This window comes from Cupriavidus sp., from assembly GCF_057315035.1.
This window is the reverse complement of sequence record NZ_DBHKYV010000057.1, coordinates 1-47,293: the sequence shown is the minus strand read 5'-3', so window position 1 is coordinate 47,293 and position 47,293 is coordinate 1. Positions and strand designations below refer to the sequence as shown.

The window sequence follows — 47,293 nt, the reverse complement described above, 5'->3', positions numbered from 1 at the left end:
GGTTATCGATCTAATGCATCCAGATCGAATTGTGCGACATACAAGGGGTTGGGGGTGAGGGCAAGCGCATCAAGACGCGATATCGGCAACTTGAGCTGCCAGCCCTCTCCCCCGCCCCTCTCCCGCCGTGCGGGAGAGGGGAGACCACAACGGGCAGGGTCAAGGCTCTCGTTCAATTACCCCAATTCGCCCGACGCTTCTCCACAAACGCCGCAATCCCTTCGCGCGCGTCATCGGTGGCTGCTACCCGACAGAATGTATCGACCGCGTAGGAAACACCGCGACGGTAGTCGCTGTCTGCGGCGCGATGGAAAGCGGCTCTGCCGATGCGCATTGCGGATGCTGACTTGCCAACCAGGATTGCGGCAAGCGACCGTGCCTCTTCAAGAACCTGGTTTGCCGGTACCACGCGATTGACCAGATGCATGGCCTGCGCCTCGCTTGCGCCAAACGAGCGGCCGGTGAACAGCAGGTCGAATGCGACGTGACGGCCCACGATACGCGGCAAGTGGGTGAAGTGAATGGCCGGCAGCATGCCGACGTCGATCTCGGGGTAGCCGAAGCTGGCGTCGTCGGCGGCCACGAGCAGGTCGCAGGAGATCGCCAGGGTCATGCCGCCCCCGCGTGCCGCGCCGCTTACCGCGGCGATGGACGGCTTGCCCAGACGGTATTGCGCTTCCGACAACTGCACATAGAGCTTGTCCAGCAGCGTGTGCACGGTATCGGCCGACGCGCCCTGTAGCGCGGCGATATCAAGCCCGGCACAGAACCGGTTGGGTACGGCACTGGCAATGATGACTGCGCGAACCGCATCGTCGGAGGCAGCGCGGTCCAGGGCACGAATAAGGGCGTCGACCATCGGAACGGTCAGCGCATTGACCGGTGCGTGGTCGAGCAGGATTTCGGCGACGTGGTCGCGGACGGTGTAGGTGACCAGGGACATGGGAGATCTCAACAGGTATTGGCTAGGCAACGACGTTTGCTGCGGTGGTCACAGTGCCGGCATGGTGCATGTCTTCAATCTGCTCCGGCGTAAATCCGGCTTCCTGCAGGATCTCGTCGGTGTGTTCGCCGAGCAGCGGTGCGGGACGACTTGCCTGCCGTGCCTTGCGGCCGAAGCGGACCGGCAGGCCAATGTTCGAGACAGTACCGAGGACCGGATGTTCAGTCTCGACGATCAATTGGCGGGCCTGTACTTGAGGGTGTGCCAAGGCCTGGCCCAGCGTCTGGATAGGTGAGCAGGGCACCCCGATCTTGCGGAGCGTTTCCAGCCAGTATGCGAGTGGCTGGGTCGACAGGCGCGACTGCACCAGTTCGACCGTACGCGAAAAATTACGCACCCGGGCGGCATTGGTGGCGAAGTCCGGGTGAGCCACCCAATCTTCGAGGCCGGCCACCGCGCAGAAGCGTTTCCATTGGGCGTCATTGCCGACACCCAGCATCAGCGGCCCATCGGCTGTATCGAACGCCTGGTATGGCGACATTGACGGATGCGCTGTGCCCATCCGTTGCGGCGCCTGCCCGCTACGCCAGTAGTTTTGCGCCATATACCCCATGAAGCCGAGCGCGGTTTCCATCAGCGCGACCTCCAGGTAGCTCCCTTGCCCGGTGGTGTGCCGTTCGAGCAGGGCAGCCAGGATGCCGCTGAGCGCGTGCATGCCCGTGCCAATGTCGACGGGAGAGAAGCTTGCCCGCGCAAATTTCCCGCCGGGTTCTCCCATGGTGCTGATCATGCCGCTGAACGCCTGCAGCATGACATCGTAGCCAGGCTCGTTACCCAACGGGCCATCGCGGCCGTACCCGGAAATCTCGCAGTAGATCAAGCGGGGGTTCAGGGCGCTCAGGGTGGGGTAGTCCACGCCGAGTTTCGCAGCGGTACCGCCGCCGAAACCCTGCAGCACGATATCGGCGCTGGCCGCAAGTTGCTGGACGACGCGCTGGCCGTCCTTGGTCTTGAGATCCACCGCGATGCTGCGCTTGTTGTGATTGACTGCCAGGAACACGGCGGACTGGCCGGCATCCTGCGGCAGCCATCCGCGCGTGTCGTCGCCGGCGCCCGGCGGTTCCACCTTGATGACGTCGGCGCCCAGTTCGCCCAGGTATTGTCCGCAGAGCGGACCGGCCAGGACCTTGCTCAGGTCCAGAACCCGAATGCCTTTCAATGGTTGCATTTGCTTGAGTTCCTTCTTATTCCGGCTGGATGCCAAGGCCACGCGCGATGTTGGTCCAACGCTCAGCGTCCGTGCGGACAAAGTTGGCGAGCTGGTCGGGACGAGTCGGCATTGGTTCGGCGCCGCGATTGCGCAGTGCTGCAACGTACTCGGGGTCGTTGACGGCCTTGGCCGCGGCCGTTCGCAAGCGGTCGACCACTGCCTTCGGCGTTTGTGCAGGTGCCTGGAGCGAGAACCAGAACTTCAGGTCCGCGCCTGGATAGCCTGCCTCCTTGAGCGTCGGCACGTCTGGCAGCATCGGTGAGCGCTGCGCGGAGGTAATGGCCAATGGCTTCAGCTTGCCGCCCTGAATCTGGCCAATGCACGTCGTGAACGAGTCGAACACAAAATCAACCTGGCCAGCCATGACGTCGGTGAGCGCCGGAGAGCTTCCCTTGTACGGCACCGCGACCGCTTCGAAGCCGGCTTTTTTCTGCAGCAGGGAGCCATAGATATGCGGTGACGATCCGGCGCCAAAGGTTGCATAGGTCAGGGCGCCGGGCTTTGCCTTCCCCAGCTGGACCAGATCGGCAAGCGTCTTTACCGTCAGCTTGTCGGGGTGCACCACCAGCACGTTGGGCATGGAACCGGTCGTCGCAATGGGCACGAAGTCCCGGGACGGCAGGAAACGCGCGTGGGGGTACATCAGCGGGTTCACGGCTTGCATGGCCACCGTGTTGTGCAGCAGCGTGTAGCCGTCATTGCCACTATCGAGCACATGCTGGGCGCCGATATTGCCGCTGGCGCCAGGGCGATTGTCGATGACGACTGGCTGGCCCAATTCTTTGGAAAGGGCTGTCGCCAACAGCCGGGCAATAAAGTCGGTGGGCCCGCCTGCGGCAAACGGCACAACGATTCGTACCGGCTTGGTTGGCCAATCGGCGGCAAACAGAGGGCCAGCCAGTACGGAGGCGACTGCGCCGATCAGCAGCGTGCGACGGGTTGGATTCATTCATGTCTCCTGTGGTTTGCCCGTAGCATGGCGATTCACGGGATATAAGTCCAAGACAGGATTTGGATATCCGATATAAGATTTGAATATATCTACTTAGCCGAGGCAGTCCATGGCTCTCGAACTTCGCACCCTGAGGGGCTTCGTTACGGTTTGCTCGGCCGGGTCCATTTCGCGCGCCGCCGACCGTCTGCACATCGCTCAGCCGGCGCTAAGCCTCCAGATGAAAAACCTTGAGGAAGAGTTCGGGGCGGCCTTGCTTGAGCGGACTCCGAGGGGTGTCGTGGCCACCGCTGCGGGTGAAATGCTGTTGGCACATGCGACGGATATCCTGCGGCGTGTGGATGTCGCGTACGAGGACATTCGGACGGCCATCAAGCAGCCCCAGGGGCGGGTGGCGGTTGGATTGCCGCAATCGCTGGCGAAGCTGCTGACGGTGCCGCTCGTCAAGGAAGTCTGTGCGGAATGGCCAGGGATCGACCTCCAGATCATCGAGCAAAGCACCGGCTACATTCCGCAAGGGCTGCTGACTGGGCACCTGGACATTGGCATGACCTTCGGCGGTACGCCCGAACCAGGACTGCGCGCGGATCGCGTGCTTGAGGAGCGGCTTTTGCTGGTCGGGCCGCCGGGCGAGTTGTCGGCCTACGGGCAGGACGGAATCAAGACCGCGGTCTCCGTGCCGTTTGCCCAATTGGGTCGCTATCCATTGATTCTGCCTGCCGGTCTGCATGGTTTGCGCAGCCTTATCGACCGGTTTGGCGCGTCCCAGGACACGGAGCTTCAGGTCATTGCCGAAGTGAATGCGATTCCGGAGCTCATCGCCCTTGCCGCGGCGGGCGCCGGCTTCACCATTTTGTCTCACGCCTCAGTACAGGAGGAGTGGCGCGGCGGGCTTGTGTCGTGCGCCAGCATTGCCGAACAAGGATTCACGCGACAGGTGTACCTGTGCCGGGTGGCGACACTTCCCGCCTCGCTGGCCGTGACGACGGTATGGCAACGTCTGCTCTCGATTACCCGCCGGCTGGTGGATGGCGGGCAGTGGCCGGTTCACCGCTTTAACGCCGCAGGCGAGGGCGCCTGACAGGGCTAATCCATGTATCCCAACTGCGCTGCCCCTTGAAAATTCACGAACGCGCAGTTCGAAACTTTCGGATAGGTGTCTTCGGTTCACAAAAATATACTGCGTCGACAACTAAAAAACGCGGGTCACGTTCGTGACCACGCGCACCACGACGCAGGAGACATTGATGAATCAAAGCTTCGCCCGCCGCCGCCTTGTTGCAACAATCGGCGCCGCGCTGGTACTTGGCAGCGCAGGAATTTCTCCGGCTAATGCCGAAACCTATCCAGGCAGGCCCGTCACCATTGTCGTGGCCTTCGCGCCGGGCGGCATGACGGATATTGTCGGGCGCCTGGTTGCGGCAGAACTAAGCGAAACCTTCAAGCAGAGCTTCGTGGTGGAAAACCGGCCCGGCGCCGCCGGCCAGATCGCCACGGAGTACGTCGCCCGCAAGCCGGCCGATGGCTACACGCTTCTGCTCAGTGCGACCGGTCACGTGATCGGGCCCGCGGTCCAGAAGTCGGTCCGATATCGCCCAGTGCTGGACTTCGAGCCGATCGCGCTGATTGCGAAGGCCCCCAATATGCTGGTGGTGAACCCTTCCGTTCCAGTAAATACCGTGCCCGAGTTCGTCAAATGGGCCAAGGAACAGGGCAGCGTGCCCTATGGCTCCGCCGGGGCCGGCGGCTCGACCCATCTGGCCGGCGAACTGTTTCGCCATATGTCCGGCGCACCGCTGGTCCATGTGCCATACAAAGGCGCTTCGCCTTCGACGCAAGCTGTGGTGGCGGGGCAGATCCCGGTTGTCTTCCAGGATTCCATGAGCGTTTCGGCATTTGTTGCCGCGGGAAAGCTGCGCCCGATTGCCGTGACCAGTGCAGAGCGCAGCAAGCTGTTTCCCGATGTGCCGACGATTGCCGAGGCCGGCTACAAGAATTTCGACGCCTATACCTGGCTGGGCCTTTACGCGCCCGCCGGTACTCCCCAGGCGATTGTTACGCGTCTTAATGCCGAAGTGAATCGCATCATGGCGTCCCCCGACATGGTGGCGAAGCTCAAAAGGCAACAAGCCGAAGCGGCCGGCGGCTTGAATCCGGCGGAGTTTCGCAAGTATGTCGAAGCCGAAGTTGCCAAGTGGCAGAGCACGGTGAAGGTCACCGGTGTGCATATCGACCAGTGAGCACCAGCGAGGGATTGATGGCTGACAGCAAAATGCAGAGTGCCGACGAACACTATTTCGGCCGGCTCGCGCAAGGGGTGTTCGAGATTCCCCGGTGCCAGGATTGTGGCAAGTTTCATTTCTTTCCGCGTGTCATTTGCCCATTCTGCGATTCAATGGCATTGCAATGGACCGCTCCATCGGGCCTCGGCCGCGTCTATTCCACCACGGTGGTGCGCGGTAAGGAGTCGAGCCATAACGTCTGCCTGGTGGATCTTGATGAAGGTCCACGCCTGATGAGCCGAGTGGTCGGCATCGAACCCGACCGCGTCAAGATCGGCGCAAGGGTGAAGGCGCAGATTGCGCAGGAAGGTGAGGGTGCTCTCCTTGTGTTCAGCTTGGCGGGAGAGGCGTAATGACGAGAGTGACGAAAGCAACTGACCGCGGCGGCGTGGCGATTCTCGGCACTGGCCTGGCTGGCCTTGGGCATGCAGGTGGGCGTACCGAACAGGAGATCATTGCCGAGGCGGCGAAGGCTGCGGTGGCGGCCAGCGGCCTGCGTATGGCGGATATCGACGGGATCATTACGTCCAGCCTGACGTCGCCATGGTGGGTGATGCGCATGTCCGAATATCTGGGCATCCGGCCCAGGTTTTCCGATAGCACGATGTTCGGTGGTTCGTCCTTTATTGCCGACATCCGAATTGCGGCAATGGCTATCGAAGCTGGCGAATGCGAGAACGTGCTGATCTGCTATGGCAGCAACCCGCGCAGCATTCCCAGCAGTTCACGGGTCAATGCGATGCGCGCGGAACTGGACCCGCAGCCATACGAGCATCCTTACAAGCCGTTCAATCCGGTTACCAGCTACGCGCTGGCTGCGGCCCGGCATATGCATGAGTACGGCACCACGCGCACGCAACTGGCCGAGGTGGCAGTGGCTGCGCGCAAATGGGCACAACTCAATCCGGATGCCTTTGCGAGAGATCCGCTTACCGTCGATGACGTCATCAACGCAAAGATGATCTCAGACCCGCTGACGGTACGCGATTGCTGTCTGGTAACAGATGGGGCCGGGGCATTCGTGGTTACTCGCGCGGAGCGGGCCAAGGCACTCCACGCAAAACCAATCCATGTATTGGGCGTTGGCCATGCCCATTGGCACCGGCAGATTTCCTGCATGGAGGATCTGACCCGGACGCCTGCCATCGATTCCGGAGCAAAGGCCTTCGCGCAAGCGGGACTGACGCCGAAGGACATCGACGTGGTCGAGTTGTACGACGCGTTCACGATCAACCCGATTCTCTTTCTCGAAGACCTCGGGTTCTGTGCCAAGGGGGAAGGTGGCGCTTTCGTTTCGGGTGGCCGCATTGCACCTGGCGGCGAGTTCCCGATGAATACCAACGGCGGCGGTTTGTCGTGCGTACACCCGGGGATGTACAGCATCTTCCTGGTCATCGAGGCCGTTACCCAACTGCGCAGGGAAGCCGGCGAACGTCAGGTGGCAGGTGCGGAGACCGCGCTGGTGCACGGTAACGGTGGCGTTCTTTCAAGCCAGGCCACAGCGATCCTCTCGGCTTATCAATAGAAAACCTTGCATTCACTCGCGAGTATCGGGATGTCACAAGTTTCTGAATCGATCCGTCTTTCCTCCACCGTCAGCTATGAACAGCGCGCCGATATTGCGGTGCTGTGGCTGGACAATCCACCGGTCAACGGGCTCGGTGACACCACGCGTGCGGGCATTCATGCCGGACTGACACGGGCTTTCGACGACGACGGCGTTGTCGGCATCGTAGTGGCCGGAGACGGCAAGGTGTTTTGCGGCGGCGCCGATATCCGGCAGTTCAATACACCTGCCGCAACAGCCTGGCCCCAATCCAAGGATATCCAGCAACTGATCGCGGCATCCCGCAAGCCGGTGGTCGCCGCCATTCATGGCGTTGCGCTGGGCGGTGGCCTCGAGTTTGCGTTGGGCTGCCATTATCGTGTGGTTGCGCACGACGCGCGGCTTGGTCTGCCGGAGGTCAATATCGGCCTGGTGCCTGGCGGTGGTGGCACGCAGCGCCTGCCGCGTCTGGTGGGTGTGGAACGGGCGTTGGACATGATCCAGAGCGGCGCGCCGGTCACGGGTAAGGTGAGTGTCCAGATTGGACTGGCTGACGCCATTACCCAAGGGGATGGCCCGGTACGCGACGCAAGCGAAGTCGTGGCATTGGTGGTTGATTTTTGTCGGCAGGCGGCAGCGAAGGCTGGCGTGCATCCAATCGTGGCAACGCGCGAAATCACGGGAGTATCGGTCGATTTCGCGGCCAGGATTGCTTCGGTCAGTCGGAAGGCGCGTAACGCCACGGCGCAGCAGGCAAGCATCCGCTGCGTCAAGGCGGCCACGCAATTGCCGTTCGGCGATGGCCTCGCCTTCGAACGTGCACGGTTTGAGGAACTGGTGGCCGGTCCGGAATCCAGAGCGCTACGCCATATGTTCTTCGCGGAGCGGGAGGCACCGAAGTTCGCGGAAGGGGGCGGGTCAGCGCTGCGACCTCTGGATCATGTTGCCGTACTGGGCGCAGGCACCATGGGCGTGGGCATCACCATGTCTTTTGTCAATGCCGGCATCCCGGTCACGCTGGTTGAGCGTGAGCAGGCCGCGCTTGACCGCGGCATGGCACTGATCCGACACAACTACGACGTCACGGCTTCAAAAGGCAAGCTCACTTCGGCGCAAATCGAGGAGCGCATTGCGCGTATTTCCACGTCGCTGGACTTTGATGCGCTTGCCAAGGCCGATCTGGTGGTGGAAGCGGCTTTCGAGGATATGGCGGTCAAGCAGGAGATTTTCCAGCGTCTGGACAAGGTCTGCAAGCCTTCGGCAATCCTCGCCACCAACACCTCGCGGCTCAATATCGACGCCATTGCGGCATCCACCCAGCGTCCGGGCGACGTGATTGGTTTGCATTTCTTCAGTCCTGCAAATGTGATGAAGCTTCTGGAGGTGGTGCGCGGCAAGGCGACCAGTCTGGATGTCATCAGCACATGCCTGGCGATGGCACAACGCATCCAGAAAATCCCGGTGCTCGTCGGGGTTTGCGAAGGATTCGTCGGCAACCGCATGCTGACCCCATATTGGCGTGAAGCCGGATTCCTGCTGGAAGAGGGCGCATCGCCCCAGCAAATCGACCGCGCGCTGACAGACTTCGGCATGGCGATGGGACCACTGACCATGGCTGATCTGGCCGGCATGGACATCAACTGGGCAACCCGCAAACGCCTGGCACCAACCCGTCCAGCCCATCTGCGCTATTCCAAAGTCGCGGACCGGATCTGCGAACTGGGCCGTTTCGGGCAGAAGACCGGCGGTGGCTACTACCGCTACGAGCCCGGTAGCCGGACGCCGGTTCCCGACCCGCTTATCGACGAACTGATCGCAGGCTGCGCCCGAGAGGCGGGCATCGAAAGGCGCGAGATCCAGGATGACGAGATTGTCGAGCGATCCATGCTCGCGCTGATTAACGAGGGCGCCCATATTCTGGAAGAAGGCATTGCCCAACGTGCGTCGGATATCGACGTGGTCTACGTGCATGGCTACGGCTTTCCCGCCTGGCGCGGTGGTCCGATGTTCTACGCCGAGACGCTGGGCCTCGAGAAGGTGCTGACCCGGATTCGCGCCTTGCGCGACGCACATGGGCCGCATTGGGAGCCGGCTCCGCTGCTCGAACGTCTGGTCGCCAGCGGGGCGCAGACCTTCGACACCAAGCGCTGAGCGCTGAGTATCGAACCTTGAACCGCCGCGAAGCCGGCGTTGAAAACATTCAAATCGATTTTCTGGCGAGGGGTCCATACACTCGACCCCACGTTGAGCATGAGAATACGGAGCAGCAATGTTGCATCGGGCATTAGAGGGCATTCGGGTCCTGGATTTATCGCGCATCCTGGCGGGGCCATGGTGCACGCAGAACCTTGCCGACCTGGGCGCCGAGGTGGTGAAGGTCGAGCATCCCCAGCGTGGTGACGATACACGCGGCTGGGGGCCTCCCTATATGACGGCCGAGGATGGTAGCGATGAACGGATGTCGGCTTACTTCATCAGTTGCAACCGCGGCAAGCAGTCGGTCAGCATCGACTACAGCCATCCCGAAGGCGCTGCGCGATTGCTTGAACTCGCACGCGATGCGGATGTATTGGTCGAGAACTACAAGGTTGGCACGCTCAAGCGCTACGGCCTTGACTATGCGTCGCTCAAGGCGGTCAACCCTCGCCTGATTTACCTGTCCATTACCGGTTTCGGCCAGGATGGCCCGATGGCGGACAAGCCCGGCTATGACTATGTGTTCCAGGGCATGGGCGGCTTGATGAGTTATACCGGGCAGCCTGATGGGAGCCCCGGGGCCGGCCCGCTTCGAACCGGCGTGGCCGTGGTGGACGTCAGCACCGGCATGTATGCCACCTCGGCCGTACTGGCTGCGCTATTCCAGCGCCAGCACACCGGGGAAGGCCAGCACCTCGATATCGCGCTCCTGGACGTTGCGGTCGCATTGAATGCAAATCAGGGCGCCAACTACCTGGTTTCGGGAGAAAACCCCCAACGTAGCGGCAACGCGCATCCGAATTGCGCGCCGTACGAGGTGTTTCGCTGTGCCGATGGTTATTTGATCCTCGCCATCGGCAATGACGCACAGTTCGCGCGATTTTGCGAGGTGGCGGGGCGTCGCGATTTGGCGGAAGACGCGCGCTATATCACCAACTCGGGGCGAATCGAGAACCTTCCCGCACTCAGGGCGGTGCTCACAGAGGTATTCCCGACGCGAACGCGCGATACCTGGACCAGCGCGTTTGACGCCGCAGGCGTGCCGTGGGGCCCGATCAACACCATGGAAGAGGTGTTCGCGCATCCGCAGGTCCAGCATCGGCAGTTGCGACAGGCCGCAGTGCATCCGGTCATGGGGACCATTCCGATGGTGCGCAATCCCATGCTGCCGAGTAACCCGAATCCCTTGAAGCCGCCACCTCTGCTTGGGGAACATACCCCGCAAGCGTAACGGCGCAGCACAGCGTTTATCGATATCAGATCCATACGGAGACAATAATGAAGTTGCAGCATTCCAGCCTCGGCATGATCGCCATGGCCGCATTGGTCGTCATGGCGAGTGGCAGCCCGTTCGGCGTTGCGCATGCCTCGACCTGGCCTGACAAACCAATCAAGCTGATCGTGCCCTACGCGGCGGGTGGTACCACCGACATCATCGCGCGCGTGGTCGGCACGCGGCTCGGTGCCGTGCTCACGCAACCAGTGGTCATTGAAAACCGTCCCGGCGCGGGCGGCGCCGTGGGTAGTGCATTCGCAGCCAAGCAACCCGCGGATGGATACACGCTGGTGATGGAGGTCGAAAGCTCGCACGCGGTGAATCCGAATGTCTACCAGAAGACCGCCTATGACCCGGTCAAGGATTTCGACCCGATCAGTAATTTTGCCGACGTGCCCAACGTGCTGGTCGTCAACCCGTCATTTCCGGCGCAAGACCTGCCGGCCTTTATCAAGTTGCTGAAAGCGGAGCCGGGCAAATACTCGTTCGGCTCGTCCGGTAATGGTGGCCTGAGCCATATGAACGGCGAACTGTTCATGAACGTGACCGGCACCAGGATGCTGCACGTTCCCTACAAGGGGCTGGGTCCCGCGTTGAATGACGCGATGGCCGGCCAGATCCAGGTGGTCTTCGACAATATTCCTTCGTCGTCCGGATTGATTCAGGGCGGCAAGCTTCGTCCACTGGCGGTCGCGGCGAAGCAACGCCTGAAAATGCTGCCAAATGTGCCGACCTATGCCGAGGCGGGCTTGCCGGCCATGAACAATCCGTCGTGGTTCGGACTGGGCGCGCCCGCCGGTACGCCGGCACCCATTCTCGACAAGATCAACGCGGCAGTGAAGCAAGTGCTGGCTGAACCAGAAGTCGTGGCAGCCATCGAGAAGCAGGGCGCCATCCCCGCATGGACCACCCGCAAGGCATTTGCGGACCTGATCCGCACGCAAAATCAGCACTGGAAGAAGGTTGTCGAGGACATCCGCTTCGAGAAGTTGCAATAAGGAGATTCGAATGAGCGAGAACCTGTCAAAGCGCCACGCTGCGGTAGAGGTCGACGAACGTGGTATTGCCACGGTCACCATCCGTGAGGCCAAGTCACTGAATATCCTGAGCACTCCAGTCATTGCCGACCTGACCAGCGCGGTGCAGGCGCTCGCGGAGCGTAAGGGCGTTCGCGTGCTCGTGGTGCGCGGCACGGGCGACAAGGGCTTTATCGGCGGCGCCGACATCAACGAAATGGCTGCGCTGACACGCGAGACCGCCGAAGTATTTATCAGTGGCCTGCGCGATCTGTGCAATGCACTGCGGCATTTCCCGGTGCCGGTCATCGCTCGCATGCCAGGATGGTGCCTCGGCGGCGGGCTGGAACTGGCCCTGGCTTGCGACATTCGAGTTGCTTCGGACGATGCGCAGCTTGGAATGCCCGAGGTCAAGGTCGGCATTCCGTCGGTGATTCACGCGGCGTTGATGCCCCGACTGATCGGCAATGCCAGGACCGCGTGGTTTCTGCTTACTGGTGAAATCGCCGATGCCGCACAGTCGCTGTCAGCTGGACTGGTCAGCCAGGTCGTGCCGCTGGCAAACCTTGATGCCGAAGTCACGCGGGTGGCAGAACTGCTGGCAAGCTTCGGACCGCAAGTCGTGCGCCAGCAAAAGCGCCTGCTGCGCGAGTGGGAAGAAGCACCGCTCGATGACTCCATCGAGAATAGCGTGACCGAGTTTGGCCTGGCTTTTGAAACCGGCGAGCCACAGGAACATATGGCAAGCTTTATCAACCGGAAGCGTTAAGCCGTCTCAGCAGCTTCAAGCCGCTTCAAGACGCTTCAAGCCGATGGCGTTTGGGGATCCCGCGTAATGGCAACGCGCGGATCGCTTAGCAGAAACTGCACAAACGCCGCCGCGAAGCCCGGCAGCTTTCCGTCCCCGCGAGTTACCAGACTCAACTCGCGGATAGCCCACGGCTCGTCCAATCCGACCCCAACCACACGGCCCGAATTCAGGGCTTCGGCGGCAACACTCCTGGGTACCAGCGCGATACCCACCCCAGCTTCCGCCAGCGACAACACAGCCTCGAAACTGTGCGCATGCAGTCGAACGTTGGGCAGCTTCCCGGCTCTCTGGGCCATGTCCTTGAGAAACAGGAAATTGCTGCTGTTCCGACTCATGCACACGAAATCAAATCCCAGCGCCGCACCAAAACGCACGCTTGATTCCCTTGCCAACGGATGCCCCGCAGGCACTGCAAGTACCAGTTCATCCACGGCATAGCGGACCGCCCGAACCCCGGCAGCACTGGCCTCGTCGGTCAGTTCATTCGCGAGGATGCCGATGTCTACCTCATGCGCAGCTACCGCAGCCACAATCGCCTGGCTCGCGCGTTCCTCCAGATCGATATTGACCTCGGGATGGGCCGCCAGAAAGCGGCTGACGCTGGGGATGATAAAACCGTTCAGCGAGCTGCTATTGGCAAGCAGACGAATATGCCCCTTGAGTCCGCTGGCAAACTGGCCCACTTCCGCATGCATCCGCTCGATGCCCTGCAGCAATTCGCGCACATGGGCAAGCAGCATTTCGCCCGCCGGCGTGAGATCCATGCCCCGCGGACTGCGAACAAACAGCGGAATACCAAGCGCATGCTCCAGATTCTTCAACCTGTAGCTGGCAGCCGATGCCGTGATATGCGCGGCATTCGCACCGCCCGCAAGACTGTGTGCCTCGGCAATGGCCTGGAACAGCCGCAAATCTGTTAGTTCGTAGCGCAAGGGGCGCGTCTCCTGATCATTTGTGCTTGGAGCAGCGCGGATGGTCGCCAACGTGCTGCTGATATGCGGCCGATTTTACCCTTACGTTCGGCAGGCATCACAGGCAGGCGCAAGCATGCGGCCAAGGACGCATACCGGGCAGCTTCATCGGAACAGGATGGCTCCTGGATTCGCAGACAACGGCTGCGAAGCCAACCCTCAGCCATTTCGGAGTCCTCCGCGATGCATCCTGCCCCGACCTTCGTAAAGCCACTCAACGTGCTGGGCCTGAGTATCGTCTCCGTATTGCGAACAGGATCCGGACATCTATGCGTGACCGATGACTTCGGAAATCTCATCGAATGCGAAGCACTAGGGCAAGTCCTGGCATTTGCTGCAGACTCGGCACACTAGATTTCCGCTGAAGCTTTTGCCTCCCGTCATCCTTATGGCGTATGGCGCCTGGATGTGACCGGCAACACAATAACTCATGCCGTGACGAGTTCACCGACGGTTCGTCCGCCCGCGTGGTCTGACTACGCGGGTCTCTTTTTCGGTTACTCAGGATAGGGAAAATCCCCATGGATCGATACCTCTTCCATAGAAAAGACCGCTTTGGCTACCCCGTGAACAGCACCCGGTCCCGCTGGGTTATGGCGGCAGTGTTGATTCCCGCTGTGGGGTATGTTTATTTGGGGTTGACCTGGGTTTCGTAGGTCGGGAGATCGCCGGAGAATCGAGAACGATTCTATTTCGGCGCATCGGTGGCCCTGCCAACCAGCAGCCATGTACGCAAATCCCCGATGCCCTTCACGGCGATCGCACCGCGCTCTTCGAGCTGGAACTCTTCGTCAAGCTGCCGCCGGGTGGCCTCCGTCACCTGAATGCGGCCGGCTATGCCATGGGATTCCATCCGGCTGGCGATATTCACGGTGTCGCCCCACAGGTCATAGATGAATTTTCTTCGTCCGATCACGCCGGCGATGACGGCGCCGCTGTGGATGCCAACGCGCAACTGCATGTTGTAACCGCTCCGCAGATTGAATCGATCCAGTGACTCGACCATGTCCATGGCCATGTGCGCGGCGCGAGCTGCATGATTGGCGGCAGGGGTGGGCAAGCCTGCGGCCGCCATGTAGGCGTCCCCGATCGTCTTGATCTTCTCGAGCCCCCGGCTGTCGGCGATATTGTCGAAGTCGGCAAAGATCTCGTTCAACACCGCCACCAGTTGTTCCGGGTGCATGCCGGGACAAAAGCGAGTGAACTGCACGATGTCGGCGAACAACACCGACACGTCCTGGAACCTGTCCGCGATGATCTCTGGCGGGCCACTGCCGATAAGATCGGAACGCAGTTTCAGCCGCTCTGCGATGGGGGCGGGCAGCACATTGAGAAGCAGTCGATCGGTTACCTGCTGCTCACGAACCAGCTTCTCGTAAAGGTGCCTCAGTTCATTGCTCTGCTGAACGATGGTCTCCCGGCTCGCTTCCAGTTCACGCACCTTCTGTTCGAGTTCCTTGCCATGGTTCAATGCCTCACCATGTAGCAGGCGCACTTCGAGCATATTGCGCACTCGCATCAGAACTTCGGCAAGTTCGAACGGTTTGCTGACGAAGTCTTTCGCGCCGGCCTGCAATGCACGTAGTTTATGGTCGGGCTGGGCAGTGACGACGATTACCGGAAGGTAGCTGTCTGGCTCGACGTCCCTGATGGCCTCCATGACCTCGAAGCCGTCCATGCCGGGCATCTGGAGGTCGAGCACGATCAGGTCGTAGTGATGCCTGATATGAAGCTGACGAACGGTGCGCGGATCGGTGGTCGATGCAACGCAGGTGTACCCCGCACCGCGCAGCATGCGCTCGAGCAGAATGACGTTGGCCTCGAGGTCGTCAACGACCAGGATCCTTGCTGCCAGGATGTTCGATGCGCTGATCATGATAAGACTTCGGCCTTGTTATCCCGGAGTTATCCCGCCTTGTTGCTGTTCAAGAGCGGCGTTCAGCGCGTCCATGAATTCAGGGATCTTGATTGGCTTGGTCAGATAGCGGAAGAATCCGGCCTTGATGCCTCTTTCAATATCGCGTGGCATCGCATTCGCACTGAGGGCGATGACCGGGATATGCATCGTCTTCGGATCCTCGCGCAGGCGTTCCAGTGCTTCGAGGCCGTTGATGTCAGGCAAATGGATGTCCATCACGATGACGTCTGGCAATGAGGCCTGTGCGAGCGTGACACCAGCTGTCCCCGTAACTGCGGATAGCAGATGAATATCGCTCCGGCGGCCGATAAGTTGCTCCACGAGCTTGAGGTTGGCGGGGTTGTCTTCCACATATAGCAGCGTGTGTACGGAAGAATGCTCCTCGATTGTCGTCTTGACGGGTACGTGCAGTGCCGACCCTTCGCCAGTCATTTCGGGTGGGTGCGCAGCGGGCAGTTCGATCCAGAATACGCTGCCTTCGCCCGGCGTACTCTCGGCACTAATGGCGCCGCCCATCAGTTCGACCAGTCGCTTGGCGACCACCAGGCCGATGCCAGTGCCCTCAACCGGGCCGGCTTCATGCCCCAGGCGGTTGAATGGCTGGAATAGTTGTGCCAGACGTTCCGGCGTCAATCCCGCGCCGGTATCACACACGCTGACGCGTACGCGGTTGCCTGTCGGGCACAACTGCACGTCGACCGAACCCCGATCCCGGTTGTACTTGATGGCATTGGAAAGCAGGTTGACGAGAATCTGCTTCAAGCGGGTCCGGTCAGCGCGGACATAGCACGCAGTGTCGCCCGGGGGAAATCGCATGCGAATCTCGCGCCTGAGTGCTTGATGCTCAAGCATTGCGTGACATTCGTGCAAGATATCCACGACCGATACCGGCTCGGGGGAGAGCGACATATGCCCGGCCTCGATCTTCGCAAGATCGAGGATCTCGTTCACCAGTTCCAGCAAATGCCAGCCCGCCTTCAGAATCTGTTCGAGGCTCGCCTGTTGCGAGGGAGTCGGGGGCGGGGAATCGGAGGCCATCAGTTGCGCGAAGCCAAGGATGGCATTCAATGGGTTGCGCAACTCATGGCTCATGCTTGACAGGAATTCGGACTTTGCGCGGTTGGCGCGTTCGGCCGATTCCTGCGCCTGCTTCAGGTCTTCGATGTCGGTGCAGGATGCCAGCCACTTCACGATCTTCCCATTCATATCCCTGAGTGGCGACCCGCGCTCAAGGTGCCATCGATAGGCGCCATCGGACATCCGTCTCAAGCGATACTCGATCTCGTATTCGCGTCCTGCCGCCACCGCGTCTGTCCAGCCGTCGATGTTCCTGTTGAAGTCATCGGGGTGTATGGCCGATTGCCAGGCTCCGGACTGGGTTTGTTCGAGGCTGAGGCCCGTATAGGCTGACCACCGCTGATTGCAGTAATCGATCCGGCCATGCGCATCGGCGGTCATTACCATATGGGGTATGCCGTCGGCGAGCAGCCTGAAATGCGGCTCGCTCTCCTCGAATTCGAATGCCACGGGGCGATCTTTGTTCGAACTGTCATGAGGCCGCTTGCGCATGATCTGCCCCCAACCGGCGGTCTGACGTTTCCGTGAAGGAAGAGACCGGTCGCGACCGGTCGGAGTCAGCGTGAATAAGGAACCATGAACCAGAATACGCGCTGCCGCAGCCGGTGCAACCCGGCACCGCCGGTGGGTCCGCTCGCGCGTCGCTGAGTATTTATTGCGCCACTTTGCTGGGCCGCCTCAAGAGCGGCTGGACGCCACGTCAAAGGTGCGCAGCGTATCGATGCGGCTCAGCAGGCCGCTCGTATAGCTCAGGAATCGTTCGCGTGCTCGTCCGGTCAGCGTGGCAGGCTCCTTCGGCACGACGCTCAAGGGGTTCTGCGGCACATCATGAAAGCGAAGCTCATAGTGCAGGTGCGGGCCGGTTGCCCAGCCGGTTTCCCCGACGTAGCCGATCAGTTGCCCCTGCCTGACGCGCAGGCCTGGCTGGATGCCGGCAAATCCCGATAGATGCGCGTAGTAGGTCGAGTAGCTGCCTTGATGTTTAAGTACGACGACATTGCCGTAGCCGGCTTGCTGGCCGACAAACTCGACCGCGCCATCCGCGGTGGCGAAAACTTTGGTTCCCGTTGGCGCGGCAAAGTCGATGCCGTTGTGCCTGGTCCATTGATGGTGCAGCGGGTGATCGCGCCAGCCGAAGCCCGACGACATGCGCGAAAACTCGACGGGAGAGCGTAGAAACGTGCGCGCCATGGGGCGGCCGTCGAAGGTGTAAAAGGCCCCGTCGTTGCTACCTTCGGCCGCGTACCACACGGCCTGGTAGGGCTGGCTACGGTTGACGAGTTCGACCGCCACGATATGGCCGTTGTGTACCGGGGCACCGTCTCGGAATCCGGCCTCATAGACGATACGGAAGCGATCGCCCGCCACGATATCGGCGTGGAAATCCACCACACCCGAGAAAATGGGGATCATCTGCTGGACGATGTCGCCGGGTACGCCCGCGACATCCATCGCCTTGAAGAATCCATCCGTGGCGATGATGCCAGAGCGCATTTCATGGCGCAGTTCGATCTTGACGGCATGTCGGTTCGCTTTGAACTCCGGTCGGTCGGAGTCACCGGTGCGCCCGATGACCAGTTCGCGCGCGGCGGACACGTTGCCGCCAAGCGTGACCCGCAACGAGACAAGCAGGTGGTCCTGGTCGACTTCGGCCAGCACGGTCTGGCCCGGTCCAAGATCGAAGAAAGGGCGCGCGGCAGCGCTGTTGCGCAAGAAAACCAGTGCATCGGGGTCATCGATGCCGAGCCGAGTGAGTAGCGACGCAATGGTGTCGCCGTGCTGCATGGACGCCTGGTGGATATACGTGGCGCCGGCATCTGCCAGCTGTGCAAGTTGCCCGCGCATGTCTGGCATGCGCAGGTCCTCCCGGTGGAGCGGACCTTTTTCATCATCGTAGGTGTGACGCGGGGCCACACCCAGCGCGGCTGCCATGCAGAGCATGAGGATTGCCGCCACCCCCGCTATCACGCCGGACGGTATGCGTCCCCTGATTGCGCGTTTGCTTCTTGCCTCGTTGCTGCTCGACTTGCTGTTCGACTCGCTGCCCATTTTGACCACTTCCCCTGCCATGCCACTTCAACCACCACTAGTCTAGTACTGATGACCTAACATAGGTCATTGACATAAACAAGTAAAGCGCGATTGTGGTGCGTAGGGGTGTTGGATCGCTGCCACCCGTGAAGGCCTGCCGTTCCTTCGCACGTGCCGTTCATGGCAGGGAAATCCCTGTCTTTTCTTTTCGTCCTATCTTTATCATAGTTACCTAACTTTGGTGTTTTGTTCTACTAAGGAAATGGCGGAGGGTGCTCATGACCAGCCGCCATGCGAATGACGAAACAGGAGAGCAACGATGAATGAGTCCACGCGCAAGGCCTTTGCGGAGGATGGGGCGGTTGTTATTGAAGGCTGTCTCAGCCAGGCGGCGCTCACGCAGTGCCGGGAAGTCTTTGATTGGGGAATCGAAAACCCCGGGCCTATGGTCACCACGATGTTTGACGGTACCGAGCGCAAAGCACACGTTGACAATGCCAATCCCCATGCGAAGGAGCGGCTGGACGCACTCGTCGCCGAGTTGCCGATCGGCAAGCTGCTCGCCGAACTGTGGGGTTCAAAGCACGTGTGGTATTTCGCCGAGGAACTCTTCCTCAAGGCCGGTGGTCGCGCGGCACGTTCGTCCTGGCATCAGGACACTTCGTACCTGCCGTGGGCGGGCAAGCATTGGGCCAATGCGTGGATCAGCTTTGAAGCGGTTCCGAAGCGCAACGCGCTGGAGATCGTTCGTGGATCGCACAACGGCACGCGCTACGACGGCACCACGTTTCAGGACCCCGAAGACCCGACCGACCCGCTGCACGGTGGCGATGTGTGGCCGCGCATGCCGAATATCGAAGCCGAGCGTCGCGCCGACCCGAACGCCTACGACATCGTCTCGTGGGCCACGAATCCGGGCGATGTGCTGCTGCTGCATCCGGGGTCGCTGCACGGCGGCGGTGCGACGGATGCCGATTTTCCTGATCGCCACACGCTCGTACTTCGCTTCTTCGGCGACGACGCCACCTTCAGTCCACTGCCTGAAAACAGCCGCTCGGGCTACAGCACGGCGGGCGTTCTGTTCGTCGATGAACTCTCGCATCTGAAAGCGGGCGATCCGTTCCGCGCTTCCTGTTTCCGTCAAATCATCTGAGCAAAGAGGTTTAGTCATGGCATTGACCAATAAACGGCAGTCGATCGTTCCTGCCCCGTTCCAGGCGTTCTATGACGCCTACCACTTTTCGCCGGCAACGCGCGTCGGCGACACGATCTGGGTGTCCGGCCAGGTCGGGATCGATGCGCAGGGCAAGCCCGGCGAGGGAATGCAGGCGCAGGCCCAGATCGCATTCGAGTGCCTGAAGGTGATTCTCGAGGAGGCGGGCGCCAGCCTGGCCGATGTCGTGGAACTGACAACTTTCCATACGGATCTGCGCGGCGAGATCGCGGCATTCACTGCGGTCAAGGACGCGTACTTTCCCAGCCGCTATCCATCGTGGACGGCGGTAGGGGTCACGCAGCTGGCGCTTCCCGAGCTACTCGTCGAGGTACGGGCGGTGGCGGTGGCCGGGTCCGGCAAGGAGTAACTCCGCCTTTGACCAGTACGCAGCAACAGGCTTTTACCCGCCTCATGCGATGAACCATGACAAGACGAGTGAAAGCGGAATCGGAAGGAGAACCATGATGAAGAAGTACGGATTCGGAGCCGCGTCGACAATCGCGGCCGCGGTATGTCTTGTGGTCGGATCGGCTGCCATGGCGGAAGACCTGACGCCCGAGGGTGGGGATCGCGCGGCAAGCAAGGACGGTGCCGTGCCGGCCTACACCGGCAAGCAGGCACCCGACGCGGGGTGGGAGTGGGGCAAGGTTCGCGGCGATTTCTGGAAGCATCGCAACGAAAAGCCGCTGTACTCGATTGATGCATCGAACATCGACAAGTACGCAGACAACCTTACGCCCGGCCAGGTCGCACTGATCAAGGAAAAGAAGGGCTACCGGATGGACGTGTATCCGTCGCATCGCGAATGCCAGGTGCCTGACTTCGTTGCGCAGAATTCAAAGACCAATCTCACCGAGGCGAAGCTTGATTCGACCGGCGAGCAACTGAAATCGGCGGCCCTGCCGGGCGTGGCATTCCCGCAGCCGAAGAGCGGTGCAGAGGCCATTCTCAACTACATCTACCGGTACCGCGGCGAAGGTCTGGAATGGCCGCGCATGGCAACCGTGGTTTCCCCGCGTCCGGGCAATAGCGACTGGATCGACGCGATCGCGCCGCAGCATGTGTACTTGCCATGGGGCAAGCAAGGCAAGACGACGCCGCAGGATGTCGATCAGCTCAGCAATGCGGCGTTCTTCAAGGTCGAATCGCCGCCCGCGCTGGCCGGACAGGCTTTCGTGCAACGTCAGTACTTCAACAAGGTGTCGGAGACGTTCTACTACTTCTCTGGGCAACGGCGTGTGCGACGCATGCCGGCCTATTTGTACGATGCGCCAGTCATCGGCATGGAAAACCAGTACCTGATCGACGAAGCCAACATGTTCTACGGCGCTATCGATCGCTTCAACTGGAAGCTCGTGGGCAAGAAGGAAATGATCGTCCCGTACAACGCGTTCGGCATGCTCAAGTTCAACGAGAAGTTGCATGACGTTGCTACGCCAGAGGGCATCGCCTCAAAGAACCGGCGCTACGAGATGCATCGTGTCTGGGTGGTCGAGGCAACGCTCAAGCCCAGCGCGCGCCACGTTGCATCGAAAAAGGTCATCTATCTGGACGAAGACAGCTGGATGGCATTGATCGGCGAGGACTACGACGCTCAAGGCAAGTTGTGGAAGGTGCGCGAGAGCTACCCCGTCCCGGTGTGGGAACTGGGTGGTGCGTGTGACAACGAGCCGTTCGTGCAGTACGACGTGCTCAACGGGCGTTACGTGTTCGATCAGTCGACCATTGGCCAGGGCAAGGACCTCCGCTGGTATCAACAGACCAGCGACCCACGATTCAAGTCGGACTATTTCTCTGCCGAAACGCTGCGCGCGGTCAGCGAGCGATAACGCGCTCCGCTCTCGGGGGAGCCGGCGCGTGTTTGAGGAGGCACGCGTCGGTATGAAATGGATGGAGGAGGAATGATGAAAACAAATAGAACGCTGGCGCGCACGACGATCTCACTTGCCGTGCTGGGAGCCGCATCGAATGCACACGGTTTCGATTTCACGGCGGGACCCGACGATGCCATCAAGGGGTCGCTGGTCAGCAACATTACGACCGGTGCGGCGGTACGGACCAAGACCCCGAGCTGCTCACTCACCGGGGATCCGAATGCAAACGGCTGTGGTGCCGCGGCCAACGTCGATCAGTGGGGCGCCGGCGACAACGGCGACTTGAACTACAAGAAAGGCAAGCCGTTCAGCACCTACGTGAGTGCCACCAGCGAGCTGCTGTTGACGATGCCCAGTGAGGGGATCAAGTTCATGGCGCGCGGTACGGGCATGTATGACTTCATGGCCAAGAACACGGAGCGCACCCAGCTGACGAGCGACGCGCAGCAGCAGATCGTCTATAACGCGCAACTGCTCGATCTGTGGGCCCAGAAGGACTTCACGATTGCCGACCGTACCGCACACGTACGGCTTGGCAACCAGGTGATCAACTGGGGCGAGAGTATGTTTGCAACGGGTGGCATCAGCGCCACCAACTCGCTCGATTTCCAGAAGCTGATGATCCCGGGCTCTCAGCTCAAGCAAGCGGTGCTGCCGGCGCCGATGGTGAGCTTCGCCGCCGATCTGTCCCACGGTGTAAGCACCGAGGCGTACTACCAGTTTATGTGGAACGGCAACCGCTTCCCGCCGGTCGGCTCGTACTGGTCGGTGTCTAACGTACTTGGCCGTGGTACGGAGCCGTTCACGGTCAATCCGAACAACTTCAATGTGAATGGCCCAAGCGCCGGAACCATTGCGGGCATGACCGGGCAGAACGCCCACGATCCGGCCACGCTGGCCGCGATCAGCAATGGCCTGGTCAACGGCGAGTTTGCCGATTCGTTCGGCCTTCCGGTCTATAACAGACTGCCTTCGCGGTACAAGCCGCAGTTCGGTGTGAAGTTCAACTACGTACCGCGCACCATCGATGCGAACTTCGCGTTCTACTACGAGAACTACACCGACAAGTCGCCGGTACTGACCTCGTTCGCGAACAACACGCTGCAGTGGTCGAACCTCGCCAACCGACAGCTGTTTGGTGTTAGTGCGAACTTCCCGTTGGGCCCCTGGGCGATTGGCACCGAGTTGTCATATCGCCCGCGTGATGGCGTGGCGCTGTCGAGCTGCTACGGCGCGGGCGGTCCGCCTGACCTGAATGTGAATCCGGGTGGGGTCGACTGCCAGCAGTGGGTCGACAAGAAGAAGTTCCAGTTCGGCATCAACGGTTTGCTGGCGCTGACGCGCAGCGAGTATCCGTTTCTCAAGTGGATCGGCGCCGACTCGGGAACGTTGACGACGGAGCTCACGTGGATCTACTACCCCGGCCTGAGCTCCAGCGGCGTCACACGCACCGTCAACGGCCAGCAGGTCACGCAGTTGCCGCAGACCGGATACCTGACGTGGTTGAACCCCAACTCTGGCACTGGCTACCCGATCGGCAGGGGGCAGGGCACGTCGAGTTCGGTGGGCACCACGATCGACTTCAACTGGACCTATGACGGCTCGCTGATCCCCGGCTGGCAGGTGACGCCTGGCGTGACCTTCTCGGCCGGACTCTACGGGTACACGCCAACGTTCCAGGCCAACTACATGCAGGGATTGAAGTCGGCAAACCTCTACATCCTGTTCAACCAGAACCCGACCAAGTGGCAGGCGGGCATCAACTACACCATGTTCTGGGGCGGCCACAACACCGTGGGTAACCCCTACTCGGATCGGAACTTCGTTGGCATGTTCTTGACGCGGAATTTCTGACGGGGCATGCCCGCGAGGCGGCGCACGCGGTGCGCCGCCGGAATACCTGAAGGAGTAGAGTCGTGTTGAATCGTCTTGTCAGTGGCCTGGAAAAGGTCTTCTTCGGCCATCGCACGATTGTGCTCGCTGTGATCGGTCTGTTCACCGTTGTGATGGCGGTCTTCGCGGTGCAACTGCGTATGGACGCCGGCTTTGAAAAGCAGATGCCGGTCGGCCATGAGTACATCCAGACTTTCCAGAAATACCGGTCCGATCTGCTTGGCGCAAACCGGATCACCGTCGTGGTACGGGCCAGGAAGGGTGCCATCTGGACGCCGGAGGGGTTGACGCGCCTGTACAAGGTAACCCAGGCAGTCACCTACCTGCCGAACGTCGACCGCATTGGTGTTCGCTCGCTGTGGACGCCCAACTCTTTTGTCAACGAGATCACCGAAGAGGGGTTTCGAGCCGAGCCAATCATCTCCGGCTCGATCACGCCCGATCAGCTGACGCCCGAGGTGGTGGCGAAGATCCGTCGCGCAACCACGCTCGGTGGCTACGTGGGTACGCTTGTCTCGCATAACGAAGACAGCGCGATGATCACGGCTGAACTGAACGAGCGCGACAGTGCTGGCCACGTGCTCGACTACGTAGCGTTCAACCATCTGCTCGAAGCGCAGATTCGCAAGCCCTTTGAAGACGCCGGCTACGAAGTCCAGATCATCGGCTTTGCCAAGCAGATCGGCGATATCGCCGATGGTGCAACGGCCGTGCTGGGCTTCTGTGCCATCGCACTGCTGCTGACCGCGCTCGCGGTGTACTGGTACTGCCATTCGGTGCGCTTCACGGCGCTGTTGATCGTCTGCTCGCTCACGTCATTGGTCTGGCAGTTCGGCACGCTGAAGCTGCTTGGCTTTGGGCTGGATCCGCTTGCGGTGCTGGTGCCATTCCTCGTCTTTGCGATCGGGGTCTCTCACGGCGTACAGCAGGTGAACTTCATCGTTCGCGAGATTGCGCACGGACATAGCTCGTTCGATGCCGCGCGACACAGCTTTAACGGACTTCTGATTCCGGGCGTTCTGGCACTCATCACGGCGTTCGTGTCGTTCATTACGCTGCTGCTGATTCCAATTCCGATGGTGCGTGAGCTGGCCATTACCGCATCGCTGGGTGTGGCGTACAAGATCGTGACGAACCTGATCCTGTTGCCGGTTGCCGCCTCATGTTTCAACTTTTCGCAGCAGTATGCCGACAAGTCGCTGACGCGCGCCCAGCAGCGCGCAAAGCCGTTGCGGGTGCTGGCGCGGGTGGCCGAGCCAAAGTTTGCGGCTGTCACGCTCGCCATGGCGGTGATGGTATTTGCACTCTCTGCCTGGCAGAGTCGAGACCGGGTGATCGGCACCTTGCAGCCGGGAGCTCCGGAGCTGCGCGAGGATGCGCGCTTCAACCAGGATGCGACGTCGATCGCGGGCAACTACGACATGGGGCTCGACTGGCTGTCCGTTGCGGTCGAGTCGAGTGGCAACGCGTGCGACAACCCGGCTGTCGGCTTGTATGAAAACGAGTTCACGGCAGCCATGCGCACCGAGCCTGGCGTGGTGTCTGCACAGTCGTACTCGGGGATGTTGCGCACCTATAACCAGGGCTACAACGAAGATTATCCGAAGATGAACGTCGTGCCGATCGACCCGGAGAACTACGGTGCGGTGTCGGTCGATGTCGGACGTTTGAAGGGCTTCATGACGGCCGATTGCAGCATGACCGCCGTGCACTTGTTCCTGACGGATCATAAGGCGACCACGATCAACCGGATCCTGGATGACATAAAGGGATACCGTGCGTCGCATCCGTTCCCGGGCATCAACATCCGTCTTGCCGCGGGTAACGCTGGGGTGCTTGCTGCTACCAACGACGAGGTGGAGAAGAGCGAGCTGCCGATGATGATGTATGTGTACGCGGCAATCCTGATTCTCGTCTTCCTGGCCTACCGCGACTGGCGCGCGATGTTGGCCTGCTGCGTCCCGCTATCCGTAGCCACGTTCATCGGCTACTGGTTCATGAAGGAATTGAAGATCGGCCTGACGGTAGCCACGCTGCCGGTGATGGTGCTGGCAGTGGGAATTGGCGTCGACTACGCCTTCTACATCTACAACCGGCTGCAGGCGCACCTGGCCGGTGGCCAGAATATCGTGAAAGCGGTGCAGCACGCGATGCTCGAAGTGGGTGTGGCGACAATTTTTACCGCCATTACGCTGGCGATCGGCGTGGCAACGTGGAGTTTCTCGGCACTGAAGTTCCAGGCCGACATGGGCAAGCTGCTGGCCTTCATGTTCCTTGTCAACCTGGTGATGGCGATGACGGTGTTGCCGGCATTGGCCTCGGTGCTGGAGCGCTGGTTCCCGCGACGCCAGCCTGCACGCGCACCGGGCCTGTTCAGCCACTGATGTGCGAGCGCGTTCTTACAGAGACTCAGACATGATCAAAACTCTCGTAGCCGGTATCGCGCTCTGCGCGGTCACCGCGGCATTCGCAGAAGCCCCATCCGAAGGAACGGTCGCCTTGTGGGCAACGAAGCCAGCCCACGCGTGGAGCGCGCCGACCAGGATGATGTTGGTGGACGCTACGCGTGCAGGCAAGCGCATCGTCGCTGTTGGCGAGCACGGCATCGTTCTTCTCTCCGACGACGAGGGCAAGAGCTATCGGCAGGCCCGCAGCGTGCCGGTTTCTGCCACGCTGTCCGCCGTCACCTTCACCGACGACAAGCGCGGCTGGGCCGTGGGGCAGTGGGGCGTGATTCTCGTGACCGCAGACGGCGGAGAAACGTGGGAGAAGCAACGGATGGACACGGCGGTAGATCAGCCGCTGTTCTCCGTGCACTTTACCAACGATCACGACGGCATTGCGGTTGGTCTGTGGTCGCTGATGCTGCAGACGCATGACGGCGGCAAGACGTGGTCGCGGACCACGCTACCCAAGCCACCTGGCGGTGGCAAGGCCGACCGCAACCTGTACCACGTATTTGCCGATCGCCACGGCGCGCTGTACGTCTCAGCCGAACAGGGGACGGTGCTCAAGTCCACCGATGGTGGCGCCAACTGGAACTATCTGGCGACGGGCGGAAAAGGCTCGTTGTGGTCGGGCGTGGCGATGCCGGACGGCCGGATCGTCGTTGGTGGTCTGCTTGGCAGCCTGTTTCAAAGCAGCGACGGTGGCGCGACATGGTCTGAGCTGAAGACGCAGACCAAGAACTCGATCACCAACCTGATTGCCACAGGCAAGGGGATCGTAGCTGTCGGGCTTGATGGACTGGTGCTCAAGCAGAGTGAAGACGGTGCGTCGCTGGAGGTTACCCAGCGCGATGATCGGGCGGCGCTGACCGCTGCCGTGATGGATGCAGGCGGAAAGCCGATTCTGTTCTCGAATGCCGGCGTGCTGGCAGGGCGCTGAGTACTCAAGCCAAAAACGCAAGCCATTCTGGCCGTGATTCAAGCAAGGAAGAAACAACATGAACAGGGATCAGGCATCGAGCGAGGTGCCGAACAACAATCCAGATGTGCCGGGCCGGCGTCAGGTCCTTCGCATGGCCGTTGCTGGTGCCGCGTCACTGGCGGCCAGCCAGGTATCCATGGCTGAAGGTGTTGCTGGCGGATCGGTGGATCGCGGCGTACTGGACGTGGTCATCATCGGCGCGGGACTGGCGGGGCTGACGGCCGCACGCGATCTGAAGCGTGCCGGGTGTGATTCGTTCGTGGTGCTGGAAGCGCGCGATCGCGTCGGAGGCCGCACGTACAACCATGAGTTGGGCAACGGGGTCGTTTCCGAAGCCGGGGGGCAGTGGATCGGTCCTGGCCAGACGGCGATTGCGGATCTTGCACGCGAACTCGAAGTCGACACCTTCCCGAGCTACTACGCCGGCAAGACGGTAGTGCTGGCCGGCGACGCACGGGTGGCGCAGGATCTTCATGGCGGTACCGGCGGCGGTGATGGTGCCATCGGCGCCAAGCTTGGCGAACTGGCGCGTGGCGTGCCTTCCGCAGCGCCGTGGAAGGCGGCGCATGCCGCGGAACTCGACAAGCTTACCTACGGCGAATGGCTGCTGCAGCAAGGCGTGAAGCATGAGGAGGGCTATTTCCTGGCACTGGCTGCACAGCTCTCGCTTGGCGGGGCGCCGGCGCAGCTCGGTATGTTGCATTACCTGTCGATCATCAACAGTGCCGATAGCAACTACCAGAAGCTCGAGGCTTTCAAGGGCGGCGCGCAGGAAACAAGATTCGTTGGTGGCTCGCAGGTGCTTAGCACCAGGATGGCGAAGGACCTTGGCGACAAGGTCAGGCTGTCTCACCCTGTGCGCAAGATTACCGGATGGGATCGCGACGTTGTCGAGGTGCATACAGACGCGGGCGTAGTGCGCGCGCGTCGGGTGATCGTTGCGATGAATCCGGCACTGTGCAACCAGGTGGTATTTGATCCGCCTCTGCCCCAGGGGCGGTCGCAACTACAGCAACGCTGGCCAGCGAATGCGCCGATGCGCAAGACGGTACATGTCTACGACAAGCCGTTCTGGCGCGAAGACGGCAACTGCGGAATGCTCTATCAGGTCGGCGGCCCGGTGTTCATGGCATACGACAACTCGCCGCCGGATGGTTCGGTTGGCGTGATTGCGGCATTCGTGGCGCCTGGCGCATTGCCAGGCGACCCCAAGGCGGCCGAGCGTACGCTGTCGGCCATCTATGCCCAGGCTTTCGGCGAAAAGGCGCTACATCCGAAGCAGTTCCACGATCACGACTGGGGCCGGGTCGATCCCTGGACATTGCAATGCATCCACCCGATTCCTGCCGGGTTCTGGACCAAGTGGGGAAAGTTCCTGCATCCCTCCGTGGGCCGACTGATCTGGTCAGGCACCGAAACCGCCGACATCTGGCCTGGTGCGATGGACGGTGCCGTGCGCTCCGGCCACCGCGCCGCATTGCAGGTGCTGGCCGCACTGTCCAATCAAGGCGAGGTGGCATAAATGAAGCGGACCTTGATCATCGTCGCTGCGGTGGCGGTTGCGGCCGCAGTGGGTGCGGGCGCGCTTTACGGGCGCGATCTGCTGGACGGCATGCGCTATGAAAAGGCCATGTTTCAGATCGGCGAGACAAACCGGATCGATGCCGGCGCATGGCCGCAACAGCAGGAAACGTGCTTTGTCTGTCACGGCCCGCGCGGGCAATCGCGCAACGGCTGGTATCCGGCGCTGTCCGGACTGCCGCAGGCGTATATCGCTGCGCAACTGCACGCATTTGCCAGCGACGAGCGCCGGAATCCCTATATGGCCCCGCTCTCGAAAGACCTCACCGATGCGCAGATCGATGCCTTGGCCGAATACTTCGCCAAACAGGTGCCGACACGTAACGAAGAGGTTCCAGCCAACCCCGACCTCGACAGGCGAGGGCTGGCCCTGGTCCAGGCGCGAAGTTGCCAGGCTTGTCATGGCGCGACGCTGATGGGCAAAGACCAGGCGCCGCGTCTGGCGGGACAAGGCCAGGACTATCTTGTGAAACAGCTTGCCGACTTCAAGACCGGCACGCGCAAGGACCCGACGGGCGCCATGAATGGGCTGGCGGCGACGCTGTCCAGCGAGGACATTCCGGTTGTAGCGCGCTACCTCGCCGCGATGCCACCCACACGCTGATACCCGGCCTGCGCATGCGTCGGCGCCACGGCCGGCTCCACTGCGGAGCCGTCGGAGACGCGCGCGCGGGCGATGCCTCCATGATCCCGGTTTGAGATCTCCGCCGGGGTCTTTTTATGCCGTGCTCGCACGGCATTTTTTTTGTGACGTGATGGCGCGATGACAGAAACGGCAGGGTAATCCCTGTCTTTTTTTCTCTGTTCGTAATTGTCATCATGACCTACCTTTGTGCATGTGTACTACAAACGGTCAGGGCGGATCGGCGCACCTGGTTGGGCGTTTGATGCATTCAGGACTTACCAACTTACATAGCAGGAGACAACCATGGCAAAGCACCCCGTCGTCGTTTATGGCGCAAGCGGATACACCGGCATGTTGATCATGGACTGGCTGATCGACCAGAACATTCCTTTCACCGCGGTGGCCCGCAATGCCAGCCGGACCAAGGAGATGATGGCGCAGCGTGTTGTGCGTCTTGAGTCGGCCAACTACGAAATCATCGAAGCGGAACACAACGTGGATGCGCTGGTGAAGGCATTCCGAGGCGCGAAGGTGGTGTGCGCCACCGTCGGTCCGTTCTTCAATTTCGGGTTGGTTGCGGTGGAAGCGGCGCTCAAGGCTGGGTGCCATTACCTCGACACTACCGGCGAACAGCACTTCATCCGCCAGGTGCGTGACGAGTTCGGCGAGCAATACCGCCAGGCCGGTTTGCTGGTGTCGCCGTCGAACGCGTACATGTACACGTTCGCGGAAATCGCCGCTGAACTGGCGCTCGAGACACCGGGTGTCGATGCGCTGGAGACGGCCACCCTGACGCGCGGCCCGCGCGGTGCCGGCGCAGGTGTAAGCGTGGGCTCGACGGCCACCATCTTCGAAGGCTATCGCCAGGAATCCTGCTACCTCTGGGAGAACGCTCTGGTGCCGCATGAGAAGAACGCTTCATTCAATGTCGCGTCTCCCGATTTCCTGCAACCAGTGTTCGCGCTGCCGTGGGGCGGCACATCGCTGCCGGTGTACTTCGAGCGCGATCCGCGTGTGCGCAGCTGCATCTCGTGCGTTGGTTTCTATGACAACAACGCGATGCAGACGGTGCATGCGCTCAACCAGAAGTGGGATGCCGAATACGCGCACCTGCCGCGTGAGCAGCAGGATGCGGTGCTGAAGCAGCTCGTGGATTCGACCACGCCGTCCATGCCGCCGCGCGAGCGCACGTCGTCGCATCGTACCGTTGATTTCGCGATCGGCCGCGGTCAGCTTGCATCGGTGCGCGCGACGCTGCACGGCATCACACCGTACATCTCCACCGGTGCCATTCACGCTGCCGGTGTTGCCAAGCTGCTCGACGGCGATAGCGCCAAGGTTGGTTTCGCGTCCGGCTCGAAGGCGTTCGGACACCGCTACCTGCTCGGCTTCCTTGAGCAGCGTGGCCTGGCGCGCGCCACGATCGCGCAGCTCTAACCGTCTTGTCACGCGGCCCTGACCTGATCGTCGGGCTGCGGCAGAACACAAACTCGGCACGCCCCGGACGCTGCGTTGGGGCGATGCCGAAGATCAGTTGAAGCAGGGCCCGGCATGGCTCCAAAGGAATATGTAAATGGCAATCATTGATTTTTTCGACCGTGGGTGGCGCATCAATCCCGATGGCATCGCCTATATCCAGGGGGAACGCAGCTTTTCGTTCCAGGAGATTGGTGAGCTTTCATGCCAAATTGCCAATGGGCTGTTGGCAGCGGGCTTCGAGAAGGAAGCGAAGGCCGCGGTCTGGGCAGATAACGACGTGATCGGCTGGGGTTGCGCGCTCGGCATGTGGCGCGCCGGCATGGTGTACATCCCCGTCAATGGGCGCAACCCACCGGCAGAGAACCAGTACGTGCTCGACGCGTTCGATTGCGAGGCGCTGTTCTTTACGCAGGCCTTCGCATCGATCCTCGAAGAACTGCGCTCCAGCCTGCCGATGATCAAGCTGTGGGTGTGCATCGACGCAGAACTGCCGTGGGCGCAGTCGCTCGCAACGTGGAGCGCCAGCCAGCCGACGACCATGCCGCAGGTCGATTACGACATGGACGACATCGTCACGCTGTCGGCAACTGGTGGAACGACGGGCGCACCGAAAGGCGTGATGAACACGCATCGTGCGTTTCAGACCTACTTCGCGCAGTTCATGATCGCGTTCCCATATGGAACGCAGCGCCCGGTAAACCTTGCCGCTGCACCGATGACGCATACAGCGGGAATGATGTCGCTACCGTGCACCGCACGCGGGGGTACCGTGGTGGTGCTGCCTAAGCCCGATCCCGTGTTGCTGCTCACCGCCATCGCCAGGCACCGCGTCACCGAGTTCTTCCTGCCGCCGACGGTCATCTACCGTCTACTCGATATTCCCGGTATCGAGAAGCAGGATTTCTCCTCGCTCAAGTACTTCCTCTACGGTGCAGCGCCGATGTCGGTGGAGAAGCTCAAGCGGGCGATGGAGGTGTTCGGCCCCGTCATGGCGGGCGGCTACGGGCAGACCGAAGCGGCGGCATCGATCTCCAATATGTCCCCGGCCGAGCATTTCGTTGACGGCAAGATCGGTTCCGACGAACGGCTGTCGTCGGTGGGCCGTCCGAACCCGCTGATCCGCGTGGAGATCATGAACGATCAGGGCCAGGCGCTGCCGCAGGGTGAGACCGGTGAAATCTGCGTGCGCGGTGACCTGATCATGAAAGGCTATTACAAGGCGCCCGACAAGACCGCCGAGACCATCGTCGACGGCTGGCTGCACACCGGAGACATCGGTCATCTGGATGCCGACGGCTACCTGCATATCACCGATCGCAAGAAGGACATGATCATCAGCGGCGGCTTCAACGTGTATCCGAGCGAGGTCGAGCAGGTCATCTGGGCGCACCCGGCGGTGCAGGACTGCGCGGTGATCGGCGTGCCTGACGACAAGTGGGGCGAGGCGGTGAAGGCCGTGGTGGAGCTCAATGTCGGCCACGCGGTCAGCGCAGATGAGCTCGTTGCCTTGTGCAAGGAGAAGCTTGGTTCAGTCAAAACACCGAAGAGCGTGGACTTCGTTGCCGCACTGCCGCGCAGTACGGTCGGCAAGGTATTGAAGAAAGACTTGCGCGAGCAGTACTGGCAAGGCCTGCAACGCAAGATCTGACGAGAGCGATAGACGAATGAGCAATATCTACATCGCCGGTATCGCCATGACGGTATTTGGCCGGCACCTCGAACGCAGCATCGAGGACCTCGCGGGTGAGGCGCTACGCGGTGCGCTGCAAGACGCCGGCTGTAGCGCCGATGCGATCGGCACGGCTTTCTATTCCGGTATCACCAACGGGCAGTTGCAGGGTCAGTTGTCGATCCCGGGGCAGGTCGTGTTCAGCAAGATCGGGCTGGAAGGCATATCGGTGTTCAACGTCGAGAATGCCTGTGCCTCCGGTAGCACTGCCGTGCACCTGGCGGTGCAGAGCCTGAAAGCCGGCGCGTGCGACGTGGCGTTGGCCATTGGGGCGGAGAAGATGAACGTACCGGACAAGGCAAAGTCGTTTGCATTGTTCGAGGGCGGTTGGGATGTGTCGCGTGTCGAGGAGAACTTTGCGAGCCTGATGCAGTTGGGGGAGGGTGTTGTCCCGCCGCCAGGCTCGGAATCCGACCGACCTTACAGTCGCTTCATGTCGGTCTATGCCGCGCTATGCCGCTATCACATGAAGACCTACGGCACCACACAGCGCCAGATCGCCGCCGTTTCGGCAAAGAATCACGGGCATTCCGTGCACAACCCGCTTTCGCAATTCCGCAAGTCGTTCACCGTCGACGAGGTGCTCGCAGCGCCGCCGATTACTTACCCGATCACGCTGCCGATGTGTGCGCCGGTCACGGACGGTGCGGCGGCCGCCATTTTGTGTACGGAGGAAGGGCTAAGGCGCATCGGCGCGGATCGCAGCCGCTGCATCCGCGTTGCCGCAAGCGTGATTCGCAGCTTCACACATCGACGCATCGACGAGCCGGAACAGAACATCGGCCGCCTGGCCGCGCTGCAAGCCTACGAGCAGGCTGGCCTGAGCCCCGAAGATATGAACGTTGCCGAGGTACACGATGCCTCGGCAATGGGCGAGATCATCCAGGCTGAAAACCTACTGTTGGTACCACTCGGCCAAGGTGGACCCGCTGCCGAGCGCGGGGACTTCACGATCGGGGGGCGCATTCCCATCAATACGTCGGGTGGTCTTGAATCGAAGGGGCATCCTCTGGGCGCGACCGGGATCGGTCAGCTCCATGAACTGGTGACCCAGTTGCGTGGGGAGGCCGGTGCACGCCAGGTGCAGGGTGCCCGGCATGCGATTCAGGAAAACGGCGGAGGCTTCCAGGGCATCGAAGAAGCCGCGCTTGCGGTGCACATCCTGAGCAAGGAATGACGGAGCCAGAAATGACCAAGAGCCTCGATAAGGGCGGCCAATCCGGAATGACCCGGCGTACTTTTGTGAAAGGGGCAGCCGCCACGGCGGTCGTCGTGCCAGCCGTGGCTGCCATGCAAAGCGCGAGGACGGCGCCAATGGAGGATGCGAGCGAGATGGCCGACCTGGAAAAGTACCGCGCACTTGGCGGTTGGGTGGAAAAGCCCGAGGACATTCAGCCCGCACTCGAAGGCGATGTCAGTGCCGATGTGGTAATCGTCGGCGCCGGCTTTGCCGGCCTTTCCGCCGCGCTGGAACTGGCAAAACAAGGGGCAAAAGTGATCGTGCTGGAGCGCGAGTTTGCGGGCTTCGGTGCGAGTGGGCGCAACGCGGGGTACCTGGGCGGTGGCGTGGCGCTTGAATACGACCTGTTTCTCAAGGGCATCGGCAACGAGCGAGCGAAAGAGATTGTTCGCTACTACGAAGATGCCGTGCCATTTGTTGAAGGCAAGCTGAAGGAGCACGGTATTGACTGCGACTACAACCAGTCCGGGTTGATCCGCGCAGGTATTCACCCCTCGCAGGAAGACAAAGTACGCGAGGGCGTACGAGCCAGTGCCGAGTTCGGGGTCCAATCGGAGTTCCTGGACGAGGCCCAGATGCGTGCGCGGGGCATTCCTCCGGCGTTTCTGTTTGGCGAGTACACGCCGCGCGGCGGTACGCTCCACCCCGGCAAGTACGTGATGGGATTGCGGCGCGCAGCACTTCGCGCGGGCGTCAGGATCCATGAGAACACGCCATTGCTGTCTTACACCGAAGGTCCTGTGATCCAGGTGAAGACGCCACGTGGCAGCGTGAGCGCTCCGGCCTTGATGCTCGCCACGAACGCCTATACCCCACAGCTTGGTCTTCTTGCGGATAAGGTGGTGCCGTTGCGGGTGTCCGCCATCGAGACCGAACCGCTTTCGGCAGCGCAGCTGAAATCCTTGGGGTGGTCGCAACGCGAAGGCATCATGACTGCGCATTTCGTCATGGAAAGCCATCGATTGACGGCGCACAACACGCTCGTCGTGACAACCAAGCGTCTTCGTTACCCATACGGATCGAAGACGCAGAATGTGCCCGACTACGATCAGTATCGCGAGCTGAGAGGTGCCCTGCGCGATCGCTTCCCGACCTTGGAGAACCTGGCCGTTCGAGCGTGCTGGAGCGGCTATATCAGCTTTGCCGGTGATGCGCTGCCCGTGGTCGGTAAGACAGGAGCCCACCAGAACATCTACTACTCTGCCGGGTGTTCGGGGCACGGTGTGGCGGCCCAGTCCTTGGTTGGCCACATGATTGGCCAGCAGATTCACGGTACCGAGCCTTCGCTGCTTGCTGCGCTGCGCCATGAGACGCCTTCGACATTGCCGGAACCGTTCCGATGGTGCGTCCTTAACGGGGCGCTGGGCGGAGCAGCTGCGATGGACGACTGGACCAACCGCAAGGTACGTGACGCCACCCGGCCGGGATAGCACCACGGGATCGTGCCCGGATGCAGTTGGATATCGAAGTTGTTGTCAGGTGGCGTCACCTCCACGCGGCGAAACGCTATCATTAGGCCTTTTGTTAGGCAGGGTGTCCAAACATGACGGAAACGACCAAGGCGCCTGTAGCACGGCGCACCACCAGGAAGAGTCAATCCGCGAGCGCGGCCGCGGCGGGAACCGCCCCTGAGGGACTGCGGGCCCAGGGCTTGCGCACGCGCAATGCCATCGTGCGTGTGGCAAGAAAGCTCCTGCTCGAAACCGGCCCGATGGATTTCTCGCTGCGCGCGGTGGCCCTGCGCGCCGGCATCAGCATCAGCAACCTCCAGTACTACTTCCCGACCCGGCCCGCTGTCTTGCGGGCGGTGATGGAACCCGATATCAAGGTGTATCTGGACGAACTGAAGCTCGTCGTCGACAAGAACGTGACCCCGCACGAGGTGTTTGAACTGATCATTCAGCAAACGCTCAAGGATTTGAAGGACGCCAAATACGTGGCGTTGTGGCGGCACTTCCTTTCGTTCGCGTCTACCGACCCCGAATGCGCGCAGTTGTTCGACGAGTGGTATGAAACGCTGACGGTCGAACTGGCACGCGTGATCCGTGGCATGAATCAGAAATATGACGTCGCCAGCAGCATGCAGGTTGCCGCGCTGGTGATTTCGATGGGCGACGGATTGGCGCTTCAGCTCGGCACGGGGCGCACGGGACGCACCGAGCTGAAAGGACTTGACGAGCAATACCGGACGATGGCGTACGCCATGGTGGAGTTTGGCGCGCCTCGCGCCCGCGAAAAATAGCCGCCCGGACGCTGCCGCAGCAATCCAGGAAGACAGGGGAATACCCTGTCTTTTTTTTCTTCCCATTGTTTTGTAAATTGACCTAAGTTTGGTAGGTCGTTCTACAAAATAGCCGTCCGGGGATTTATGGGGCTGGTCGGCAGGTACCCTGGAAACGAGGAGCGCTGAGATGATTCGCATCAAGAGAAACGTGGAGTTGCCGTCGGTTGGATTGACCGGTTTCGAGACGCCGTTAGGCGAAGAGGAGGGCGCGATCCAGAGCACCGTCCACCGCTTTGCGCGCGATGTGCTGCGCCCGATCGGCCGGGAGCTCGACCGCATGACGCCGGAAGAGGTGATCGCGCCCGGATCTCCGTACTGGGTGGCCATGATCGAGGCCTCCAAGCTTGGCCTCGATCCGCAACTGATCGAGCAGTTTCCGCCCGATGTGGCCGTGCGGATCGAATCGCTCATCAGTGAAGAACTTGGCTGGGGTGATGCGGGCCTGGCGATCTCGATCACCGCATCGCTGATGCCGATGATGGTGGCGCAGTCGGTCGGCAATCAGGAACTGATCGAGATGTGCGCGGGCAAAGTGGGTTGCTGGTCGAACACGCAGCCGGACCGTGGCTCGGATGGCGCCATCCTCTATCGCGAGGAAGTCAGCGCGCACGGCAAACAGTCGCTGGGTAACGTCACCGCCAAGGTCGGCGCCGACGAGATTGTCATCAACGGACAGTATTCGTCATGGGTCTCGAATGGCTCGGTCGCACAGGTGGCGCTGGCCTATATGGCGGCCGATTACGGTGACGGCTTCTATGGCACCGACGAGCACGGTACGTTCACGAATGGCGTGGGGATGATCATTCCGCTGGACTTGCCGGGAATCTCGCGCGGCAAGCCGCTCGACAAGATCGGCCAGCGCGCGCTGCCACAGGGTGAGATTTTCTTCGATAACGTCAGGGTGCCGAAGCGCTTTGCGATTGCGTTGAAGGACGACTACCTCGGCAATATCGCTTCGGCGTGGTCGCACGCCGGCACCAACATGTGTCAGGTATTCACTGGCGTAGCCCGTTCCGCATTCGAGCTCGCACTGGCCTATTGCCATGAGCGCAAGCAGGGCGGCGCACTGCTGATTGACCATCAGATGACGCAGTTGCGGCTGGGCGAGATGCTGCGCCGGCTCGAAATGGCGCGCGCGATTTCTCGCCGCAGCCTGGCGTACGCACGCATGTCCCCGCAGAGCCACCCGTACGCGACCGCGCAGGCCAAGGTCAGCGTGACCGAGGAGGCGATGAAGATCGCGCACGAGGCTTTCCAACTCTTTGGCGGCAACGGCACCACGCGCGAGTATCCGATCGAGAAAATCTACCGTGACTGCCGCTCAGCGCTGATCGAGGACGGTGAGAACTATGTTTTGACATCACGCCTGGGTGTGCTGGCAAGCCGGCTCTATCAAAACGGCTGGACGAAGGAGTAAGCGCCGCGAGCAGGCGAAGGCTGCCGCGTCAGCCGGGAAGATGCCACGCCGCGACGGACAGGTATTCGCATGGGGGACGTTCACATGACGACATGTTCTTGCAGTGCGGCAGCCTCTCCCGAGCGGCAGCCTACCGCAAAGGAAATGCTCCACTTCATCCGGGCGTCAGTGGAGAGCATCCGCAAGGATGCGGCCAATGATCTACGCCGCGATGGCGCTGCCATTGAGCGACGCCTGTCCAGCCTGCTGCGGCAGGCGCTGATGACACGTTCGCCGTTCGAGATTGCGTTGGTGCTAGGCAGCGCTGCAGAGCTCACGTTGTTTCCAGAACAAGAGGTTCTGGAGCAATGCACCGTCGCCGTACAAACGGCCAATCAGCTGGTGTTGCGCGGACTGGTCTGGGCTGTCAGGCACAGGAGCATGCGTGGTGGCCAGAACATCCGCCGGTTCGCGATCGACGCGCAATGAAGCAGAGCAAGCAACAACCCGTTCATAGCAGTCACGGATACACCAAGTCAGAGATGTCAAAGATGTCAGAGAAAACCCCCCCAGACCCTTCAACCAGCATGCCGCGCAGGCAATGGCTCAAACGCGCTGGCGTTGCGGCCGCTGCCGGCGGTCTGGCCCTTGGCGTCCGGCAGGCCAATGCCGGTGCCGCCAGGGCCAGGCAGACAGCGGACGGCGTTCTGGACGTCGTCATCATCGGCGCAGGGCTGGCAGGCCTGACCGCCGCACGTGACCTGCAGCTGGCTGGCTGCAACGCCTTCCTGGTCCTTGAGGCGCGAGACCGCGTGGGCGGACGGACGCTCAACTACAACATCGAAGGTGGCTACATCTCCGAAGTCGGCGGCCAGTGGATCGGCCCCGGTCAGACCGCCGTGGCGGATCTCGCCCGCCAACTGGAAGTCGGTACGTTCCCAAGCTACTACGACGGCAAGACGGTCATGCTGGGCGGCGATGGTCGGATCGCACTCGACCTGAAAGGGACTTTCGGCACGGACGAGGCAGTCAGCGGAAAGCTTAGCAAGATGTCGCGCGACGTACCTGCCGGCGCGCCCTGGAAATCCAAGAAAGTCAGTGAGCTGGACAAGCTCTCGGTCGGTGACTGGCTGGCCAAACAGAGCATCAAGCCGGAAGACCAGGTCGGGTGGAACGCAAGCATCGCGCTTTCCGGTGGCGCCGCGCCGGCCAAGATGGGGCTGCTGCATTTCCTCTCGATGATCAATTCCGCGGACTGCGACTACGCGCAGCTCGACAGTATCAAGCACAGCGCGCAGGAAACCCGCTTCGTCGGCGGCTCGCAGCTCCTCAGCATCAAGATGGCGCAGCAACTGGGCGACAAGGTGCGCTTGTCCACACCGGTGCGCCAGATCTCCGGCTGGGACAGCGATGTGGTCACGCTGCATACCGACCACGGTGAAGTGCGTGCCAGGAAAGTCATCGTGGCCATTCATCCGGCCCTGTGCCATCAGATGCGGTTCGACCCGCCGCTGCCGGAAAAGCGCGCCGCGCTACAGCGTGCCTGGCCTGCGCATTCACCGGCTCGCAAGACAGCCATGGTCTACCGTCGTCCGTTCTGGCGCGACAAGGGCTTGAACGGACATATCTTCCAGGTCGACGGGCCCGTGATCTGGGCCTTTGACAACTCTCCGCCGGGTGCGGAAATCGGGGTCATCAACGCCTTCGTCGTAAATGCCAAGCTGCCGTCGGACCCACGCGCGGCAAAGGCAGTGCTGACCGAACTCTACGCCCGCGCATGGGGCCGTGAAGCCTTGTCGCCGGTGGCCTATCACGATCATGACTGGAGCAAGGCAGATCCCTGGTCGATTACCTGCATCTCTGCCATCCCGCCGGGCTTCTGGAGCGCTCATGGCGAAGCACTGCGACCGCCGTGCGGCAACCTGATCTGGTCCGGCACAGAAACCGCCGAGATCTGGGCCGGTTATATGGACGGCGCGGTCCGATCCGGCCGCCAGGCGTCTCTGCAGGTGCTCAATGCACTGCGTCGGGCATAAGGGGCAGACATGAAGAAAATCATAGTTATCAGCGTTGCCGCCATCTCCGCCGCCCTGGGAGTGGTCTTCTATGGTGGGGATCTGCTCGACCTTTATCGGCTGGATCGCTTTATCGATGCCTCGGCCAAGGCTTACCAGGCAGACGGCGGTCCGTGGCCGCATGTGAACGACACCTGCTTCGCCTGTCATGGTGCCAAGGGCAACTCGCTACACCAAGGCTATCCAAGCCTGGCGGGCCAGCCCGCCGCCTATCTGGAGGCGCAACTCCGCAATTTTGCGAGCGGCGCGCGGCGCAGTCCGAACATGGAACCGCTGTCGATGACGATGGGGGATGCGCAGATCAAGGACATGGCGGATTACTTCTCCAAGGTAGCGCCCATTGCAAACCACTATTTCAAGCCGGATCAGCAATTACGCGGAAGAGGGCAGCAACTGGTGGCAGGTGGGAACTGCGCGGCATGCCATGGGCCGCAACTGATGGGGCATGACCAGTTTCCGCGCCTGGCCGGCCAAGGCTACGACTACCTCATGGCGCAGTTCGACGCGTTTGCGGCCGGCACACGCAGCGAACCGACCGGCATGATGAAGCGCATCGCCGAAGGCGCTTCGCCGGAAGACCGCAAGGCGATGGCCAACTATCTTGCCAGTCTTGAACCGAAACAACCCTGACGCATCCCCCGACGCATCAAGCGCAATCGATCATTGGTATTGGAGTTGAATCATGGATCTCAGATCTCTCATTCTGGTTCTTTCCAGCGTCGTGCTGGCACTGAGCTCATTTGTCTACGGCTGGAAGTTTGTCAAGAAGCGCAACTATCTTCTCGGGATCGAGATGTGGGTGGTCGGCACGTCATCGACGAACGCCATCGTATTCTTCGCGACCGATTCGAAGGTCTCGTACGCGATCTCCCACTTCTTCGATGCGTTTTCCCGGGGCTTCGGGATGCCGATCATTGCGGTGTTCGGCATGATGGTGATCACGCATGGTCTCAGGCCATCGATTCGCTTTGACGTACTGGCGTTTGGGGCGACATTTGCCGCCACATTCGTTTTGATTGGAGCGCATTTCGTCGAAGGGGTCTTGCCATACTTCTACGTCGTAATGTCGGTGCTGCTGTCGGCCTATCTCGCTTATGTACTCAAGAGATTGCTGGGTATTGGAGCGGTGCCGCAGGCGATGGCCTTGTTGTTGGCATTGGTGACGTGCCAGGCGATCGCAGGTATCTATGATTTCTACAAGATTCCTGGGGAAGAAACGAATGTCGTGCTCAATTTCTACACGCTGGCGCTGTGCACCTGGGCTTTCCTCATGCCAGCGCTCTACCATGCCTATCGCGCGTTGGAGCGAGCGCAGGGAGATGAGCTGAAGTTTGATCCGGATCTCGCGCTTCGCGGTCTGGAACGGACATCGCAATGACTACGCTGATCTTGTGCATCTTGTAGAAAAGACGCCCGATGCGCATCAAAGCGCATCGGGCGCTTACGTTTGAGAGTCCCTTGCCTTATGAAGCGGTTACGGAGTTTTGGCGATGCGCCTCTCGAAGATTGACCTGAACCTGTTCTTCGCGTTCGACGCGATCTACCGCCATCGCAACCTGACGCGCGCCGCCGAAACGCTGTGTATCACGCAACCGGCCGTCAGCAACGCGCTGGCGCGGATGCGCAGGACCCTCAACGATCAGCTCTTCGTCAGCACACCGGCCGGCATGATGCCGACGCCGATGTCGGAGAACATCATCGGGCGCGTACGCGAGGCGCTACAGCTGCTTGAAGCCAGTGTGCAAGAAGGGGATGTGTTCGATCCGGCTGCATCGGAACGCGTCTTTCCCGTCAGCATGAGCGATCTGACCGAGGCGCTGGTGCTGCCCGCGTTGGGCGAGCAGCTGCAGCAGCATGCCCCTGGCATGCACGTGCGTAGTTACTACACTGACCGCAGCGAAGTCCCCACCGCGCTCGCCAATGGCTCGATCGCGCTGGCCATCGACGCGCCGCTTATCTCCGACCCGTATCTCCACCACGCACCGCTCGGCCGGGACAGCTACGCGTGCATGATCCGGCACGACCATCCGTTCAAGGGAGATGCGCTGTCGATGGCCGACTATCTGGCGATGGGGCATATCCACGTTTCCAGCCGCCGCCGGGGCAGCGGATATGTCGATGCCGAGCTGACGCGGCTTGGGCAGCGCCGGGATATCAAGATGCGCGTGCAACATTACATGGTGGCGCCGCTGATCGCGATGCGCTCCGACCTGATGCTGACTGCGCCCCTGCGATTGCTGCAGCGATATCCGGCGCGCATCCTGGAGCTGCCGTTCGCACTTCCCGATCTGGAGTGGCATTGCTACTGGCACCGCAGTGTCGATCGGGACCCGGGCAACCAGTGGCTGCGCGAGCAGTTGATGTACGTGATGCGCGATGCGGCGAACCAGCCGTGAAGCCTCCGGCAATGCGATGAGGCTTCACGGCTTGGCGGCTTGGCGGCTTGCTGCGTAGGCGTCAGACGGCCTTGGCCATGTCTTCGACCACCTTCTTGGCATCGCCGAAGACCATCATGGTCTTGTCCAGATAGAACAGTTCGTTGTCCAGCCCGGCATAGCCGGCGTTCATCGAGCGCTTGTTGACGATCACGGACTTGGCCTTGTAAGCGTCCAGGATCGGCATCCCGGCGATGGGCGACGTTGGATCGGTCTTGGCAGCGGGGTTGACCACGTCGTTGGCGCCCAGCACCAGCACGACGTCGGCCTGGCCGAACTCGTTGTTGATGTCTTCCATCTCGAAGACCTGGTCGTATGGCACCTCGGCTTCGGCCAGCAATACGTTCATATGGCCTGGCATGCGGCCCGCCACTGGATGGATTGCATACTTGACCGTCACGCCTTTCTCGGTCAGTAGCGCCGTCAGCTCCTTGAGCGCATGCTGTGCGCGCGCCACCGCCAGACCATAGCCCGGTACGATGATCACGGTTTCCGCATTGCCCATCACGAACGCAGCGTCGTCAGCAGAGCCCGCCTTGACCGGGCGCTGCTGCCCGCCGGCCGTTGCCGTGGATGCCGCTTCGCCACCAAATCCGCCGAGGATCACGTTGAAGAACGATCGGTTCATCGCCCGGCACATGATGTACGAGAGGATAGCGCCCGACGAACCCACCAGTGAACCCGCAATAATCAGCATCGGGTTGTTCAGTGAGAAGCCAATGCCCGCGGCCGCCCAGCCCGAGTACGAGTTCAGCATCGACACCACCACCGGCATATCTGCCCCGCCGATCGGAATGATGATCAGCACGCCCAGTACCAGGGCAATGGCCAGCATCAGCACGAATGGCAGCCACGCCTGGGAAAGGAAGAACGCCACGCCGAAGCCCAGCATGGCTACGGCCATCAGCAGGTTGAGCCAATGCTGACCCGCAAACTGCACCGGTGCGCCCTGGAACAGCCGGAATTTGTAGCGCCCCGATAGCTTGCCGAACGCGATCACCGACCCCGAGAACGTGATGGCGCCCACAAAACAGCCGATAAACAGTTCCACGCGATTGCCTGGCGGGAGCGCGTGCGATCCGGCTGGCGCAATGCCGAAGGCGGAGGGCTCCGCCACAGCGGCCACCGCAATGCACGCCGCCGCCAGACCAATCAGCGAATGCATGGCCGCCACCAGTTCCGGCATCTTTGTCATCTCGACCTTGCGGGCCACGTAGGCGCCGAGTCCACCGCCTACCACCAGCGCTGCCAGGATCAGCACCAGCCCCGAGGCCAGCGACTCGTGCGCTGCGCCGGCGGCAAGGAAGGTCTCCTTGAGTCGCGCAATCAAGGCGATGGTGGTAAGGCCCGCGATGGCCATGCCCGTCATGCCGAAGGCATTGCCGCGCCGCGCCGTGGCCGGGTGCGACAGCCCCTTCAGCGCCTGGATGAAGCACACCGACGCCACCAGGTACAGCAGCGTCACCAGATTCATGCTGATAAGCTCGCTCATTGCACACGCTCCTTGGCCTTGCTTTCCTTCTTCTTGAACATCGCCAGCATCCGCTGGGTCACCAGGAACCCGCCGAAGACGTTGACGGCGGCCAGCGCCACCGCGGCCACGCCCATGACGCGGCCTAGACCGGTCTCTGTCAGGCCGGCGGCCAGCATGGCCCCGACGATGACGATGGCAGAGATCGCATTGGTCACGGCCATCAATGGCGTATGCAAGGCGGGTGTGACCGTCCAGACGACGTGATAGCCGACGTAGACCGCCAGCACGAAGATGATCAGATTGATCACCGTATGGTTGATGACTTCCATTCCTGTCTCCTTATGCGGCCCGCAGCACTTCACCGTCTCGGCACACCAGGCACGCCGCGACGATGTCGTCGCTGGTATCGATCTTGAGCGCGGCTTCCTCGCCGACGATGAGCTTGACGAAATCGAGCACGTTGCGGGCGTAGAGCGCCGAGGCATCCGTGGCAACCATGCTGGCCAGATTGGTGTGCCCGACCAGCGTGACGCCATGCCGTTGCACCACTTCATCGGGCACCGTGAGCGGGCAGTTGCCACCTTGCGCAGCAGCCAGATCCACCACCACCGAACCCGGCTTCATCTGTTGCACCGTCTGCTCGGCCAGCAATGTCGGAGCGCGCCGGCCAGGAATCAGCGCGGTGGTGATGACGATGTCAGCCTCCCTGGCACGCTCGTGCACCAGTTCCGCCTGTCGGCGCATCCAGTCTTGCGGCATCGGGCGCGCGTAGCCGCCAACGCCTTGGGCAATCTCGCGCTCTTCATCGGTCAGAAGGGGAACGTCGAGAAACTTTGCACCCAGCGATTCGATCTGCTCCCTTACCGCGGGACGCACATCGGACGCTTCGACAACTGCCCCCAGCCGCTTGGCCGTGGCAATGGCCTGCAGGCCTGCGACACCGGCACCGAGGATGAGCACGCGCGCAGCCTTTACCGTGCCAGCCGCCGTCATCAGCATCGGCATGAAGCGCTGGTAGTGATGCGCGGCCACCATCACGGCTTTATAGCCGGCGATATTGGCCTGGGAAGAGAGCACGTCCATGCTCTGGGCGCGCGTGGTGCGCGGCGCGGCTTCCAGAGCGAAGCCGATCACGCCCGCCGCTGCCATGCGGGCGTTGTTCTCCGCATCGAACGGATTGAGGATGCCCACCAGCACCGTGCCGCGCTTCATGCGGGCAAGCTCTGCGGGCGCCGGGGCGCGCACCTTTAGCACCAGATCCGCACCCAGGGCCTCCGCTGCCGTGCCGATGCGCGCGCCAACGGCTTCGTAAGCAGCATCCGGTTGGCTTGCACGATCACCCGCACCCGTTTCGACGACGACCCGGTGTCCCTGGGCTGCGTACTTTTTCACGGTATCCGGGGTAGCGGCGACGCGTGTCTCCCCAGCCCGAGTCTCCTTCGGGATTCCTATCTGCATGGTTTACCTCTTGTTTGACAGTGTTCGCGAGACGCTGTTGCTGGCCGTCAGACCGTCATGCCACCATCGACGACGACGCATTCGCCGTTGGTGAAGCTCGCTGCATCGGACACCAGGTAGAGAACGGTGCCGGCCATCTCGTGCGGCTCGGCGTGGCGCCGCAGCGGGATCTCGCTGATCTGGCGCTCGTAGGACTCCTTGTCCTCGAAGAGCGCGCCGGCAAATTTGGTCTTGGTCAGGCCTGGCAGAAGGGCGTTGACGCGGATGCCAAACGGCCCGCATTCCTTGGCAAATGCACGCGTCATGTGAGCCACGGCGGCCTTGGTGACTGAGTAAATGCCCTGATTTGCGCCAGGGTGCAGCGCGTTGACTGACGCGGTGTTGACGATGGACCCTCCGCCTTGGGCCTTCATCATCTTGCCGGCTTCGACCGACATGAAGAAGTAGCCCCGGATGTTCACTTCCACGGTTTTCTCATACGCGGCGAGATCGGTTTCGAGGATGTGCCCGAAATGCGGATTGGCCGCCGCGTTGTTGATGAGAATGTCCAGTCGACCGTGCGAGCGGCGGATATAGTCGAACGTGGCGGCGATGTCCTCCATGCGGCCAACGTGGCAGGCCAGGGCTTCCGCCTTGCCGCCTGCCGCGCGAATGCTCCTGGCCACGGCCTCGCAGTCGGCCAGCTTCCGGCTGGAAACGATCACGTGCGCCCCCTGTTCCGCAAGCAGCCTGGCGATTTCCTCGCCAATGCCGCGGCTGGCGCCTGTTACCAGGGCGATCTTCCCGGTCAGATTGAACAGGTTCGTACTCATGCTTTGCTCCTCCAATTGTGTTGTATCTCTTTGGGCTGCGACAGCCTCAGCGCCGGGTGTCGATGAGTCGCGCCGCTTCTTCTGCGAGCGGTCGCGCCATGTCTCCGGCTTTGCTTGCCTGCGCGCTCGACGCATTGCCATTGAGCGCGCGTTGCTTGACGCCCTGCGCAATGGCTGCCAGACGGAAGAAGCTGAACGCCAGATAGAAGTGCCAGTTCTCGATCGGGGCGATGCCTCGCAGCTCGCAATAGCGCGCGACCATCTGCACTTCGTGCGGAATCCCGAGCGCGTCGCGATCCTGATCCCCGAGCCCGGGGATATGCGAGCTCGACGGCAACCGCAGGCACATGCAGAAATTCGCCAGATCGGCCAACGGGTTGCCCAGTGTTGAGAGCTCCCAATCGAGCACGGCCTTCACGCCGTAGCCCTGCGGTTCGAACATCATGTTGTCGAGCCTGAAGTCACCGTGCACGAGAGAGGGCTTGCCGGAATCAGCCGGGCAGGCCGCGGGCAACCATTCAATCAGCCGCTCCATCGCCTCGATGCGCTGCGTTTCCGCCAGCCGGTACTGCTTGGTCCAGACGCCGATCTGGCGCGCGAAGTAGTTGCCGGGTTTGCCGTAGTCGGCCAACCCGACCGATTCGACATCGATGTCATGCAGCGCGGCCATGGTGCGCAGCATTGAGTCGTAGCAGATGGCGCGATCGGACTGCGGCAGATCGGGCAGGGCAGGGTTCCAGAAGATGCGGCCGTCTTCGAAACTCATCACGTAGAACAGACTGCCGATTACATCGCGGTCTTCGCACAAGTGATACGGGCGCGCCACCGGCAGCACCGTGCCCGATAGCTCCGTGCCTGATAGCGCGGTCAGGACGCGAAATTCGCGGTCCACGGCGTGGGCGGATTTCAGCAGTTCGCCCGTCGGCTGGCGCCGGAGCACGTAGCGTTGCTTCGGTGTCTGCAAGAGGAAGGTGGGGTTCGACTGGCCGCCGGAAAACTTCTCGGCAACGACGGGGCCCTCGAATCCGGGGATATGCTCTTCCAGATATCGCGCCAGCCGGGCGATATCGAGTTGCTCTGATGCGTGCGTCATGGTCAGGGGACGTGCGGGCGTTCACCCGTGAGTTTTTAGAACCACGCCGTCCGGGATCGTCCCGATGCGGAATGCCGTGAAGATGGCTAGCTGAGACGATCCGCAGTGTTTGGCACCGAACGATGCCTGCCCATACCGTACGAGATAGGGCTCCGCCATCCAGCGCTCACCAACTCACCGGAGTGCAGGATATCGGCCCACCTCTCATTTTTGAAATTCATTGTCTGAACGCCGAGCCATTCATGCTTTGAATGGCTGGAAGGTGTCGGCGCTCAGCGTTGGAGGGGATATGGCGGCCAGGTGGCCGTAGATGGTGCTGACGCCTGGAGGCTAAACCCTGACTGCTTAGCCTTGGTCGTCCGATGGCAGCGGGCATTCGTACTCGACTAACCGCTTTCTTGCGACCGCAAGCTGCTCCTCGGTGAACAGCGTGCGCCACGGTTGTTGCAGGACGAGGTACTCGACGCTGAGACGCAGCGCCTCTCTGCCGCCGCGAAGAAACAGCTCGGTGAGACCTTCTGACGGTTTGGGCGTAGCCAGCATCCGATTGGCCGCCTCTTTCCCGCCATGTCTATTCACCATGCCGAGAAGATAAGTTGCCCGGTAGGGCGGCTTCAGTCTCAGGGCGGCGTCGTAGATGCCGCGCATCGCTTGATCAAATTGTTCCGGGGTTGGGGCGGTCATGGTGTCTGCGCAAGGAACGAGGCTCCTGATTCTATCGCCGCGGCCTTGAGTCGGCGCGTCCTGGTTGCGCTGGGCCGCGGAGGCTTCGATGTCTCCGGTGCAGGATTGTTAACTTTCGATGAGCGTCTTCGGAAATCGCTTGCTAATGGAGCGCGGACGCATTAGTATTCGCTCCCCGCTGCAGCAAGCCAAGCTTCGATGCGGCGGGCGAGAATAATGGCCAGAGA

Annotated in this window: 40 protein-coding genes; 27 read left to right on the top strand and 13 right to left on the bottom strand. The window is 61.4% G+C overall.

The genetic code is table 11. From position 1 onward, the window contains the following. Positions 1 to 172: 172 nt before the first annotated feature. The 3 genes from ACO550_RS36785 to ACO550_RS36775 are packed head-to-tail and all read right to left on the bottom strand — an operon-like array spanning position 173 to position 3,162. Positions 173 to 943: an enoyl-CoA hydratase-related protein gene (locus ACO550_RS36785; RefSeq protein ID WP_315597374.1), complete on the bottom strand. Its 771-nt coding sequence runs from the start codon at positions 941 to 943 to the stop codon at positions 173 to 175. A 22-nt stretch (positions 944 to 965) separates the two neighbouring features. Continuing rightward, a complete protein-coding gene (locus tag ACO550_RS36780) occupies positions 966 to 2,171 on the bottom strand; it encodes a CoA transferase (protein WP_315597375.1) in 1,206 nt (401 codons plus the stop codon). 16 nt (positions 2,172 to 2,187) lie between these two features. Next, on the bottom strand, positions 2,188 to 3,162 hold the full coding sequence (locus ACO550_RS36775) for a tripartite tricarboxylate transporter substrate-binding protein (protein WP_315597376.1): 975 nt from the start codon (positions 3,160 to 3,162) through the stop codon (positions 2,188 to 2,190). Between the two features lie 112 nt (positions 3,163 to 3,274). Between ACO550_RS36775 and ACO550_RS36770 the strand changes: the two genes are divergently transcribed. The 8 genes from ACO550_RS36770 (at position 3,275) to ACO550_RS36735 (ending at position 12,250) form a co-directional block, all read left to right on the top strand. Then, positions 3,275 to 4,246, top strand: coding sequence for a LysR family transcriptional regulator (locus tag ACO550_RS36770; RefSeq protein WP_315597377.1), 972 nt, complete (start codon positions 3,275 to 3,277; stop codon positions 4,244 to 4,246). Positions 4,247 to 4,412: 166 nt separating this feature from the next. After that, the gene (locus ACO550_RS36765; protein ID WP_315597378.1) at positions 4,413 to 5,405 is read left to right on the top strand and encodes a tripartite tricarboxylate transporter substrate-binding protein; all 993 of its coding nucleotides are present in this window, start codon (positions 4,413 to 4,415) and stop codon (positions 5,403 to 5,405) included. Beyond that, a complete protein-coding gene (locus ACO550_RS36760; RefSeq protein WP_485995129.1) occupies positions 5,402 to 5,800 on the top strand; it encodes a Zn-ribbon domain-containing OB-fold protein in 399 nt (132 codons plus the stop codon). Before ACO550_RS36765 ends, ACO550_RS36760 begins: the two co-directional genes overlap by 4 nt. Beyond that, positions 5,800 to 6,972: an acetyl-CoA acetyltransferase gene (locus tag ACO550_RS36755; RefSeq protein ID WP_315597379.1), complete on the top strand. Its 1,173-nt coding sequence runs from the start codon at positions 5,800 to 5,802 to the stop codon at positions 6,970 to 6,972. The genes ACO550_RS36760 and ACO550_RS36755 overlap by 1 nt, the downstream gene beginning before the upstream one ends. 30 nt (positions 6,973 to 7,002) lie before the next feature. Beyond that, positions 7,003 to 9,144, top strand: a complete 2,142-nt coding sequence (locus ACO550_RS36750; RefSeq protein WP_315597380.1) for a 3-hydroxyacyl-CoA dehydrogenase NAD-binding domain-containing protein — start codon at positions 7,003 to 7,005, stop codon at positions 9,142 to 9,144. Positions 9,145 to 9,262: 118 nt separating this feature from the next. After that, positions 9,263 to 10,420, top strand: coding sequence for a CoA transferase (locus ACO550_RS36745; RefSeq protein ID WP_315597381.1), 1,158 nt, complete (start codon positions 9,263 to 9,265; stop codon positions 10,418 to 10,420). Between the two features lie 74 nt (positions 10,421 to 10,494). Continuing rightward, on the top strand, positions 10,495 to 11,463 hold the full coding sequence (locus ACO550_RS36740) for a Bug family tripartite tricarboxylate transporter substrate binding protein (protein ID WP_485995130.1): 969 nt from the start codon (positions 10,495 to 10,497) through the stop codon (positions 11,461 to 11,463). A gap of 10 nt (positions 11,464 to 11,473) precedes the next feature. Beyond that, entirely contained in the window at positions 11,474 to 12,250 is a 777-nt protein-coding gene (locus tag ACO550_RS36735) for an enoyl-CoA hydratase (RefSeq protein ID WP_315597382.1), read from the top strand. A 35-nt stretch (positions 12,251 to 12,285) separates the two neighbouring features. Here ACO550_RS36735 and ACO550_RS36730 read toward each other — a convergent pair whose 3' ends face one another. The 4 genes from ACO550_RS36730 to ACO550_RS36715 form a co-directional block, all read right to left on the bottom strand. Continuing rightward, positions 12,286 to 13,224, bottom strand: coding sequence for a LysR substrate-binding domain-containing protein (locus tag ACO550_RS36730; protein ID WP_315597383.1), 939 nt, complete (start codon positions 13,222 to 13,224; stop codon positions 12,286 to 12,288). 727 nt (positions 13,225 to 13,951) lie between these two features. Continuing rightward, a complete protein-coding gene (locus tag ACO550_RS36725) occupies positions 13,952 to 15,139 on the bottom strand; it encodes an adenylate/guanylate cyclase domain-containing protein (RefSeq protein ID WP_315597384.1) in 1,188 nt (395 codons plus the stop codon). An 18-nt stretch (positions 15,140 to 15,157) separates the two neighbouring features. Beyond that, positions 15,158 to 16,708 (bottom strand): PAS domain-containing hybrid sensor histidine kinase/response regulator, encoded by a 1,551-nt coding sequence (locus ACO550_RS36720; protein WP_485995128.1) that lies wholly within the window; start codon positions 16,706 to 16,708, stop codon positions 15,158 to 15,160. A gap of 228 nt (positions 16,709 to 16,936) precedes the next feature. Further along, a complete protein-coding gene (locus tag ACO550_RS36715) occupies positions 16,937 to 18,199 on the bottom strand; it encodes a M23 family metallopeptidase (RefSeq protein WP_315597386.1) in 1,263 nt (420 codons plus the stop codon). 409 nt (positions 18,200 to 18,608) lie between these two features. Here ACO550_RS36715 and ACO550_RS36710 point away from each other — a divergent pair, with 409 nt between their 5' ends. The 19 genes from ACO550_RS36710 (at position 18,609) to ACO550_RS36620 (ending at position 41,506) form a co-directional block, all read left to right on the top strand. Then, positions 18,609 to 19,442 carry a phytanoyl-CoA dioxygenase family protein gene (locus ACO550_RS36710; RefSeq protein WP_315597387.1) on the top strand — a complete coding sequence of 278 codons (834 nt, stop codon included), beginning with the start codon at positions 18,609 to 18,611 and terminating at the stop codon, positions 19,440 to 19,442. A 16-nt stretch (positions 19,443 to 19,458) separates the two neighbouring features. Next, entirely contained in the window at positions 19,459 to 19,872 is a 414-nt protein-coding gene (locus ACO550_RS36705; protein ID WP_315597388.1) for a Rid family hydrolase, read from the top strand. 94 nt (positions 19,873 to 19,966) lie between these two features. Continuing rightward, positions 19,967 to 21,334, top strand: a complete 1,368-nt coding sequence (locus ACO550_RS36700) for a DUF1329 domain-containing protein (RefSeq protein WP_315597389.1) — start codon at positions 19,967 to 19,969, stop codon at positions 21,332 to 21,334. A 75-nt stretch (positions 21,335 to 21,409) separates the two neighbouring features. Beyond that, complete coding sequence (locus ACO550_RS36695; protein ID WP_315597412.1) at positions 21,410 to 23,233, top strand: DUF1302 domain-containing protein; 1,824 nt, start codon at positions 21,410 to 21,412, stop codon at positions 23,231 to 23,233. A gap of 62 nt (positions 23,234 to 23,295) precedes the next feature. Next, positions 23,296 to 25,656: an efflux RND transporter permease subunit gene (locus tag ACO550_RS36690; RefSeq protein ID WP_315597390.1), complete on the top strand. Its 2,361-nt coding sequence runs from the start codon at positions 23,296 to 23,298 to the stop codon at positions 25,654 to 25,656. Between the two features lie 31 nt (positions 25,657 to 25,687). After that, on the top strand, positions 25,688 to 26,659 hold the full coding sequence (locus tag ACO550_RS36685; protein WP_315597391.1) for a WD40/YVTN/BNR-like repeat-containing protein: 972 nt from the start codon (positions 25,688 to 25,690) through the stop codon (positions 26,657 to 26,659). Between the two features lie 58 nt (positions 26,660 to 26,717). Then, entirely contained in the window at positions 26,718 to 28,223 is a 1,506-nt protein-coding gene (locus ACO550_RS36680; RefSeq protein ID WP_315597392.1) for a flavin monoamine oxidase family protein, read from the top strand. Next, positions 28,224 to 28,886 (top strand): c-type cytochrome, encoded by a 663-nt coding sequence (locus ACO550_RS36675; protein ID WP_315597393.1) that lies wholly within the window; start codon positions 28,224 to 28,226, stop codon positions 28,884 to 28,886. It begins immediately after the preceding gene. 324 nt (positions 28,887 to 29,210) lie between these two features. Continuing rightward, entirely contained in the window at positions 29,211 to 30,344 is a 1,134-nt protein-coding gene (locus ACO550_RS36670; protein WP_315597394.1) for a saccharopine dehydrogenase family protein, read from the top strand. A 136-nt stretch (positions 30,345 to 30,480) separates the two neighbouring features. Further along, a complete protein-coding gene (locus ACO550_RS36665) occupies positions 30,481 to 32,034 on the top strand; it encodes a class I adenylate-forming enzyme family protein (RefSeq protein ID WP_315597395.1) in 1,554 nt (517 codons plus the stop codon). Positions 32,035 to 32,050: 16 nt separating this feature from the next. After that, a complete protein-coding gene (locus ACO550_RS36660; protein ID WP_315597396.1) occupies positions 32,051 to 33,292 on the top strand; it encodes a thiolase C-terminal domain-containing protein in 1,242 nt (413 codons plus the stop codon). A 137-nt stretch (positions 33,293 to 33,429) separates the two neighbouring features. Beyond that, positions 33,430 to 34,785, top strand: coding sequence for an FAD-dependent oxidoreductase (locus ACO550_RS36655; RefSeq protein ID WP_315597413.1), 1,356 nt, complete (start codon positions 33,430 to 33,432; stop codon positions 34,783 to 34,785). 113 nt (positions 34,786 to 34,898) lie between these two features. Beyond that, positions 34,899 to 35,597 (top strand): TetR family transcriptional regulator, encoded by a 699-nt coding sequence (locus tag ACO550_RS36650; RefSeq protein WP_315597397.1) that lies wholly within the window; start codon positions 34,899 to 34,901, stop codon positions 35,595 to 35,597. A 169-nt stretch (positions 35,598 to 35,766) separates the two neighbouring features. Next, complete coding sequence (locus tag ACO550_RS36645) at positions 35,767 to 37,056, top strand: acyl-CoA dehydrogenase family protein (RefSeq protein ID WP_315597398.1); 1,290 nt, start codon at positions 35,767 to 35,769, stop codon at positions 37,054 to 37,056. 144 nt (positions 37,057 to 37,200) lie between these two features. After that, positions 37,201 to 37,524: a hypothetical protein gene (locus tag ACO550_RS36640; RefSeq protein ID WP_485995127.1), complete on the top strand. Its 324-nt coding sequence runs from the start codon at positions 37,201 to 37,203 to the stop codon at positions 37,522 to 37,524. A gap of 62 nt (positions 37,525 to 37,586) precedes the next feature. After that, positions 37,587 to 39,071, top strand: coding sequence for a flavin monoamine oxidase family protein (locus ACO550_RS36635; RefSeq protein WP_315597400.1), 1,485 nt, complete (start codon positions 37,587 to 37,589; stop codon positions 39,069 to 39,071). A gap of 9 nt (positions 39,072 to 39,080) precedes the next feature. Then, positions 39,081 to 39,740: a c-type cytochrome gene (locus ACO550_RS36630; protein ID WP_315597401.1), complete on the top strand. Its 660-nt coding sequence runs from the start codon at positions 39,081 to 39,083 to the stop codon at positions 39,738 to 39,740. 52 nt (positions 39,741 to 39,792) lie between these two features. Beyond that, positions 39,793 to 40,488, top strand: coding sequence for a hypothetical protein (locus ACO550_RS36625; protein WP_315597402.1), 696 nt, complete (start codon positions 39,793 to 39,795; stop codon positions 40,486 to 40,488). 112 nt (positions 40,489 to 40,600) lie between these two features. Next, complete coding sequence (locus ACO550_RS36620) at positions 40,601 to 41,506, top strand: LysR family transcriptional regulator (protein ID WP_315597403.1); 906 nt, start codon at positions 40,601 to 40,603, stop codon at positions 41,504 to 41,506. Positions 41,507 to 41,567: 61 nt separating this feature from the next. On the opposite strand, the gene ACO550_RS36615 is transcribed toward ACO550_RS36620, so the two are convergent. The 6 genes from ACO550_RS36615 to ACO550_RS36590 all read right to left on the bottom strand — a co-directional run bounded on the left by ACO550_RS36615 (position 41,568) and on the right by ACO550_RS36590 (position 47,066). After that, complete coding sequence (locus ACO550_RS36615) at positions 41,568 to 43,037, bottom strand: NAD(P)(+) transhydrogenase (Re/Si-specific) subunit beta (RefSeq protein WP_315597404.1); 1,470 nt, start codon at positions 43,035 to 43,037, stop codon at positions 41,568 to 41,570. Continuing rightward, positions 43,034 to 43,348, bottom strand: a complete 315-nt coding sequence (locus ACO550_RS36610; protein ID WP_315597405.1) for a proton-translocating transhydrogenase family protein — start codon at positions 43,346 to 43,348, stop codon at positions 43,034 to 43,036. The genes ACO550_RS36615 and ACO550_RS36610 overlap by 4 nt, the downstream gene beginning before the upstream one ends. A 10-nt stretch (positions 43,349 to 43,358) precedes the next feature. Continuing rightward, complete coding sequence (locus ACO550_RS36605) at positions 43,359 to 44,477, bottom strand: Re/Si-specific NAD(P)(+) transhydrogenase subunit alpha (protein WP_315597406.1); 1,119 nt, start codon at positions 44,475 to 44,477, stop codon at positions 43,359 to 43,361. Between the two features lie 47 nt (positions 44,478 to 44,524). Then, on the bottom strand, positions 44,525 to 45,289 hold the full coding sequence (locus tag ACO550_RS36600) for an SDR family oxidoreductase (RefSeq protein ID WP_315597407.1): 765 nt from the start codon (positions 45,287 to 45,289) through the stop codon (positions 44,525 to 44,527). Positions 45,290 to 45,335: 46 nt separating this feature from the next. Continuing rightward, complete coding sequence (locus ACO550_RS36595; protein ID WP_315597408.1) at positions 45,336 to 46,382, bottom strand: phosphotransferase; 1,047 nt, start codon at positions 46,380 to 46,382, stop codon at positions 45,336 to 45,338. Between the two features lie 345 nt (positions 46,383 to 46,727). Next, the gene (locus ACO550_RS36590; RefSeq protein ID WP_315597409.1) at positions 46,728 to 47,066 is read right to left on the bottom strand and encodes a hypothetical protein; all 339 of its coding nucleotides are present in this window, start codon (positions 47,064 to 47,066) and stop codon (positions 46,728 to 46,730) included. Positions 47,067 to 47,293: the final 227 nt, after the last annotated feature.

Excerpts from the sequence above, each read along its gene's own strand:
- ACO550_RS36695 (WP_315597412.1), top strand. The coding sequence starts at position 21,410 with ATGAAAACAAATAGAACGCTGGCGCGCACGACGATCTCACTTGCCGTG.
- ACO550_RS36755 (WP_315597379.1), top strand. The coding sequence starts at position 5,800 with ATGACGAGAGTGACGAAAGCAACTGACCGCGGCGGCGTGGCGATTCTC.
- ACO550_RS36590 (WP_315597409.1), bottom strand. The coding sequence starts at position 47,066 with ATGACCGCCCCAACCCCGGAACAATTTGATCAAGCGATGCGCGGCATC.
- ACO550_RS36715 (WP_315597386.1), bottom strand. The coding sequence starts at position 18,199 with ATGCTCTGCATGGCAGCCGCGCTGGGTGTGGCCCCGCGTCACACCTAC.
- ACO550_RS36740 (WP_485995130.1), top strand. The coding sequence starts at position 10,495 with ATGATCGCCATGGCCGCATTGGTCGTCATGGCGAGTGGCAGCCCGTTC.
- ACO550_RS36725 (WP_315597384.1), bottom strand. The coding sequence starts at position 15,139 with ATGATCAGCGCATCGAACATCCTGGCAGCAAGGATCCTGGTCGTTGAC.
- ACO550_RS36630 (WP_315597401.1), top strand. The coding sequence starts at position 39,081 with ATGAAGAAAATCATAGTTATCAGCGTTGCCGCCATCTCCGCCGCCCTG.
- ACO550_RS36620 (WP_315597403.1), top strand. The coding sequence starts at position 40,601 with ATGCGCCTCTCGAAGATTGACCTGAACCTGTTCTTCGCGTTCGACGCG.
- ACO550_RS36595 (WP_315597408.1), bottom strand. The coding sequence starts at position 46,382 with ATGACGCACGCATCAGAGCAACTCGATATCGCCCGGCTGGCGCGATAT.
- ACO550_RS36600 (WP_315597407.1), bottom strand. The coding sequence starts at position 45,289 with ATGAGTACGAACCTGTTCAATCTGACCGGGAAGATCGCCCTGGTAACA.
- ACO550_RS36640 (WP_485995127.1), top strand. The coding sequence starts at position 37,201 with ATGCTCCACTTCATCCGGGCGTCAGTGGAGAGCATCCGCAAGGATGCG.
- ACO550_RS36625 (WP_315597402.1), top strand. The coding sequence starts at position 39,793 with ATGGATCTCAGATCTCTCATTCTGGTTCTTTCCAGCGTCGTGCTGGCA.
- ACO550_RS36605 (WP_315597406.1), bottom strand. The coding sequence starts at position 44,477 with ATGCAGATAGGAATCCCGAAGGAGACTCGGGCTGGGGAGACACGCGTC.
- ACO550_RS36785 (WP_315597374.1), bottom strand. The coding sequence starts at position 943 with ATGTCCCTGGTCACCTACACCGTCCGCGACCACGTCGCCGAAATCCTG.
- ACO550_RS36770 (WP_315597377.1), top strand. The coding sequence starts at position 3,275 with ATGGCTCTCGAACTTCGCACCCTGAGGGGCTTCGTTACGGTTTGCTCG.
- ACO550_RS36705 (WP_315597388.1), top strand. The coding sequence starts at position 19,459 with ATGGCATTGACCAATAAACGGCAGTCGATCGTTCCTGCCCCGTTCCAG.
- ACO550_RS36765 (WP_315597378.1), top strand. The coding sequence starts at position 4,413 with ATGAATCAAAGCTTCGCCCGCCGCCGCCTTGTTGCAACAATCGGCGCC.
- ACO550_RS36670 (WP_315597394.1), top strand. The coding sequence starts at position 29,211 with ATGGCAAAGCACCCCGTCGTCGTTTATGGCGCAAGCGGATACACCGGC.
- ACO550_RS36645 (WP_315597398.1), top strand. The coding sequence starts at position 35,767 with ATGATTCGCATCAAGAGAAACGTGGAGTTGCCGTCGGTTGGATTGACC.
- ACO550_RS36655 (WP_315597413.1), top strand. The coding sequence starts at position 33,430 with ATGGAGGATGCGAGCGAGATGGCCGACCTGGAAAAGTACCGCGCACTT.
- ACO550_RS36675 (WP_315597393.1), top strand. The coding sequence starts at position 28,224 with ATGAAGCGGACCTTGATCATCGTCGCTGCGGTGGCGGTTGCGGCCGCA.
- ACO550_RS36680 (WP_315597392.1), top strand. The coding sequence starts at position 26,718 with ATGAACAGGGATCAGGCATCGAGCGAGGTGCCGAACAACAATCCAGAT.
- ACO550_RS36700 (WP_315597389.1), top strand. The coding sequence starts at position 19,967 with ATGATGAAGAAGTACGGATTCGGAGCCGCGTCGACAATCGCGGCCGCG.
- ACO550_RS36665 (WP_315597395.1), top strand. The coding sequence starts at position 30,481 with ATGGCAATCATTGATTTTTTCGACCGTGGGTGGCGCATCAATCCCGAT.
- ACO550_RS36745 (WP_315597381.1), top strand. The coding sequence starts at position 9,263 with ATGTTGCATCGGGCATTAGAGGGCATTCGGGTCCTGGATTTATCGCGC.
- ACO550_RS36650 (WP_315597397.1), top strand. The coding sequence starts at position 34,899 with ATGACGGAAACGACCAAGGCGCCTGTAGCACGGCGCACCACCAGGAAG.
- ACO550_RS36780 (WP_315597375.1), bottom strand. The coding sequence starts at position 2,171 with ATGCAACCATTGAAAGGCATTCGGGTTCTGGACCTGAGCAAGGTCCTG.
- ACO550_RS36660 (WP_315597396.1), top strand. The coding sequence starts at position 32,051 with ATGAGCAATATCTACATCGCCGGTATCGCCATGACGGTATTTGGCCGG.
- ACO550_RS36685 (WP_315597391.1), top strand. The coding sequence starts at position 25,688 with ATGATCAAAACTCTCGTAGCCGGTATCGCGCTCTGCGCGGTCACCGCG.
- ACO550_RS36615 (WP_315597404.1), bottom strand. The coding sequence starts at position 43,037 with ATGAGCGAGCTTATCAGCATGAATCTGGTGACGCTGCTGTACCTGGTG.
- ACO550_RS36635 (WP_315597400.1), top strand. The coding sequence starts at position 37,587 with ATGTCAGAGAAAACCCCCCCAGACCCTTCAACCAGCATGCCGCGCAGG.
- ACO550_RS36710 (WP_315597387.1), top strand. The coding sequence starts at position 18,609 with ATGAATGAGTCCACGCGCAAGGCCTTTGCGGAGGATGGGGCGGTTGTT.
- ACO550_RS36610 (WP_315597405.1), bottom strand. The coding sequence starts at position 43,348 with ATGGAAGTCATCAACCATACGGTGATCAATCTGATCATCTTCGTGCTG.
- ACO550_RS36775 (WP_315597376.1), bottom strand. The coding sequence starts at position 3,162 with ATGAATCCAACCCGTCGCACGCTGCTGATCGGCGCAGTCGCCTCCGTA.
- ACO550_RS36750 (WP_315597380.1), top strand. The coding sequence starts at position 7,003 with ATGTCACAAGTTTCTGAATCGATCCGTCTTTCCTCCACCGTCAGCTAT.
- ACO550_RS36735 (WP_315597382.1), top strand. The coding sequence starts at position 11,474 with ATGAGCGAGAACCTGTCAAAGCGCCACGCTGCGGTAGAGGTCGACGAA.